This is a genomic window from Sphingobium cupriresistens LL01 (assembly GCF_001046645.1).
Classification (GTDB): domain Bacteria; phylum Pseudomonadota; class Alphaproteobacteria; order Sphingomonadales; family Sphingomonadaceae; genus Sphingobium; species Sphingobium cupriresistens.
The window spans coordinates 1-55,394 of sequence record NZ_KQ130441.1; the positions used below are offsets into that span (position 1 = coordinate 1).

General features: G+C 63.1%; 56 protein-coding genes and 8 pseudogenes. 45 read left to right on the top strand and 19 right to left on the bottom strand.

Annotated elements, in window-relative coordinates:
* From V473_RS21625 to gorA, 6 genes and pseudogenes are all read left to right on the top strand, one after another.
* Nucleotides 1-249: pseudogene (locus V473_RS21625) on the top strand (ExeA family protein); the annotation flags it as partial.
* Between the two features lie 100 nt (nt 250-349).
* Nucleotides 350-919, top strand: a complete 570-nt coding sequence (locus tag V473_RS23775; RefSeq protein ID WP_062121710.1) for a hypothetical protein — start codon at nt 350-352, stop codon at nt 917-919.
* A 144-nt stretch (nt 920-1,063) separates the two neighbouring features.
* Nucleotides 1,064-1,876: a TonB-dependent receptor domain-containing protein gene (locus tag V473_RS21630; protein WP_244884600.1), complete on the top strand. Its 813-nt coding sequence runs from the start codon at nt 1,064-1,066 to the stop codon at nt 1,874-1,876.
* Between the two features lie 170 nt (nt 1,877-2,046).
* The gene (locus V473_RS21635) at nt 2,047-2,988 is read left to right on the top strand and encodes an XdhC family protein (protein ID WP_007682022.1); all 942 of its coding nucleotides are present in this window, start codon (nt 2,047-2,049) and stop codon (nt 2,986-2,988) included.
* Complete coding sequence (locus V473_RS21640; RefSeq protein WP_007682023.1) at nt 2,985-3,977, top strand: molybdopterin-binding protein; 993 nt, start codon at nt 2,985-2,987, stop codon at nt 3,975-3,977. The genes V473_RS21635 and V473_RS21640 overlap by 4 nt, the downstream gene beginning before the upstream one ends.
* A 38-nt stretch (nt 3,978-4,015) precedes the next feature.
* On the top strand, nt 4,016-5,362 hold the full coding sequence (gorA, locus tag V473_RS21645; protein WP_007682024.1) for a glutathione-disulfide reductase: 1,347 nt from the start codon (nt 4,016-4,018) through the stop codon (nt 5,360-5,362).
* A 134-nt stretch (nt 5,363-5,496) separates the two neighbouring features.
* Here the strand turns inward: gorA and V473_RS21650 are convergent, their stop codons facing one another.
* Nucleotides 5,497-6,735, bottom strand: a complete 1,239-nt coding sequence (locus V473_RS21650) for an acyl-CoA dehydrogenase family protein (RefSeq protein ID WP_007682027.1) — start codon at nt 6,733-6,735, stop codon at nt 5,497-5,499.
* A gap of 367 nt (nt 6,736-7,102) precedes the next feature.
* Here V473_RS21650 and linX point away from each other — a divergent pair, with 367 nt between their 5' ends.
* The 4 genes and pseudogenes from linX (at nt 7,103) to V473_RS21670 (ending at nt 10,994) form a co-directional block, all read left to right on the top strand.
* Nucleotides 7,103-7,855: a 2,5-dichloro-2,5-cyclohexadiene-1,4-diol dehydrogenase LinX gene (gene linX, locus V473_RS21655; RefSeq protein ID WP_007682029.1), complete on the top strand. Its 753-nt coding sequence runs from the start codon at nt 7,103-7,105 to the stop codon at nt 7,853-7,855.
* Nucleotides 7,856-8,137: 282 nt separating this feature from the next.
* Nucleotides 8,138-8,877: pseudogene (locus V473_RS21660) on the top strand (SDR family NAD(P)-dependent oxidoreductase).
* Nucleotides 8,878-8,937: 60 nt separating this feature from the next.
* A complete protein-coding gene (linA, locus tag V473_RS21665; RefSeq protein WP_013040172.1) occupies nt 8,938-9,408 on the top strand; it encodes a hexachlorocyclohexane dehydrochlorinase in 471 nt (156 codons plus the stop codon).
* A gap of 428 nt (nt 9,409-9,836) precedes the next feature.
* Nucleotides 9,837-10,994 (top strand): FAD-dependent oxidoreductase, encoded by a 1,158-nt coding sequence (locus tag V473_RS21670; RefSeq protein ID WP_021246209.1) that lies wholly within the window; start codon nt 9,837-9,839, stop codon nt 10,992-10,994.
* An 18-nt stretch (nt 10,995-11,012) separates the two neighbouring features.
* Here V473_RS21670 and V473_RS21675 read toward each other — a convergent pair whose 3' ends face one another.
* Complete coding sequence (locus tag V473_RS21675; protein ID WP_001389365.1) at nt 11,013-11,777, bottom strand: IS6-like element IS6100 family transposase; 765 nt, start codon at nt 11,775-11,777, stop codon at nt 11,013-11,015.
* Nucleotides 11,778-12,052: 275 nt separating this feature from the next.
* Between V473_RS21675 and V473_RS21680 the strand changes: the two genes are divergently transcribed.
* From V473_RS21680 to V473_RS21715, 8 genes are all read left to right on the top strand, one after another.
* On the top strand, nt 12,053-12,508 hold the full coding sequence (locus V473_RS21680; RefSeq protein ID WP_201785576.1) for a hypothetical protein: 456 nt from the start codon (nt 12,053-12,055) through the stop codon (nt 12,506-12,508).
* Nucleotides 12,505-12,918: a hypothetical protein gene (locus V473_RS21685; RefSeq protein ID WP_066609321.1), complete on the top strand. Its 414-nt coding sequence runs from the start codon at nt 12,505-12,507 to the stop codon at nt 12,916-12,918. The genes V473_RS21680 and V473_RS21685 overlap by 4 nt, the downstream gene beginning before the upstream one ends.
* A gap of 23 nt (nt 12,919-12,941) precedes the next feature.
* On the top strand, nt 12,942-13,286 hold the full coding sequence (locus tag V473_RS21690) for a hypothetical protein (protein WP_014194368.1): 345 nt from the start codon (nt 12,942-12,944) through the stop codon (nt 13,284-13,286).
* A gap of 12 nt (nt 13,287-13,298) precedes the next feature.
* Nucleotides 13,299-13,694 carry a hypothetical protein gene (locus V473_RS24225; protein ID WP_169793977.1) on the top strand — a complete coding sequence of 132 codons (396 nt, stop codon included), beginning with the start codon at nt 13,299-13,301 and terminating at the stop codon, nt 13,692-13,694.
* A 90-nt stretch (nt 13,695-13,784) separates the two neighbouring features.
* On the top strand, nt 13,785-14,036 hold the full coding sequence (locus V473_RS21700; protein WP_066609322.1) for a hypothetical protein: 252 nt from the start codon (nt 13,785-13,787) through the stop codon (nt 14,034-14,036).
* Nucleotides 14,036-14,446: a thermonuclease family protein gene (locus V473_RS21705; protein WP_066609323.1), complete on the top strand. Its 411-nt coding sequence runs from the start codon at nt 14,036-14,038 to the stop codon at nt 14,444-14,446. The genes V473_RS21700 and V473_RS21705 overlap by 1 nt, the downstream gene beginning before the upstream one ends.
* Nucleotides 14,443-15,093, top strand: coding sequence for a recombinase family protein (locus V473_RS21710; protein WP_066609324.1), 651 nt, complete (start codon nt 14,443-14,445; stop codon nt 15,091-15,093). Before V473_RS21705 ends, V473_RS21710 begins: the two co-directional genes overlap by 4 nt.
* Nucleotides 15,083-15,361 carry a hypothetical protein gene (locus tag V473_RS21715; protein WP_066609325.1) on the top strand — a complete coding sequence of 93 codons (279 nt, stop codon included), beginning with the start codon at nt 15,083-15,085 and terminating at the stop codon, nt 15,359-15,361. The genes V473_RS21710 and V473_RS21715 overlap by 11 nt, the downstream gene beginning before the upstream one ends.
* Nucleotides 15,362-15,793: 432 nt before the next feature.
* Here V473_RS21715 and V473_RS21720 read toward each other — a convergent pair.
* From V473_RS21720 to V473_RS21755, 7 genes and pseudogenes are all read right to left on the bottom strand, one after another.
* Nucleotides 15,794-16,528: pseudogene (locus V473_RS21720) on the bottom strand (Tn3 family transposase); the annotation flags it as partial.
* A gap of 54 nt (nt 16,529-16,582) precedes the next feature.
* Nucleotides 16,583-17,347: an IS6-like element IS6100 family transposase gene (locus tag V473_RS21725; protein ID WP_001389365.1), complete on the bottom strand. Its 765-nt coding sequence runs from the start codon at nt 17,345-17,347 to the stop codon at nt 16,583-16,585.
* 157 nt (nt 17,348-17,504) lie between these two features.
* On the bottom strand, nt 17,505-17,747 hold the full coding sequence (locus V473_RS21730) for a hypothetical protein (protein WP_013041566.1): 243 nt from the start codon (nt 17,745-17,747) through the stop codon (nt 17,505-17,507).
* On the bottom strand, nt 17,747-18,073 hold the full coding sequence (locus V473_RS21735; RefSeq protein ID WP_006964370.1) for a helix-turn-helix domain-containing protein: 327 nt from the start codon (nt 18,071-18,073) through the stop codon (nt 17,747-17,749). The genes V473_RS21730 and V473_RS21735 overlap by 1 nt, the downstream gene beginning before the upstream one ends.
* Nucleotides 18,070-18,444: a type II toxin-antitoxin system RelE/ParE family toxin gene (locus tag V473_RS21740; RefSeq protein ID WP_013041565.1), complete on the bottom strand. Its 375-nt coding sequence runs from the start codon at nt 18,442-18,444 to the stop codon at nt 18,070-18,072. Before V473_RS21740 ends, V473_RS21735 begins: the two co-directional genes overlap by 4 nt.
* A gap of 238 nt (nt 18,445-18,682) precedes the next feature.
* Nucleotides 18,683-19,428: pseudogene (locus V473_RS24660) on the bottom strand (IS5 family transposase).
* Between the two features lie 254 nt (nt 19,429-19,682).
* Complete coding sequence (locus tag V473_RS21755) at nt 19,683-20,306, bottom strand: TetR/AcrR family transcriptional regulator (protein ID WP_066609328.1); 624 nt, start codon at nt 20,304-20,306, stop codon at nt 19,683-19,685.
* 90 nt (nt 20,307-20,396) lie between these two features.
* Here V473_RS21755 and V473_RS21760 point away from each other — a divergent pair, with 90 nt between their 5' ends.
* From V473_RS21760 to V473_RS21805, 9 genes and pseudogenes are all read left to right on the top strand, one after another.
* Nucleotides 20,397-21,431: an HlyD family secretion protein gene (locus V473_RS21760; protein WP_082679288.1), complete on the top strand. Its 1,035-nt coding sequence runs from the start codon at nt 20,397-20,399 to the stop codon at nt 21,429-21,431.
* The gene (locus tag V473_RS21765) at nt 21,428-23,026 is read left to right on the top strand and encodes an MFS transporter (RefSeq protein ID WP_066609329.1); all 1,599 of its coding nucleotides are present in this window, start codon (nt 21,428-21,430) and stop codon (nt 23,024-23,026) included. Before V473_RS21760 ends, V473_RS21765 begins: the two co-directional genes overlap by 4 nt.
* On the top strand, nt 23,023-24,462 hold the full coding sequence (locus V473_RS21770; RefSeq protein WP_066609330.1) for an efflux transporter outer membrane subunit: 1,440 nt from the start codon (nt 23,023-23,025) through the stop codon (nt 24,460-24,462). Before V473_RS21765 ends, V473_RS21770 begins: the two co-directional genes overlap by 4 nt.
* On the top strand, nt 24,459-25,151 hold the full coding sequence (locus V473_RS21775) for a TetR/AcrR family transcriptional regulator (RefSeq protein WP_169793978.1): 693 nt from the start codon (nt 24,459-24,461) through the stop codon (nt 25,149-25,151). Before V473_RS21770 ends, V473_RS21775 begins: the two co-directional genes overlap by 4 nt.
* A gap of 543 nt (nt 25,152-25,694) precedes the next feature.
* Nucleotides 25,695-26,222, top strand: coding sequence for a sigma-70 family RNA polymerase sigma factor (locus V473_RS21780; RefSeq protein ID WP_066609332.1), 528 nt, complete (start codon nt 25,695-25,697; stop codon nt 26,220-26,222).
* Nucleotides 26,223-26,224: 2 nt separating this feature from the next.
* A complete protein-coding gene (locus tag V473_RS21785) occupies nt 26,225-26,995 on the top strand; it encodes an anti-sigma factor family protein (RefSeq protein WP_066609333.1) in 771 nt (256 codons plus the stop codon).
* On the top strand, nt 26,992-28,644 hold the full coding sequence (locus V473_RS21790) for an FAD-dependent oxidoreductase (RefSeq protein ID WP_066609334.1): 1,653 nt from the start codon (nt 26,992-26,994) through the stop codon (nt 28,642-28,644). The genes V473_RS21785 and V473_RS21790 overlap by 4 nt, the downstream gene beginning before the upstream one ends.
* 543 nt (nt 28,645-29,187) lie before the next feature.
* A pseudogene (locus V473_RS23800) lies at nt 29,188-29,933 on the top strand (IS5 family transposase).
* A 179-nt stretch (nt 29,934-30,112) separates the two neighbouring features.
* On the top strand, nt 30,113-30,469 hold the full coding sequence (locus V473_RS21805; RefSeq protein WP_014194370.1) for a sigma factor-like helix-turn-helix DNA-binding protein: 357 nt from the start codon (nt 30,113-30,115) through the stop codon (nt 30,467-30,469).
* Here the strand turns inward: V473_RS21805 and V473_RS21810 are convergent.
* From V473_RS21810 to V473_RS21820, 3 genes are read right to left on the bottom strand one after another with little or no spacing between them, the layout of a single operon-like run.
* Nucleotides 30,466-30,855: a response regulator gene (locus V473_RS21810; protein ID WP_066609335.1), complete on the bottom strand. Its 390-nt coding sequence runs from the start codon at nt 30,853-30,855 to the stop codon at nt 30,466-30,468. The two genes, V473_RS21805 and V473_RS21810, sit on opposite strands and share 4 nt — an antisense overlap.
* Complete coding sequence (locus V473_RS24495; RefSeq protein WP_014194372.1) at nt 30,846-31,130, bottom strand: hypothetical protein; 285 nt, start codon at nt 31,128-31,130, stop codon at nt 30,846-30,848. Before V473_RS24495 ends, V473_RS21810 begins: the two co-directional genes overlap by 10 nt.
* Entirely contained in the window at nt 31,127-31,981 is an 855-nt protein-coding gene (locus V473_RS21820; protein ID WP_244884601.1) for a GGDEF domain-containing protein, read from the bottom strand. The genes V473_RS24495 and V473_RS21820 overlap by 4 nt, the downstream gene beginning before the upstream one ends.
* A gap of 18 nt (nt 31,982-31,999) precedes the next feature.
* Here V473_RS21820 and V473_RS24500 point away from each other — a divergent pair, with 18 nt between their 5' ends.
* Nucleotides 32,000-32,299: a hypothetical protein gene (locus V473_RS24500; protein WP_244884602.1), complete on the top strand. Its 300-nt coding sequence runs from the start codon at nt 32,000-32,002 to the stop codon at nt 32,297-32,299.
* Between the two features lie 116 nt (nt 32,300-32,415).
* Here V473_RS24500 and V473_RS24665 read toward each other — a convergent pair whose 3' ends face one another.
* From V473_RS24665 to V473_RS21830, 3 genes are all read right to left on the bottom strand, one after another.
* Nucleotides 32,416-32,742, bottom strand: coding sequence for a Rap1a/Tai family immunity protein (locus tag V473_RS24665; RefSeq protein ID WP_223178489.1), 327 nt, complete (start codon nt 32,740-32,742; stop codon nt 32,416-32,418).
* Nucleotides 32,743-32,817: 75 nt separating this feature from the next.
* On the bottom strand, nt 32,818-33,222 hold the full coding sequence (locus V473_RS21825) for a PepSY domain-containing protein (protein ID WP_228165648.1): 405 nt from the start codon (nt 33,220-33,222) through the stop codon (nt 32,818-32,820).
* Nucleotides 33,219-34,109 (bottom strand): DUF1259 domain-containing protein, encoded by an 891-nt coding sequence (locus tag V473_RS21830; protein WP_008603797.1) that lies wholly within the window; start codon nt 34,107-34,109, stop codon nt 33,219-33,221. Before V473_RS21830 ends, V473_RS21825 begins: the two co-directional genes overlap by 4 nt.
* Nucleotides 34,110-34,277: 168 nt before the next feature.
* Here V473_RS21830 and V473_RS21835 point away from each other — a divergent pair, with 168 nt between their 5' ends.
* The 4 genes from V473_RS21835 to V473_RS21850 all read left to right on the top strand — a co-directional run bounded on the left by V473_RS21835 (nt 34,278) and on the right by V473_RS21850 (nt 38,539).
* Complete coding sequence (locus V473_RS21835) at nt 34,278-35,228, top strand: chromate resistance protein ChrB domain-containing protein (RefSeq protein WP_025160483.1); 951 nt, start codon at nt 34,278-34,280, stop codon at nt 35,226-35,228.
* A 2-nt stretch (nt 35,229-35,230) separates the two neighbouring features.
* Entirely contained in the window at nt 35,231-36,628 is a 1,398-nt protein-coding gene (chrA, locus tag V473_RS21840) for a chromate efflux transporter (RefSeq protein WP_017184237.1), read from the top strand.
* A gap of 11 nt (nt 36,629-36,639) precedes the next feature.
* The gene (locus V473_RS21845; RefSeq protein WP_008603800.1) at nt 36,640-37,371 is read left to right on the top strand and encodes a superoxide dismutase; all 732 of its coding nucleotides are present in this window, start codon (nt 36,640-36,642) and stop codon (nt 37,369-37,371) included.
* A gap of 88 nt (nt 37,372-37,459) precedes the next feature.
* On the top strand, nt 37,460-38,539 hold the full coding sequence (locus V473_RS21850) for a Cj0069 family protein (RefSeq protein ID WP_157784811.1): 1,080 nt from the start codon (nt 37,460-37,462) through the stop codon (nt 38,537-38,539).
* Between the two features lie 84 nt (nt 38,540-38,623).
* Here the strand turns inward: V473_RS21850 and V473_RS21855 are convergent, their stop codons facing one another.
* Nucleotides 38,624-39,184, bottom strand: a complete 561-nt coding sequence (locus V473_RS21855; protein WP_017184234.1) for a recombinase family protein — start codon at nt 39,182-39,184, stop codon at nt 38,624-38,626.
* A 173-nt stretch (nt 39,185-39,357) separates the two neighbouring features.
* Between V473_RS21855 and V473_RS21865 the strand changes: the two are divergent.
* The 4 genes and pseudogenes from V473_RS21865 to V473_RS23270 form a co-directional block, all read left to right on the top strand.
* Nucleotides 39,358-41,601 (top strand): annotated as a pseudogene (locus V473_RS21865) (Tn3 family transposase); the annotation flags it as partial.
* Between the two features lie 60 nt (nt 41,602-41,661).
* Entirely contained in the window at nt 41,662-42,426 is a 765-nt protein-coding gene (locus V473_RS21870) for an IS6-like element IS6100 family transposase (RefSeq protein WP_001389365.1), read from the top strand.
* 41 nt (nt 42,427-42,467) lie between these two features.
* Entirely contained in the window at nt 42,468-43,247 is a 780-nt protein-coding gene (locus V473_RS21875; RefSeq protein ID WP_066609336.1) for an alpha/beta hydrolase, read from the top strand.
* A 72-nt stretch (nt 43,248-43,319) separates the two neighbouring features.
* Nucleotides 43,320-43,715: pseudogene (locus V473_RS23270) on the top strand (SDR family NAD(P)-dependent oxidoreductase); the annotation flags it as partial.
* A 95-nt stretch (nt 43,716-43,810) separates the two neighbouring features.
* Here the strand turns inward: V473_RS23270 and V473_RS21885 are convergent.
* From V473_RS21885 to traA, 3 genes and pseudogenes are all read right to left on the bottom strand, one after another.
* Nucleotides 43,811-44,575 carry an IS6-like element IS6100 family transposase gene (locus V473_RS21885; protein WP_001389365.1) on the bottom strand — a complete coding sequence of 255 codons (765 nt, stop codon included), beginning with the start codon at nt 44,573-44,575 and terminating at the stop codon, nt 43,811-43,813.
* A gap of 56 nt (nt 44,576-44,631) precedes the next feature.
* Nucleotides 44,632-44,832: pseudogene (locus V473_RS21890) on the bottom strand (DUF6118 family protein); the annotation flags it as partial.
* Between the two features lie 157 nt (nt 44,833-44,989).
* The gene (gene traA / locus V473_RS21895; protein ID WP_013038673.1) at nt 44,990-48,115 is read right to left on the bottom strand and encodes a Ti-type conjugative transfer relaxase TraA; all 3,126 of its coding nucleotides are present in this window, start codon (nt 48,113-48,115) and stop codon (nt 44,990-44,992) included.
* Between the two features lie 176 nt (nt 48,116-48,291).
* On the opposite strand from traA, the gene V473_RS21900 reads away from it, so the two are divergent.
* From V473_RS21900 to V473_RS21945, 9 genes are all read left to right on the top strand, one after another.
* Complete coding sequence (locus tag V473_RS21900; RefSeq protein WP_013038674.1) at nt 48,292-48,597, top strand: conjugal transfer protein TraD; 306 nt, start codon at nt 48,292-48,294, stop codon at nt 48,595-48,597.
* Nucleotides 48,598-48,634: 37 nt separating this feature from the next.
* The gene (locus V473_RS21905) at nt 48,635-48,871 is read left to right on the top strand and encodes a conjugal transfer protein TraD (RefSeq protein WP_013038675.1); all 237 of its coding nucleotides are present in this window, start codon (nt 48,635-48,637) and stop codon (nt 48,869-48,871) included.
* Nucleotides 48,864-49,139, top strand: coding sequence for a hypothetical protein (locus tag V473_RS21910; protein WP_013038676.1), 276 nt, complete (start codon nt 48,864-48,866; stop codon nt 49,137-49,139). Before V473_RS21905 ends, V473_RS21910 begins: the two co-directional genes overlap by 8 nt.
* The gene (locus tag V473_RS21915; RefSeq protein WP_013038677.1) at nt 49,136-49,420 is read left to right on the top strand and encodes a hypothetical protein; all 285 of its coding nucleotides are present in this window, start codon (nt 49,136-49,138) and stop codon (nt 49,418-49,420) included. The genes V473_RS21910 and V473_RS21915 overlap by 4 nt, the downstream gene beginning before the upstream one ends.
* Nucleotides 49,417-50,352, top strand: coding sequence for a HEPN domain-containing protein (locus V473_RS21920; protein WP_013038678.1), 936 nt, complete (start codon nt 49,417-49,419; stop codon nt 50,350-50,352). Before V473_RS21915 ends, V473_RS21920 begins: the two co-directional genes overlap by 4 nt.
* Nucleotides 50,349-51,065, top strand: coding sequence for an SIMPL domain-containing protein (locus tag V473_RS21925; RefSeq protein ID WP_013038679.1), 717 nt, complete (start codon nt 50,349-50,351; stop codon nt 51,063-51,065). Before V473_RS21920 ends, V473_RS21925 begins: the two co-directional genes overlap by 4 nt.
* A gap of 6 nt (nt 51,066-51,071) precedes the next feature.
* Nucleotides 51,072-52,733 carry a type IV secretory system conjugative DNA transfer family protein gene (locus V473_RS21930; protein ID WP_013038680.1) on the top strand — a complete coding sequence of 554 codons (1,662 nt, stop codon included), beginning with the start codon at nt 51,072-51,074 and terminating at the stop codon, nt 52,731-52,733.
* Nucleotides 52,734-52,770: 37 nt separating this feature from the next.
* Nucleotides 52,771-53,232: a hypothetical protein gene (locus V473_RS21935; RefSeq protein ID WP_066609337.1), complete on the top strand. Its 462-nt coding sequence runs from the start codon at nt 52,771-52,773 to the stop codon at nt 53,230-53,232.
* Between the two features lie 1,152 nt (nt 53,233-54,384).
* Nucleotides 54,385-55,392, top strand: a complete 1,008-nt coding sequence (locus V473_RS21945; RefSeq protein WP_021240124.1) for a replication initiator protein A — start codon at nt 54,385-54,387, stop codon at nt 55,390-55,392.
* Nucleotides 55,393-55,394 lie beyond the last annotated feature (2 nt).

Consider the following 55,394-nt stretch of genomic DNA (forward strand, 5'->3'; position numbering starts at 1 on the left):
CTCGCCTTCGAGCAGGGCTTCCGCTTCGCTGCCAAGCCCGTCACGGCCGAGATCGTCGAGCAGGTGCTGTCGCGGGCGATTGACGACCTCGAACCCACGCTGACGCGCAACGGTTACGATGCGGGCGCGCTCGCCAGCCAGCTCAACACCCGGCCGTCCGACATACGCGCGTTCCTCGCCGGAACGCTGGACGCCGAACACACCCGCGACCTGACCGAGCGGCTCCGCGAAGCCGGTGTGCCGATATGATACTGGCTGTCCTCGCCTTGGTATCTCCCGCACGCGGACGCAACGCATGTCGTCTGTGCCACCGATTGTGGACGTTGCGCTTCTCTCATAGCCTGCCGGCATGAACAGGCATCTTACCGCAGCTTCTTTATCGATCGTCAGCTTGCTCAGCGCGTGCTCGGCCTCGGCCGAGAGGAGGTTGGAGGGACGAGTCTTCGACATCCCGAGAGCCAACGACATATCCGACAATGATAAGCCGTTCTTTCTACCAGCGCTCGATCCCAGCGACGGGTTCTCGTTCTACCTAAATCCGAGCGCAAGCTTGCCGGAGCGAAACTTGGTGGGCGTGGCAAGCAAGAAGCGGATGTGTGCCCGCGCAGCGGGAACAGAGGCGCTTGTCAACTCGACTGTCTGCGCAAGTCGCCCGCTTTCATGGCGCGGCCGAACACTGCGCAAGGTAAGTGATGGTGTTTTCTGGACATACCAGTTGCCAGCCGAAGCAGGTCAGAAGCGTCCTCCATCGCTGGCGAGTTGCTCCGCCATGGGCGGAGGCTCGCGGCCGGGGCTCTGCACGGCCAATCTGCCGTATGACAATCTCGTGCTGACGATTCACTTCCGAGACAATCAGGTCGGCTCGCTCCAGGCATTATACGATCAATCCGTTGCTAGCCTGAGGAAGTGGGAGCGCTGATGCTTACGGCAAACCCGGCGGGAACGATCGCTGCCAGACCGCTCACCGGCACTCCTCGCTATTGGCAGAAAGCGAGAACAGGCCTTCTCCGTTTGCGAGCAGGCGCGGATGATGGCGAGCACATTGTCGCATAGCGTGAGCAGCATGGCCCACCTGCTGTCAGCAAATCTGAGCAGAAATCCGCGCTGTTTGCGAGCAGAGGCCAGTATCTTTGCAATCGCCTACAGCTATAAGGCAGGCAGCTTCCCAACGATTGGGGCGGCGACTGTCAGTCAATATCGTCCGGTCGTTCAGGAATCGGTCATTACCTACGAAGCGGGTTTCAAGCAGGAGCTGTTCGACCGCTCGGTGCTGCTCACCGGTGCTGGCTTCTACTATGACTACCGCAACAAGCAGCTGAGGGGCTTCTTCGATCAGCCGCCTTTCGGCACCGTGTTCGCACTCGACAACGTGCCTAAGTCCACCGTCAAGGGCGGTGAGCTGGCCATCGTATGGCGGCCGGTCGATGGCCTCAACCTCAGTGGCGCGGTGACCTATGTCGACGCGAAGATCAAAAAATACTCCGGTCTGAATTCCGACGGGGTATTTACTGACTTTGCCGGCGACCGGGTGCCATTCGCTCCGAAATGGAATGCGAGTGCAAACGCCGACTATACCGTTCCGCTTGGCGCCAGCCTGGCAGTGAATTTGGGTGCCAGCCTGACCTATAACAGCAGCACGCAGGCTGCGATCGGTCATGATGCGGTGACGAAGGCGGTAACCTACATCAAGCCGTTTACCACCGTTGATGCTCGCATTGCACTTCAGGATGCGGACAATGCATGGCAGGTCCAGTTCTGGGTGAAGAATCTGACCAACGAATATTACTGGAACAACGTAGCGTTCCTGTACGATACGGCGGTTCGGTATGCGGCCATGCCACGCACCTACGGAGTAAAGACCAGCTTCCGTTTCTAAAGCTGATCGGAGGATCTTGGGTTGGTCTGTCGAGATTGGCCTGGGATCTCCCCTCCTCTGCCGGCATGAAGCCGGTGGTGCATTGAATGGATACGGCCGGAGCATCCGATTTTTCGGACGCTCCGGCCGTAATCCTTTAAGTTCAGCATTTTTTGGATCAGAATGGGATCATGGCTGAGGCAGCGGATGACCTGGATGTCGTGATAGATGCCGCGGCGCTATGGCTTGCGGCGGGCCGTCATGTCGCGCTTGCCACAGTGATCGAGACCTGGGGGTCGGCGCCTCGGCGGGCGGGATCCCATCTGGTGATCCGCGACGACGGAATTTTCGAAGGCTCCGTCAGCGGCGGTTGTGTCGAAGGCGACGTCATCGTTCAGGCTCTCGAATTGATTGCGGCAGGGGGCGGCTTTCGTCGCCTGGATTATGGCGTGGCTGACGCGCAGGCCTGGGAGGTGGGACTTGCTTGCGGCGGCCGAATCTCCATCCTGTTACAGACCGTCGATGGGGCACATTTTCCGCCTGCGCTGATCGAGCGTATCGTTGATGCACGGGCGCAGGGTTTGCCGCTGGGTCTGGCGACGGATCTGACAAGCGGTGCGACCCGCGAGAATGCGGCCCCTCTGAAGGAATGGTTCTTCAATCTCTATCCTCCGCGCCGTCGTCTCGCGATCGTGGGGGCGGTTCATATCGCCCAGCTGCTCGTCCCGATGGCGCGCCTTGCGGGCTATGAGACAACCGTTATCGATCCGCGCGGCATGTTCGCGGCGGCTGCCCGATTTGATCAACCTGTAGACGAGAATTGGCCCGACGAAGCGCTTGATCGTTGGCGCCCGGACGGCGGCTCCGCGGTAGTCAGTTTGACGCATGATCCAAAGCTTGATGATCCGGCGCTGGCGCGCGCTCTGAACTCGCCGGCCTTCTATATCGGCGCATTGGGATCACGAAAAACACATGCTGCCCGGCTCGAGCGGCTCGGCGCCGCCGGCTTCACGGATAAGGAGCTCGCCCGCATCCATGGGCCGGCAGGGCTCCCAATCGGTGCGGCGGGACCAGCCGAGATCGCCGTTTCCATCCTGGCCGAGATGACGACAGTCTTGCGGAGCTCGAAGTGAGGTTTGGACGGGTATCGCTGGAAGAGGCCGAGGGTGCGATCCTGGCCCATAGCCTCTCGATTCCGGGACGCCGCTTGCCAAAAGGGCGCGTGCTCGATTGCGATGATCTGGCGGCGGTCCGGCATGCGGGATTGGAAGCGCTCACCGTTGCTCGGCTCGATACGGACGATATTGGTGAAAATGATGTCGCGATGGCGATTGCGCAGAGGCTGGCCGGAGATCATGTCCGCGCCGAACCTCCCGTCCATGGGCGGGCTGATCTGATCGCCGAGACGAACGGCCTTCTCGTTTATGCACCCGACGGCATAGGCAAGCTCAATCGGGCAACGGAGGCGATCACATTCGCCGCCGTCGCGCCGATGACGCCGGTGCGCGCGGGCGACGTGGTAGGCACCGTCAAGATAATTCCCTATGCGGTGCCCCGAGCCGAACTTGTCTCAGCGGGGCAAGTCGCGGATGGTTGCAAGGTCCGTATAGCTGCATTCGGGCCCCTCTCGGTCAATCTCGTGCAAACCAGTCTAGGCAGCGTAAGCCTCAAGCTTCTCGCCAAGACCGAAACCGTTATAAGGCAGCGAGTCGAGAGGCTTGGCGGACATTTGAATCATGTGTGGATCTGCGATCATGATGAAGCGGCTCTAACCAATTTGCTCGCGGACTCTTCGGAGGCGGATCTTGTGCTGATCATGGCGGCATCGGCGACGGCCGACCGCGAAGATGTGGTCCCCGCGGCCATTCGACAAGCGGGCGGGCGCGTGGAGCGGGTGGGAATGCCGGTCGATCCCGGCAATCTCCTGTGCCTCGGTTGGTTGCGCAGGCGGGCTGTCATTGGGTTGCCGGGTTGTGCACGTAGCCCCCTGCGTAATGGAGTTGATCTGATATTGGAGCGGCTCTTCGCTGGGTTCGGCGTGGATAGCGATGTGATCGCCGGCATGGGAGTCGGCGGTCTGCTCGGGGATGGAGGCGGACGACTCGATGCGCGCGCCCTCTAGCTGTAGAAAAACAACACTTACTTGGTTGGGATTATTGGATGTTGACCTACGACTATGATCTGTTCGTCATTGGGGCGGGCTCGGGCGGAGTGCGCGCGGCGCGGGTTTCGGCAGCCTATGGCGCGCGGGTGGCGGTCGCCGAGGAGCATCGGGTGGGCGGCACCTGCGTGATCCGGGGCTGCGTGCCCAAGAAGCTGCTCGTCTATGGCTCGCATTTCGCCGAGGATCTGCAGGATGCACGGCGCTTTGGCTGGAAGGTGCCCGATTGCGAATTTGACTGGTCGGCGCTGCGCGACAATGTGCTCGCCGAGGTCTCGCGGCTCGAAGGTCTCTACACCGAGACGCTCGGCAACAATAAGGTCGAGATCATCCGCGAGCGGGCGACCGTCGCCGGGCCGCATGAGGTGCTGCTCGGCTCGGGCCAGACGATCACCGCCGGCAAAATCCTGATCGCAACCGGCGCTTGGCCGATCGTACCCCATTTTCCGGGGGCCGAGCATGGCATCACCTCGAATGAAGTGTTCCATCTCGATACCTTCCCCAAGCGCGTGGTGATCGCAGGGGCGGGCTATATCGCCAATGAATTTGCCGGCATCTTCCACCAGTTTGGTGCGCATGTGACGCTGGTCAACCGCACCGACGTGATCCTGCGCGGCTATGACGAGCAGATCCGCGACCGGCTGCTCCAGATCTCGATGACCAAGGGGATCGAGTTCAAATTCCACGTCGCCTTCGAGAAGGTCGACAAGCAACCGGACGGCTCGCTGCTGGTGCACATGACCGGCCATGAGCCGATCCCGGCCGACATGCTGCTATTCGCCACCGGCCGACGCCCGCATACCGAAAATCTCGGGCTGGAGACGGCCGACGTCGCACTCGACGCCAAGGGCGCGATCAAGGTGGACGACGACAACCGCTCGAGCTGCGCCAGCATCTATGCGGTGGGCGACGTCACCAACCGGGTGCAGCTGACGCCGGTCGCGATCCGCGAGGGCCAGGCCTTTGCCGACACTGTGTTCGGCAATAATCCCCGCCGGGTCGATTATGGCTGCATCCCGTCCGCCGTATTCAGCCATCCGCCGATGGCGGGCGTGGGCATGACCGAGGCCGAGGCGCGCAACAAGCTCGGTGAGGTCAAGGTCTACACCTCCGACTTCCGGGCGATGAAGAATGTGCTCGCCGACCGCCACGAGCGCGCGCTCTACAAGCTGGTCGTCCATCCTGAGACCGACGTGGTGGTCGGCATCCACATGATCGGCCCCGACGCGCCTGAAATCCTGCAGGCCGCCGCGATCGCGGTGAAGGCGAGGCTCACCAAGGCCCAGTTCGACGATACCGTAGCACTGCATCCCTCTATGGCCGAGGAACTGGTGCTGATGCGGTAGGGCTTGGGTTGCCAGCTACCGACGTATGCGCCTGGGCGCTGCGTCGGTCATGCGCTTGGCCTGCCGTTCGCCTGAACGCGACCGGCAGGCCGTTAGCTGGTCATTGCGACCGAATAACAGGGTCGGCAATTCAACTATTGACGATAGCGGCGCATTTCGAGGCGAGCGATCGCGCGGTTGTGAACCTCATCCGGCCCATCCACCAGGCGCATTGTGCGGAGATGTGCATAGGCGCGCGCAAGGCCGAAGTCGTCGGCGACGCCCGCGCCGCCATGCGCCTGGATCGCATCGTCGGCGATCTTCAACGCCATATGCGGCCCCGCCACCTTGATCATCGCGATTTCCGCTTGTGCTGCCTTGGCCCCAAGCTTGTCCATCACGTCGGCGGCCTTGAGGCATAGGAGGCGGGTCATTTCAAGTGACGTCCGTGCTTCGGCGATCCGCTGCTCCCAGATGGAATGCTCTGCTAGGCGTTTCCCAAAGGCAGTGCGCGAAAGGAGCCGCTCCACCATTTTCTTCAAGATTTCCTCGGCCAAGCCAATCGTGCGCATACAGTGATGGATTCGGCCTGGCCCCAATCGCCCCTGAGCAATTTCAAAGCCGCGCCCCTCGCCGAGCAGCATATTCTCGACCGGAACGCGAACATCCTTCAGCTCGACTTCGCCATGACCATGAGGCGCATCGTCATAGCCAAACACAGGAAGCATTCGCAGAACCTTAACCCCCGGCGTGTCGAGCGGCAGGAGGATCATGCTCTGCTGAGCATGGCGCGGGGCATCAGGATCGGTCTTTCCCATGAGAATGCCGACCGAGCATCGAGGATCGCCTATGCCCGAAGACCACCATTTGCGGCCGTTGATCACATAATGGTCGCCGTCACAAACGATGGAGGTTTCGATATTGGTGGCGTCAGAGGATGCGACTCGCGGCTCGGTCATCAGAAAGACCGAGCGAATCTTCCCCTCCATCAGCGGCCGGAGCCAGCGCTCCTTATGCTCGCGAGTTCCATAGCGGTGCAGGACCTCCATGTTGCCGGTATCGGGCGCGGAGCAGTTGAACACCTCGGACGCCCATTCGATGCGGCCCATCTCTTCCGCGCAGGAGGCATATTCCAGATTGGTAAGGCCCGGAGCGACGAACTCGAAGCTGCTGTCGACGGGATTGTGGCCGGCCAGCGGCGGCATGAAAAGATTCCATATGCCGTCCGCTTTCGCGCGCTCCTTCAATTCCTCGATTATCGGCAGAGTCTTCCACCGCTCTCCACTAGCCTGCTGCGCGGCATAGGTCTCATCATGGGGCCGAACCACATCGTTCATGAAATTACGGACCCGATCACGCCACATGGTTTCCGCGGGCGACATCGTGAAATTCATATTGCAGTCCTTATCTGGCCCATGGGCATGATAACCACATGGTAATTATCATTAACCCCTGCATGATCCAAGCGATTCGATAAAAGGAGGGCATGCGCCATCTGCGTAGGCTTTTTCACTTCGAGTCGGAGATTGCAGGCCGCGAACGCTGTAAAGGAAGCCATTGTAGAACATAGAGTATGAACCAGCGCCTTTCGCCCCGGCTGGACAAGAGGGCATTTCGTCCTCTCGCAAAGCAGGCTTGTAACCATGTGGTAAGTATGCTCTGATCTTTCAGGCTGGTGCCAGGCACATGGGGCCACTGGCGATGTGGTCAAGGCTGAAGCGAAGTCAATTCGCGCAGTTGAGCATTTTCGGAGGATGAAGAATGGCTAACAGACTCGCAGGCAAGGTTGCGCTCATCACGGGTGGAGCGAGCGGGCTCGGCGCCGCTCAGGCGAAGCGTTTCGCGGAAGAAGGCGCCAAGGTCGTAATCGGCGACCTCAATGAAGAGATGGCCAAGGGCGTCGTAGCCGAAATCAGGGCTGCTGGTGGCGATGCGCTCTTCATTCGGTTGGATGTTACCGATGCGGCGAGCTGGAATAATGCGATTGCCGCTGCCGTCGAGGCTTTTGGCGGGCTTACGACTCTATCCAACACTGCCGGTATCATTCATCCTGGCGGCTTCGAGGAGGAGAGCATTGAAGGCTGGAACAAGATGGTGGCGGTCAATCAGACTGCTATCTTCCTCGGAATCAAGGCGGCAATCCCCGAGCTGGTGAAGTCGGGCAATGGCTCGATCATCAACATCAGTTCGTTGATCGGCATGTTTCCCACCGCCGGCAATGCCAGCTACTGTGCCACCAAAGCGGCCGTGCGCATCATGAGCAAGGCGGCGGCGCTGGAGTTTGTGGACCGCGGCGTTCGGGTGAATACGATCGTGCCCGGCGGAATGAACACGCCGATCACGGCGAATGTCCCCCCTGACGTGCTGAAGCAGCAGACAAGCCAGATCCCCATGGGAAAGCTCGGTGACCCGATCGACATTGCCAACGGCGCGCTTTTTCTGGCCTCTGACGAGGCGAAATATATTACTGGCGTGGATCTGCCGATTGACGGAGGCTGGTCCGTGGGTGTTTGAACTCATTGATATTATTTGTGAAAACACAGCATTAGAAAGTGAAAGCGCGCGGCTGCGTGCCGCGCGCAAAGGGGCAGCATTAGCGGGCCAGGGGACTTGGACATTTAGTCTCACTTTTCGGTCCGGTTCCTCAGAATCCAGCTTGACTACCAACTGGTAATTGTGCTTGGATCAAGGTCCGGTGATCGGCCCAGTTGTTGTGCATCGGAAAAAAGAACCCTCAGCGACGCGGGTCTGAATTGCGCGCTCAAGCTATTTAGGAGGCACAGGATGAGCAACAGAATGGCAGGAAAAGTCGCGCTCGTAACGGGCGCGGCGAGCGGCCTGGGTGCAGCGCAGGCTCGGCTTTTTGCCAAGGAGGGCGCCAAGGTCGTCGTCGCCGATCTGAATGTCGAAATGGGCAACAAGGTCGTGGCCGAGATTCAGGAAAGCGGGGGCGAGGCCCTATCGTGCGGCTGGATATCACCGATGCTGCGAGCTGGGCGGGGGCTGTCGAGGCGGCGGTTGGGGCCTTTGGGAAGCTCACGACGCTTTACAACACCGCGGGCATCATCCACGGCGCGATGATCCAGGACGAGACGCTCGAAGGCTGGAGCAAGATGATCGCGGTCAACCAGACTGCGCTTTTCCTGGGCCTGAAGATGGTTGCGCCGGAAATTGCGAAGTCGGGAAATGGTGCGATCCTAAACATCAGTTCGCTCGTCAGCGTCATCTGTGAGCCTGGCTTGATCAGCTATGCGGCGACCAAGTCTGCGGTACGCGCGATGACCAAGGTGGCTGCGCTGGAATATGTCGGGCAAGGGGTGCGGGTGAACACCATCGTTCCTGGTGGCATGAAGACGCCGATGCAGGCGAACGTCACGCCCGAGCAGGTTGAATGGTACAAAGCGCAGATCCCGATGGGCGATCTTGGCGAGCCGAACGATATCGCTTATGGGGCGCTATATCTTCTGTCAGACGAAGCTAAATATGTTACTGGAACGGAACTGTTCATCGATGGCGGCTGGTCTTCTGCGGCCTAAATCCTTGATGCCCTCGATCCTGCTAAGATTACGGGATTATATTCAACTAGGAGATACAAAATGAGTGATCTAGACAGACTTGCAAGCCGGGCCGCGATTCAGGACCTCTACTCTGACAAGCTCATTGCCGTAGACAAGCGCCAAGAGGGCCGTCTCGCTTCTATTTGGTGGGATGATGCAGAGTGGACCATTGAGGGAATCGGCACCTACAAGGGCCCGGAAGGCGCCCTCGATTTGGCCAATAACGTACTCTGGCCAATGTTTCACGAATGTATTCATTATGGAACCAATCTGCGCTTGGAATTTGTGAGCGCGGACAAGGTAAATGGTATTGGCGACGTCCTTCTCCTTGGAAATCTCGTCGAAGGTAATCAGTCGATTCTTATCGCTGCGGTCTTCACGGATGAGTATGAGCGCCGTGACGGGGTGTGGAAGTTCTCTAAGCGCAACGCATGCACGAACTATTTCACCCCGCTGGCCGGCATTCATTTCGCACCGCCCGGCATTCATTTCGCACCGTCCGGCGCATAATCTTATATATACAAGTGATTAGTTGGGCATTCACATGACGCTTGTCGTGTGGATGCCCAATTTTATATGGATGGAGAACTCAAACACAACGCGACTCGCGATTGGAGATGAGTCACGCCGGGGCACCTGGCGCCGAATGGTGGCCCCCCATTCAGCATTGCCGATCGGGCTTGCAATTTCGCCCGCCTGGTCCGTTAGAAGCATGAGCGCCGCCCATCGAAAGATGTTTCGGGATGGCCCCATTTGCCTTCTCGTGCTTGCCGATGCGGAGATCAGGCGCGGTTGACATGTGACCATTTGGTAATCTATCCTTTCCTTGTATCGAGGTGCGACGTGATCTCGCTTCGGTAAAAGAAGGGCGGAGCATTGACTTCGACGCAGGAGAGACGGTCGGCGGCTTTGGGTCGTTCGACCGGTGGAGGGCATTCTTGAAGCAATCGGCAGAGCGATCGCGGTTATCTCGCCGCGCTTTCATCCAGGCCGGCGGCGCGGGGCTGGCGGTTTCCACCCTGGGTGCTGCGGCATCTGCTCCGGCTGTTGCCGCGGTGGGCCGGCAGTGGACCCAAATCGCGGATATAGTCGTGGTCGGCAGCGGCGCGGCCGCCTCGGTTGCCGCACTTGCGGCTGCCAAGGACGGCGCGAAGGTCCTCATGCTGGAAAAAGCGCCGGTATATGGCGGTACGTCCGCGAAATCCGGTGGGGCTTTCTGGGTGCCCAATAATTTCAGGCTGAAGGAGCGGGGGATCGAGGATCCAAAGGCTTCGCTCCTGGCTTATTGCGCTGCCTATTCATATCCGCATCTTTTCGACAGCAATTCACCGACGCTCGGCCTGGGTGAGGATGTCTACAAACTGCTTGAGGCGTTTTACGACAACGCGTCGCCGATGACGGACATGTTGCGGGAAATCAAGGCAGCCGAGATAGGCCGCTTTCATGTCCTTCCCGACGGCCAGGGAACCGATCTGCCTGACTATGGCGTGCTCGACGGCAACAATAAGGTGCCTCGCGGACGGTGCCTCGGACCCATCAAGCCTGATGGGTCGCCAGGATTCGGCGCGGAGTTGATGCGCCAGATCAAGGCGCGCATCGACGCTTATGGCATTCCCCTGCTCACCAGCCACCAGGTTGTCCGCCTGGTTACCGACGGGGATGGCGCGGTGCTCGGCGTCGAGGCGCTGAACGACGGGAAGGAGGTTTCCTTTGGCGCGCGCAAAGGCGTGATCTTCGCAACGGGCGGGTTCACCTATAATCGCGAAATGCTCAATCTCCATCAGACAGGGCCGGTCTATGGCGGTTGCGGGGTGCCGACCAATACTGGCGACTTTGTATCGATTGCCGGGGCTGTTGGAGCGAAGCTTGGCAATATGGGAAGCGCCTGGCGCGCCGAGATCGTGCTGGAAGAGGCGCTGGAATATGTAAGCGTGCCAAGCGACGTATGGATTCCGCCGGGCGACAGCATGTTCATTGTCAATCGCTATGGGAATCGTGTCTTCAACGAGAAGCGCAATTACCATGACCGTGCGCGCGTACATCAACATTATGATCCCAACGGCTCTGTTGCAAAGATTGGCGGCAGTCAGAGGTAGGCTGTCGCTCTGCGCCGATCAGGCGGCTGCTGCGAAATGGTGGTTGAGCATGCCCATGGCCTCCGTCAGCGCCGAGGGCCCAATGCCAAAAGCTCTCTCCACAAGGCGCACCTCGCCCCTGATGCCGGGCTGCAGGCACCAGGGGCGAGCCTGTCCTTTGCGCAGGGCTCGCATGACTTCGAATCCCTTGATCGTGGCATAGGCCGTGGGGATCGATTTGAAACCGCGCACCGGCTTGATCAGTATCTTGAGCTTTCCGTGATCGGCCTCGATCACGTTATTGAGATACTTCACCTGCCGGTGGGCCGTCTCCCGGTCCAGCTTTCCTTCGCGCTTCAATTCGGTGATCGCTGCACCATAGCTCGGCGCTTTGTCGGTATTGAGCGTGGCAGGCTTTTCCCAGTGCTTCAGGCCTCGCAGGGCCTTGCCCAGGAACCGCTTCGCTGCCTTGGCGCTGCGGGTCGGCGACAGGTAGAAATCGATCGTGTCGCCCCGCTTGTCGACTGCCCGGTACAGGTAGGTCCACTTGCCCCGCACCTTGACGTAGGTTTCATCCAGGCGCCAGCTCGGATCAAAGCCACGCCGCCAGAACCAGCGCAGCCGCTTCTCCATCTCCGGGGCGTAGCACTGGACCCAGCGATAGATCGTCGTATGGTCGACCGAAATGCCGCGTTCCGCCAGCATTTCCTCAAGGTCGCGATAGCTGATCGGATAGCGACAATACCAGCGCACCGCCCACAGGATCACATCACCCTGGAAATGGCGCCACTTGAAATCCGTCATCGTTCCGTCCGTCCAATCTCCGCCAAGCATGCTCAAGCTTCACGATTTTTGCAACAGAGCCGGGGGAAGATTGCCGCCCCGAAATCTGGTTCCTGTCCGCCCGCTATGGCTTTCATCCGGCAGATATGCCGATCGCTGACTATGAGCAGCGCATGACGCCGAGCCGGGCCGCTGAATTGCTCCGGCTCCCAACGTCCAATCATGCGGCCTTCGCGGAAGCGGCGCGGGGCGCTGATAGAATCCTCCTCGCAGGGGGTGCCATTTACCGGGACGCGATGCGCCGCGCGATCGGCCAGCATCCGAGCATCGCAGAGACGGACGGCGGAGGGATCGGCATCCACCGGCAGCAGTTGCGGCGCTGGCTTGCCGTGGACCGCGACACGACCGGGGCCGTTCCCGTCCAGAGCCTTGATGCCTTCGCCTGCGAGCGCGGCTTGGTGACGATGGCCGAGGCGCGAGGCCATATCCACGCCGGGTTGCGTTCAGCGCCGACGACCAAGACTTTCCGCAGATGGTATGAGAGCGAAACGCGCCGCCTGTTGATCGAGGCAGGCAGGACCGCGAGCCTCTATCAAGCGGCGATCGACGCGGGAACGATCATTGCACCGCCTCGCGCGACCCTTGAGGAAATCGCCAATGGCCACCCCGATCTAGAGTCGACGCACGCCGCGCGCCGCGTGCTGGAAAAGCGCCGCGCCCGTCGCGAGCTGACGGAGAGGGAGGCCGCGTGACGGGCCGCCCGCCTTTCGGCCACAACGGAGGCCCGGCGCTGGACGATACCCCGCCAGCTCCGCCGCGTTTGCCCTATGATGCCGCCTGCGTGCGCTGCATCCATTGGACGCCGCCCAGCGAGCGGGAGGAATCCGATTATCGCTATTGGGCAATGACGGGGCGCGGGCGGCGCGTGAAGGAGCCGAGCGGCCATTGCTTCCGCGTGATGCACAGGCCCGGAGGCCCGCTTTCATTTTCGGGCACGATGGGCCGGAGCAGTTGCTATAACTACGAGGCGAAGCCGCCGCCTGCCTATCGACCCAGCGGGCAAGGCTTTGTCACCATTTGGGGGCCGGGTGACAAGATTCTCTGGCAGGGGCGCGAGGGTGAGGAACCCGCCGAGTTCCGACAAGGCGAGCTGGACCTATAGACAGGGCGAAGGAAGGTAGAGCGATGAAGGTTGAGACGCGGCAGACGATCGAGCGCCAGATTGCGCGGAAAGCGGCCGAGGGGCTGATTGCGGGCGGCTATGCCGTGTCGGTCTATGACGGCGAGGAAATCGCCTTGGAGGCGTCCACGGACGTTAAGGCGATCATGGCCGCCATGTTCGCCACCGACGAGGATTATCTATTCGCCATGAAGCCCGACGAGGCCGGGAAGATGGAGCGGCAGGGCTATGCCCGCTTCATCTACGGCAACGAAGGTTGGGACGTGATGAGCGACTACACCACCAATCTTGAAAGCGAGCTGGCGGGGGCGAAGGCCGAAGCCGACAAGCTGGAAACGCGGCACGGATAAGGAGCGCCTGCTATGGAAACCATCGACTTGACGCCGACATGGGGCGAAATCGGCTTGCTGTATGTCCGCCTTGCGGAATCTGGCGAGACGAAGGCCCTCACGGAAATGCGGGGCGAGGTCGCGCGGGCCTTCGCCGCCTCGCAAGCCCTCACGGCCATTATGGGCGACTTGCCCGCCGAGCTGCGCGACCGCACCCGCATCATCATAGGCGAGGAGCTGGCGAAGCAGGGCTTCCCCGGCGATCGACCGCCTTCCGATTCTGGCGATGCCGGTGCCGTCGATCGAGGCACCGCCACCAAGGCTATCGAGCAAGCCTTTGGGGGCAAGCCTGCCCCGATCATGCTTGATGAAGCGTGGGAGTGGGATCGCGCGGCGAAGAAGCAGGCCGGAGAGAATGGCGAGCAATGATGCTCCGAAGGGGATCAAGGGATGAGTGACGCTATGGGCCACACGGCCGTTTTCGGCGCGACGGGCGGGGGTAAGACTAGCTTTCCTCCCATGCTGCAATTTGAGTTCCATGCCTATGCCGGGGACGAATCCGGCGTGATCGCGGCGCAACCGACGATTACGACCGAGCGCATGGCGAGCCATAGCGCCGCGCGGGCGAAGGCGGGCCGTATTGCCAAACAGATCGGGGGGCCGGTCGATTTGGCGCTGGCAGGGGCCGCGCCTTGGGATGATCGCTACATCACCACGGCCAGCCCCAGCGAACATCATGCCTCTGGCTATCGGTTGGAGAGGCTGACTTGATGCCCTTGGTGTTCATCGCCGCCGCCGCGCTGGCGGGTTGTTCCGTGACCGATGGCGACACGATCAGATGCGGGGACGAGCGTATCCGGTTTCTTGGCGTGGACGCGCCCGACGATCCGAGCAACAGCCGGTGCAGGCCGGTGCCCAAGCCCGGCGCGATTTGCGACCGGCAGCGGGCAGAGGCGAGCAAAGAGGCGTTGCAGCGGACCATGACAGGGCCGCTTTCGATCGAGCGCGTAGGGGTTGACCCCTACGGGCGCACGCTGGCGTTGGTCTATGTGCAGGGGCGCAGCCTCTCATGCCGCCAGATCGAGGCCGGGCAGGCTGTCTATGTGGCGCGTTGGGATCAGGACGGGCGGGTTGCGCGTGAGTGCCCCCGTGCGGTCGCGAGCTGGCAGGGGTGGCGATGATGGGCGCGCCAGACCCCGGAACGCCCAACGGGCGTAGCGCCGAAGGCGGGGCGTTGATCGGCTATGCGCGGGTATCGACCCCCGAACAGGACATGAGCTTGCAGATCGACGCGCTTGAGAAGGCGGGTTGTGCCCGCATCTTCACGGACGTTGCAGGCGGTGCGAAGGCCGAGCGGGCCGGGCTGGCCGAGGCGCTGGCCTATCTTCGCCCGGCAGACACGCTTGTCGTGTGGAAGATCGACCGGCTAGGCCGCTCGCTTCCCCATCTGGTCGGGCTTGTCGAAAATCTGCGTGATCGCGGCATAGGCTTCCGATCGCTGACAGATGCCGGGATGGACACGACGACGCCCAGCGGCGCGTTGATCTTCCATATATTCGCCGCGCTGGCCGACTTTGAGCGGTCGCTGATCCGCGAGCGGACAAAGGCCGGATTGGAGGTCGCCGCCGCGCGCGGCCGAAAGGGCGGCCGTAGGTCGGTTGTCACGCCCGGAGTGCTGAAACGCGCGCGCGACATGATGGATAAGGGGTTGACGGTGCGGCAGGCCGCCGCCGCGCTCAAGATCGGCAAGACGCCGCTCTATGAGGCGCTACGCGCAGCGGATGAGGCCGCAGGCAGCGGATCGGGGGGCAAAGAAAATGGCGTATGACGATTATCGGGAAGGCGACCGCTTTTCGGTGGACTTCCGCATGGCGGGCCAAATGAAAGGCTGTTGGCACCTGATAGGCGAAACTGCCACGCTGGACGAGGCGTGCGCGATGTTCGACGGCATTGTTGCTTCCGATCGCGCGGAAGGTGCAACGCCGGGGGCACGCTGGCGCATGTGCCATATGCGCGGTTCGGAAATTCTCCGCGTTATTGAGGATACGACGCTTACGAGGGACGGGCTGGCGACGACGCCCGATGACGCTGACTGATAGCGCGCGGCCCGTCCCTTTAGCGTAACGATTCATTGCTTTTCGAGGCACTTTCGGCCTATTCACGCACTACCTACGGAGACGTGGGCGGGGGCGTGGAAACCCTCTGATAATCGAGCCGGTCGAGCTTAACGACCGGGTGGCGGACGCGCATGTCCAGAAGCCACCCGGCTTTAAAGGCGTTCGCGCCTGACGATTATCAGGTTTCCAACACCCGGTTCCAAGCGGGCACGCCTCCAAAATGGGGGCGTGCCGCTGGCTTTCCGGCCTACTCCCGACAGCACAGTTTCGGAAATGGCGCGAGATCGCTGCCATCGGTTTTGCTTGTTGGGGGGATAAGTGACCAATTCGGAAAATTCATCCGGCTCGATAGGCGTCACCTCAAGGTTTGTGCGCCAGACAACGATTTGGCGGACATAATGAGAACACTGGCTATGCCACGAGTTTGAAGCGGGCCATGGGATCGTTGAGGGTGCGGAACTCGCCAGGGGAGAGCCGGTTTGCCCTTTGCCACAGATAGTCGCCGGTCAAACTGATATGCACCCAGCCCATCGGCGAGAGATGGGCAAGCAGCGCATCATCGAAGGTGCCGCCGGATGATTGGAGATGCTGGGCGGCCCTGTCCATATAGACGGTGTTCCAGTAAGAAATCGCCGCGATCAGCAGATTGAGGCCCGATGCCCGATATTCCTGATTCTCGATCGAGCGATCGGTGAACCGCCCCTGTCGGTTGGTGTAGATCGCGGCGGCAAGGGTATGACGTGCTTCGCCTTTATTGAGGCCGGCCTGGCAGGCGCGACGCAAGTCGGGCTGTTCAAGCCAGTCGAGCGCAAATAGCGTCCGCTCGATGCGGCCGAGTTCGGCCAGCGCAAAATCCAGCCTGTTCTGGCGCTTGTAGGCGGCCAGCTTGCGCAGGATCGCGGAGGGCGCAACGGCTCCTTCCTTAATGGAGGCGACGATCCTGACGATGTCATCCCAATCGGCTTCGATCGCCGCCGTCTTGATCGTGCGGCCCATGAGGCTTTCGATGCCTTTGTAGGTCGAAGGCGCGGCGATCGAGCCGAGTTTCCGGTCGGCGATGTCGCGCAGACGGGGCACGAACCGGAAGCCGAGAAGATGGCAAAGGGCAAAGACATGGTCCGTCGCGCCGCCGGTATCAGTGTAATGGGCTCTGTTGCAAAGATTGGCGGCAGTCAGAGGTAGGCTGTCGCTCTGCGCCGATCAGGCGGCTGCTGCGAAATGGTGGTTGAGCATGCCCATGGCCTCCGTCAGCGCCGAGGGCCCAATGCCAAAAGCTCTCTCCACAAGGCGCACCTCGCCCCTGATGCCGGGCTGCAGGCACCAGGGGCGAGCCTGTCCTTTGCGCAGGGCTCGCATGACTTCGAATCCCTTGATCGTGGCATAGGCCGTGGGGATCGATTTGAAACCGCGCACCGGCTTGATCAGTATCTTGAGCTTTCCGTGATCGGCCTCGATCACGTTATTGAGATACTTCACCTGCCGGTGGGCCGTCTCCCGGTCCAGCTTTCCTTCGCGCTTCAATTCGGTGATCGCTGCACCATAGCTCGGCGCTTTGTCGGTATTGAGCGTGGCAGGCTTTTCCCAGTGCTTCAGGCCTCGCAGGGCCTTGCCCAGGAACCGCTTCGCTGCCTTGGCGCTGCGGGTCGGCGACAGGTAGAAATCGATCGTGTCGCCCCGCTTGTCGACTGCCCGGTACAGGTAGGTCCACTTGCCCCGCACCTTGACGTAGGTTTCATCCAGGCGCCAGCTCGGATCAAAGCCACGCCGCCAGAACCAGCGCAGCCGCTTCTCCATCTCCGGGGCGTAGCACTGGACCCAGCGATAGATCGTCGTATGGTCGACCGAAATGCCGCGTTCCGCCAGCATTTCCTCAAGGTCGCGATAGCTGATCGGATAGCGACAATACCAGCGCACCGCCCACAGGATCACATCACCCTGGAAATGGCGCCACTTGAAATCCGTCATCGTTCCGTCCGTCCAATCTCCGCCAAGCATGCTCAAGCTTCACGATTTTTGCAACAGAGCCCAACGGAGATACCCGCGAACGATCTTTTCCATAGCCGCATCGTCATTGCGGTGGCGATCTAGCAATGCGTCAAGGTCGGCTACGGACGGATTGGGATCAAGCATGGTCGGCCTCGATCTGTAGGGCGAGCTGGGCGAGGCGATCGGGAGCAAGCAAGTCGTCGGCCGCAAGGTCGATAGCGAAGGGTTCGCCGGGTTCGGGCGGCCGTCGATCGGCGGCGAAAGCGGCAAGATAGGGTTGCGCCGCGTCGGTTTCGATCCAGCGCCAGAAGGCAGGCCCTTGGCCGAATAGCCCGGCCTCGAACATATCGAGCCGGGCTTGCGCGAAATCATCGCACATTAGGCGAAGTGGATCACGGCCGATTCAGTGGTCCGCCCCTGCGGGCGCACGACAATATCGACCTTGCAGCCAAGCCGGGTGAGCATGGCTAGAAGCCGCTCAACCGAGACGCTGCGGAACTGGCCTCGCAGGATGCGCGACAATTCCGGTTGGGTAGATCCCGTAACCTTGGCGGCGGCGATCTGCGTCAACTTCCGCTCCTGCATGGCCTCGGCCACACGGGTAACGAGCTGGGCTTTCAAAAGGTGGGTGTCGGGGTCGGCAAAGCCTAGATCGGCAAAGACATTGCCGCTGCCTTCCTCAATGATTTCGTCCTGTGCGCTCATGCTGTGCCTCGCGGGGTCTGGTGTTGCCGGTGATGCTCCTCGGCGGATTTCAGCCGCGTTCGGATCAAATCCATATCGGCCTGCGGCGTGGCCTTGCCCTGCTTGGATTTCTTCTGGAAGGCGTGCAGGACATAGACCGCCTCCGCGAATTTGACCGTATAGACCGTGCGGAACGTATCGCCTTGGTGGTCGTCTATGATCTCGACCACGCCAGCGCCGCCAAAGCCCTTCAACGGCTTAGTGCTGGCGTGCTGCCCGCCTTGCTGCGCAAGGTGCAGGGCATAGCCCATTACGTCCTGCACATCGTCCGGGAACTCCCGAAAATCGCGCTTTGACGATGCCACCCATCGAACCGGCCGTTCCGTATCCATCGCGGCTATTATGCACAAATATACATAACCCGCAAGCGGAAATTATGCGCGTATGTGCATATTGCCAGCTCGCTATGCCGATTGAGGCGACCGCGATCGGGGCGGCTCAATCGAGCGCCCTGCGCGACGAATGTATCAACGCCGGGGATGCAGGGCCGTAATTTTATGCTAGAGGCCCGGCGCGGCCCACGCCCCCCAATTTGTGCGGCCGTCCACTTCCGACGATGGCCCGCAAGGACTAGGTTTCGTGGACAAAGGGTATCCATAGTTTGACTGAGGCGAGTGCGACGAAGCCGAGGTAAGATTCCTTGGTTTTGTCGTAGCGGGTGGCGACCCGCCGCCAGTTCTTGAGCTTGTTGAACAGACGCTCGATGAGGTTGCGCCATTTGTATTTCGTGCGATCGTGCGGGGCGGGATTGCGCCGGTTGACCTTGGCCGGGATTACCGCCTCTACACCGGCTGCCTCGATCTCCTTGCGGATGGCGTCGGCATCGTAGCCCCGATCAGCCAGGAAGGCCCCGATCCGGTCGCTAATCATGCGGAACAGCGGAGCAAAGCCCTGCACATCGTGCGCCTGTCCGGGCGTCAGCACGAAGCCGAGCGGGAGGCCTCTGGCGTCGCATCTGGCGTGGAGCTTGGTGGAGAAGCCGCCTCGCGATCGGCCAAGCGCCTCGGTTTGCTGAGTCCCCTTTTTATGCCGACAGCACAATGATGTGCCCGGACCACCGTGCTATCGATCATGTCGGCGGATGTATCGCGCCCCGCCAACTCGCCCAACGTCTCGAGCATGGCATCGAACACGCCGGTCGTGACCCAGCGTCGATAGCGCCGGAACACGCTGTTCCACTTGCCGTACTCATCGGGCAGATGCCGCCATTGCGCGCCGGTCCGGGCGATCCACATCATGCCTTCGAAATAGGGGCGGTTATCCTGTGCCGGGCGGCATCCACGACCATGTTCAGGCGGCAGAAGCGCCCCGATCACTTCCCATTCTTCGTCTGTAACGCCGATCCGCTCGCCCAAGGCTGCCTCCAAAAGCCAGCCTTGAATCAGCGACCGAGTCCACAGTCAAGCTTTGTCCACGAAACCTAAGCTCAAATCCATATCCAATATGTTTCTATATTATAATGGCTTGACGGGCAGCTCGTCTTTCCGGTGTCGGATGCTTGGGTGCTTAGGTTTTGAACCTGTAAACCTAAGCCCCGCACGCTGGTCCGAAGAATGAGAGAATTTCCCGGTCAGCGTCGGTGGCCGAGTCCGGTCAGGAATATGTCGACCGCGGAGGAGACAAGTGCGGTCCGTTCGACTTCGGTTGGCGCAGCGCGCAATCCCAGCAGCACCTGGAGGTGGAGATTGCCGCGGATCATTCCGACGAAATGGTCGCCGGCCGCCTGTGCGTCGCACGAGCCGATCTCGCCGCGCGCCTCGGCAGCAGCAAGCACCTTCGCAAGCGTCGCGCTCGCGAGACCCGGGCCGAGATCGTAGAAGCGCCGCACCAGATCCGGAAAGCGCGCATACTCGGTTGTCGCGATGCGATAGACGCCGAGCAGCGCGGGCGACAGCGAGATGTCGATCAGCTGGCGGCCGAAGGCGAGCAGCATCGGCCGGAGCCCGCCGGGTCCCGGATCGTCCAGCGACAACGCCGCGAGCGCGCGCCCGGCATGGTCGGACACGATCGCGGTGAACAGCCCCTCCTTGTTGCCGAACTGGTCATAGATATTGCGCTTCGATCCGCCCGCGCGTTCGATGATGTCGTCGATGCGCGTCGCGGCATAGCCCTGCTCGAAAAAGATCGCCGCGGCGGCCTCTAGTAAGGCGTCGCGCCCCACCTTGCCCCGGTTTCCGGCTGCCGCCTCATTCACAACAGATACTCCCCACTACTTCTGGATAGATTGACTGGTAATGATCATTACCGTAAGGGTCAATGGTAACGTCCATTACCGGAGGCGATCATGGCGAGTCTGACCAAACGCAAGAAGACCGGATTGCTGCTGATCGCGGCGGCGGTTCTCGTCGCACTGCTCCTCTGGATATTGGCGGCGGGCGATGAGGCGGCGGAGACCGACAATGCCTATGTGCGCGGCGACGTGACCTCGCTCGCGCCCAAGGTCGCGGGCTATGTCGTCGCGGTCGAGGTCAAGGATAATCAGGCGGTGCGCGCGGGCGATATCTTGTTCCGCATCGACGACCGCGACTATCGCGCCAAGCTCGCGCAAGCCCAGGCCAATGTCCAGGCGGCGCGCGCGCGCGTCGCGAGCAGCCGCGAGGATATCGCACTCCAGCATATATTGGTGCGGCAGGCTGCCGCGCAGCGCCGCGCGGCGTCGGCGGACCTCGCGCTCGCGCGCAAGACCAGCGACCGGCGCTTGGCGCTGGTCGACGGCGGCGCGGTGAGCCAGGCGCAGGTGGACGAAAGCAACTCGGGGCACGCGCGTGCCGCAGCAGGGGTTGCCGCCTCGGAGGCCACGCTCGATGCGCAGCGCCAGCGGGTCGAGCTGCTCGGCGCGCAGCATGCCGCAGCACTCGCTGCGCTCGCGCAGGCCGAAGCGGCGCGCGATCTTGCGCAGATCGACCTCGACAATACAGTGGTGCGCGCGCCGATCGCGGGCGTCGTCGGCAATCGCCAGGTCCGCGTCGGACGCCTCGTCTCGCCGGGCGCGGCGCTGCTCGACATCGTGCCAGTCGCCGATCTTTATGTTGTCGCCAATTTCAAGGAGACGCAGCTCGAATATATCCGCCCCGGCCAGGCGGTGCGAATCCGCGTCGACGGCTATCCCGACGTCGCGATCGAGGGCTTTGTCGATAGCCTCGCACCGGGCAGCGGATCGGCCTTCGCGCTGATTCCCGCCGACAATGCGACCGGCAATTTCGTGCGCGTCGTCCAGCGCGTCCCGGTGAAGATCCGTCTGCGGACCAATCCGCTTGCGGGGCGGCTCGTGCCCGGGCTTTCGGCGCGGGTCGAGGTCCTGCACGGCCGCCGGACATGACCGCGGCCGCCGCCCCGGCCAAGATGCGCGTCGCGGCGACGCCAGGCTGGCTGCTCGTCGTCGGCATATTGCTCGCCTGCCTGACCGAGGCGCTCGCGAGCACGATCCTCGCGCTCGGCCGCGCCGACATTATCGGCGATACGGCGGCGACCCCCGACGAGTTCGCCGGGCTCGACGTAGGCTTTACCGCGTTCAAGCTGATCGGTTTCGCCTTCGCGCCGTGGCTGCTGACGCGTGTCGATCCGCGGCAAGTTCTGCTCGCCGCGACGCTGGTCATGGGCGCGGCCTCAGCGCTCGCTGCCGCCGTCACCGGCCTAGACCTTCTCGTCGTCCTCCGCGCGGTGCAGGGGCTGTCGGGCGCGACCTTGCTCGTCGCGGGGCAGGCGATCCTGTTCTGGACCTGGCCCGCGGCCCGCCAGCCCTTCCTGCAGGCGCTGTTCGCGATGGGCTCGGTCGTCGCGCCCGCGACCGCCGCGCCCCTGTTCGAGGGCTGGCTGGTCGACCAGCGCGACTGGAGCTGGATTTTCGCGGCCGTGGTGCCGCTGTCGCTCGGCGCGGCGGGGCTGCTGATCCTCGCTGGCGACACGCCGAAGCGCCCCGCGCCGCCGCGCCCCCTCGACCTTGTTGGGCTGCTCGCTCTCGGCGCGGCGCTGCTCGCGGCGACCTATGTGCTGACGCAAGGCAGCCGCTGGGACTGGTTGGAGGAACAGCGCATCGCTTGGCTGAGCGTGTTCGCGATCGGCGGTCTGGCGCTCGTAGCCGCGCGCCAATTTCGCGCCGGCGCCTCGGGATTGTTCGACCTGTCGGTGTTCCGCACGGAAGACTTCGTCTTTGCCTTCTTCGTGAGCTTTGTCGCTGGCGCGGCGCTGTTCGGCAGCGCCTTCGTCATCCCCGCCTTCGCTCTGTCGGTGCTCGGCTTCACCCCGACCGAGGCGGGGGCGCTGCTGCTGCCGAGCGGCGCCTGTTTCCTCGCGACCCTGCTGTTGTCGGCATGGCTGATGCAAGCGCGCGGACTGCCGCCGGTCGCGACGGTGCCGCTCGGGATATTGTCTATCATGATTGCGATGTGGATGCTGTCGGGGTCCAACGCCCAGAGCGGCGCCGCCGACATGATGCCCGCGATCCTGCTCCGCGGGCTCGGGCTCGGGTTCCTCTTTCTGTCGATCACCTTGATCGCATTCACCAAATTGCCCGCGGCGAGCGTCGCCTACGGCATCGGCATCTTCAACATCGGCCGCCAGCTCGGCGGGCTGACCGGGGTCGCGGCGCTCCAGACCTCGATCGACCATAGCCTCGTCCACAACCAGACGATGCTGGGCGCCGCGATCACCTCCGGCTCGCCCGCGCTCGCCGAGCGCATCGCGGCGATCACGAACCTGCTCGTCGCGCGCGGGGTGGAAGCGAGCGCGGCGGCGAAGAGCGCGACCGCGATGGTCGGCCGCGCGGTCGGCGGGCAGGGCGCCGTGATCGCCTTCGACACCGCCTTCAACCTCGTCGCGCTGCTCTTCGTCGTCGGCGCGCCGTGCATCGTCGCAATCAAGATTCTCCTTGCGAGGACGATGGGGAAATCCGCTCCAGCAGAGGCTGCATCATGACCCAGTCCATCCGCACCCGTACTGCACCGACCGCGCTGCTTGCCGCCGCGCTCGTCGGCTGCACCACCGTCGGCCCCGATTACCGCCCCCCCGAAACGCAGCTGAGTGAGGCCTGGGCGAGTCCGGTCAGCAGCGAGGCCGTCGACGGTATGTGGTGGCGGCGCTTCGACGATCCCTTGCTCGCCGAACTGGTCGAGGCGGCGATTGCGGGCAACAAGGATATCGAGGAAGCCGGCGCACGGCTGCGCGAGGCGCGCGCCAATCGCGACGCGGTGTACGGGCGCGAATTGCCGCAGGCCGGCGTGTCGGCGATCGCGACGCAAAACCGGCTGAGCGAGAATGGTCAGCTCCCCGTCGGCAAGGTTCCCGGGCTCGGCCGCAACCTCGCGATCTACGACGTCGGCTTCGATGCTTCGTGGGAGATCGACCTGTGGGGCGGCACGCAGCGCGCGATCGAGAGCAGCGAAGCGCGCGCCGAGGCGGCCGAGGAGGCGCGGCGCGGGGTGATCCTCCAGGTAATCGCCGAGGTCGTGCGCGCCTATATCGATCTGCGGACCGCGCAGGCGCTGCGGAGCAACGCTGTCGCCGACGCCAAGGCGCAGGCCGGCATCGCACGGCTCGTCAGCGACCGGCTGCGCGTCGGCGCAGCGTCGCGCGTCGATTACCTGCGCGCCGAAACGCAGGCGCGCTCGACGGCGGCGGCGGTCCCCGCTTATGAAAGCGACGAGGCGGCCGCCGCCTTCCGCCTCGCTCTTCTCGTCGGCCAGCCGCCCGAGGCGCTGCACGCACGGCTGCGGCAGCCCGCGCCGATGCCGGCGGCCGATTTCGATGTCGCCGCAGGGTTGCGCTCGGACCTGCTCCGCCGCCGCCCCGACATTCGTCTCGCCGAGCGCGACCTTGCCGCGTCGACCGCCGACATCGGCGTCGCGACCGCCGAGCTTTTCCCGCGCCTCTCACTGATCGGCGGCATCGGGCTGCAGGCGCGCCGGCCCGGTGACCTCCCCTCGGACAGCAGTTTGCGCTTCCAGGTCGGGCCGTCGCTACGTTGGCCGATCTTCTCGGGCGGGCGCATCCGCGCCCAGATCCGCGCTGCCGATGCACGTGCCGACGCCGCGAGCGCGCGCTACGAACGTGCGGTGCTCGGTGCGCTCGCCGACAGCGAGACGAGTATCAACCGCTTTGCGGCGGCCGGCTTTGTCGCCGCCGAACGCGCGGCGGCACGAACCGCCGCCGCCGAAGCGGTCGGGCTCGCGCGCCGCCGTTACCGTGCGGGCGAGGAGGATCTGACGGCGTTGCTCCAGGCGCAGATCGCCTATAGCGCCGCCGACCGCTTCCACATCCAGGCGAAGGCGGGCCGGCTTCAGCAGCTCGCCGCGCTTTACAAGGCGCTCGGCGGCGGATGGGAAGCGACAGAGGGGAAGGCCTCGCCGCGATGACCCGCGCGGCGAAGCTGGCCGACCGCCGCGAGGCGCAGCGGCGCCGCATCCTGGAGGTCGCGCGGCGCCACTTTCTGGCGCACGGCTATGGTGCGGCGACGATGTCGGCGATCGCGGCCGAGGTTCGCGGGTCGAAATCGGCTTTGTGGAACCATTTCGATTCGAAGGCGTCGCTGTTCGCCGCGTTCGTCGATGCCGACAGCCGTGACTTTCATGTCGACACGCTGGCCGTGCTCGACCGCGCGGGAGAAGCGTTCGAGATTCTGGCGGCTTTTGTCGATACATTCGTTGCGGCTATCTCGTCGTCGGCGGCGCTGAAGCTCCAGCGGCAAGTCGCGGCCGAGGCCGACCGGATCGCGGTCGGTGACCTGCTCTACGACCGCCTCGTCGGCGTTGTCGAAGCACGCCTTGCAGAATTCTTTGCCCTGTATATGCGGGCAGGGGCGTTTCGCCGCGGTGATCCGCGCCGCGCCGCACGCTTGGTGATAGCGATCTGCCTCGGGCTTGACCCGCACCGGCTGTTCTTGCCCGTTGACGCCATCGGCGCGGCGCCCTCGACGCAGGCTGGCTTCGTGATCGATGCGCTGAAGACGCTATTTGCCCCTGAAGATGGGGACGAGAGCGAAATGCAACGAGATGACCGTGCCGCGGTGCGGGCGGTCGTCGGCGCGCAGGGCCGCGCCCCTTAGTCCGTCCCGGGGACGTCTCTTCAGGGATGGCGGTCCGCCGATTCCAACCTGCCCGCCTCCGATCCCACTAGGTCGTTCCACGGCAGCGGCAATTTGGTGACGGCGGGGCGCGGCGGATCAACGCCGTTTCCTCAAAAGTCGGCGGTGAAAGGCATGCCAGTCAATCGGGTCGGCGGCGCGCCTTCACTCAAGGAAAATGCCTCCGATACCGCCGTTCAGGGTCGGCCATACCTTGGTGTGATAGCGCACAGGGACGCGCGCCTCCTAATGTGATCCGGCCCACAACGGCTCAGGCGGCGCGCACCGCGAAAATGCGATGCGACCTGCCGCCCTTCGGCCGAAATCATCGTGCTTGGGCCGCTTCGCTGGTTCTCTCGGAAGGCGGACAAAAATGGCAGGAAAATTGACGTGCGGACCTTGCCCTGCCGATCATCGGCATGAAAACGCCGCATCTTTGCAATCGACAAGGGCCTGTTTTGAAAACGGTCCGCGAAATTCGAACGGCGAGCGGATTAATTCGCGCAGCCCCGCGTATATTTTTCGATGACCCGTTTTCCCGACAATCAGGTAACCGAGCATGTCCCGGCGTTGCTCCGATACGCGCGGTCGCTGCTACGCGACGACAGCGCTGCGGAGGATCTGGTCCACGACGCGCTCGTACTCGCCTACACCCACGCCGATCAATATCGGCCCGAGCGCTCACTGCGGACCTGGCTCTTTTCGATACTGCATAACCGCTTCGTGAGCGATGTTAGACAGCGCGGCGTTCGGGATCGACATCTCGCGGCCATGGCGGCACTACCCGCCGAGACGCCACCGTCCGAGCAGGAAACCCGTCTTCGCCTGTCCGAGGTCGAAAGATCGCTCCTCGAGCTCAGCGACGATCAGCGCGCGGCGCTGCATCTCGTCGTGTGCGAAGGGCTTTCCTATCAGGAAGCGGCTTCGGCGCTGAGCATTCCGATCGGCACGCTGATCTCGCGCATCTCGCGCGCCAGAACCCGGCTGCGCGAACTGGACGAACGCGAAATCGGCGCGCCCGCGACACCGCAGCTTCGCATCGTCAAGGATTAGATATGGACAAGCCTTGCATCAGCGAGTTCGAACTTCAGGCCTATGTCGACGATCAACTCGACCCCGTGGGACGGCTCGAGGTCGCCGACTATCTTGTCCGCAATCCCGACGTCGCGGCGCGCGTCCTGGCGGACCTTCGCACCCGCGATGCCATGCGGGCACTCGCTTTCGCGCCCACCGCGCCGGTCCCCGATCGGATTGGCCGGTCGGCCGAGCAGCTGACCACGGCCTTGAGACGCGGTGGCGCTCGCCGGCGGTTCGGCCGCGCCGCACTGACGGCCATGGTCCTGATCGGCCTTTCGCTCGTCAGCGCGCCCTATTGGCAGGACTGGCATGTCGTGACGCCGGCCAAGGCGGCGGTGCCCGAGTTTGTCGAAGAAGCGCTGATGTCGCACCGAACCGCGATGGTCCGGTCGCGGATGCCGTCCCAAGTCGAAATACCGAACTTTGATCCGGCCGACGTGAGGAACGCAACGCATATCGCGGTGCCCGAGATGCCGCGCGGATGGCGTGTGGAGGATGTCCAGCTGTTCCCCTCCGATTACGGACCGAGCTTGCAGATCGTCATCGATGCCGGGCCGGAAAGGCAATTGTCGTTGTTCGCGGCGCGCGCCAGCGAAGGCCTTCCGGGAGTGCCCGTGATGGCAAATGTGAAGGGCGACGATATCGCCTATTGGGCCCGCAAGGGGACGGTCTATGTGCTGATGGGAGGCTCTGCCGACTTCCTCGCACCCGCCGCGTCCGATCTTGCGGACAATCAGGACGCGCGATGATGCTCGACCTTGACGATATCGACGGTGCGATCCGGCGCCAGACGGAGATTTGTGTCGTCGGCGCCGGAGCGGCGGGGATCGCGTTGACGCGCCGCCTCCTTGCCGCGGGACACGAGGTGCTACTGCTCGAAAGCGGGGGCAAGGATTTCGAGGCGGCGACCGCCGACCTCAACGCCGGTGCCAATATCGGCGAGGATTATTATCCGCTCCACGACGCGCGAATGCGCTTCTTCGGCGGCACGACCGCGATCTGGGGTGGGCGCTGCGCCGAACTCGATCCGATCGATCTCGAGCGTCGCGACTGGGTACCCCACTCGGGTTGGCCGATCGGCTGGAGCGATCTGGCTCCTTACTACGCCGAGGCACGCCCGATGTTCGGGCTGCCGGATCGGCGTTACAATATCGCCGACCTGCGTTCGCATGGCGTGCCTGTTCCGCACTTCAGCGATCAGATGCTCAACACGCCCATCTGGACTTTCGATCCGCGCTTCAACCGTTTCACCTTCGACGCCTGCGACGACATAATATCGCATCCGCGCTGCCAGGTCATTTGCCATGCAAGCGTTACGGGCATCGAGCGGCGCGCGGGCGCGGTGCAGCGTCTAGAGGCGCGTTCGCTGAAAGGCGGACGGCTGATCGTTTCCGCCGATGTCGTTGTGCTCGCGGCGGGCGGAATAGAAAATGCCCGTCTTCTCCTCACCTCCGACATCGGCAACCAATATGATCAAGTCGGTCGTTACTTCATGGAACATCCGCATGCGCGCGGCGGCCGCATCGTCGGCGGTGATAGCTGGAACCTCCTCAAATCCTTCGCGCGGCGCCACCGTATCGACGGGCAGGATGTCGCGGCGCTGATCACGCCCGCCGCCGAAGTTCAGCGCCGCGAGGGTCTGCTGAACAGCTCGCTGACGATCGTCGCGCGCCAGCCCGCCCGCGCCACGCAGTTCGTCGGCATGCGCGTTTACGGGAGCCTCAAGCACGATCTCGAACCGACCAGACGCGGGCGAGCGCTTTGGATGGCGACGAAGAAGGCCGCGAACTGGGCGCAGCGGCACATCGATCCGGCGCGTCCCTGGCTGTTGCACAAGGCGGGATTGGCCGACATCGCGCTTCTGGTTCGCGCCGAGCAAGCCCCGAACCCCGACAGTCGCATCACCTTGGGAGGCGAGGTCGATGCCTTGGGTGTCCGGCGGGTCAAGCTCGACTGGCGGCTGTCGGCGCTCGACAAACGGAGTATGGGCGGACTGGTAGGCGCGCTTGGCGAGGAGCTGACCAGGCTCGGAAGCGGGCGCGTCGAGCCGGCGGCCTGGCTGGCGGGCGACGGGCCTCGGTGGCAAAGCGATCCGCTGATCTCGTCGCACCCGATCGGCGGCTATCATCATATCGGAACAACGCGGATGTCGACCAGTCCGCGCACCGGCGTTGTGGATGCGGATGGACGGGTTCACGGGCTGCACAATCTCTATGTCGTGGGCTCATCGACATTCAGCACCGCTGGGTGGGCAAATCCCACCCTTACGATTGCCGCTTTGGCGCTGCGTACTGCCGATCGTATCTCGGCCGCGCTCGTCCGTCTCCGCCGTGCGTCCGATATTCACGCGGCCTACGCCTGGAACGACGACGTCTTGCTCGGGCGAAAAGCGTCCTGAACGATGGCGGGTGGAACCGGGGCATTGTTTCCTGTCGGCGAGTGGCCAGCCATCTTCATGATCCTATATGATCACGGCGTTGCTCGACCGCGCCACAACGGCTTTCATACTTGGAGCGGTGATCGCCCATGTCGCGATCTTGCGCCTCGGCTGATCCGCCGCCATGAAAGGCGATCATCCGCGCACTCACCGCGGACCGCCCCGTCCGCGAATCCGGCCTGTCTTCTGCTCCGCCTTGATATAGCCGTGCGCGTCTGGCCATTGCCCGTTCCGGCGAAGCGTTCGCTATAGTTTCTTTGGCCGCCGTTCGTCTCCCGGCGTTGCCGGTGACCATCTTGCTGAGCGGGTCCATACATCGGCCAAAGCTATCCCGATGATTGTCACTCGCGAAAAGGGAGCAGCCCCGTCGACGAAACAGGCCCGCAACTGAATTGCCTAGGTTTCGTGGACAAAGCTTGACTGTGGACTCGGTCGCTGATTCAAGGCTGGCTTTTGGAGGCAGCCTTGGGCGAGCGGATCGGCGTTACAGACGAAGAATGGGAAGTGATCGGGGCGCTTCTGCCGCCTGAACATGGTCGTGGATGCCGCCCGGCACAGGATAACCGCCCCTATTTCGAAGGCATGATGTGGATCGCCCGGACCGGCGCGCAATGGCGGCATCTGCCCGATGAGTACGGCAAGTGGAACAGCGTGTTCCGGCGCTATCGACGCTGGGTCACGACCGGCGTGTTCGATGCCATGCTCGAGACGTTGGGCGAGTTGGCGGGGCGCGATACATCCGCCGACATGATCGATAGCACGGTGGTCCGGGCACATCATTGTGCTGTCGGCATAAAAAGGGGACTCAGCAAACCGAGGCGCTTGGCCGATCGCGAGGCGGCTTCTCCACCAAGCTCCACGCCAGATGCGACGCCAGAGGCCTCCCGCTCGGCTTCGTGCTGACGCCCGGACAGGCGCACGATGTGCAGGGCTTTGCTCCGCTGTTCCGCATGATTAGCGACCGGATCGGGGCCTTCCTGGCTGATCGGGGCTACGATGCCGACGCCATCCGCAAGGAGATCGAGGCAGCCGGTGTAGAGGCGGTAATCCCGGCCAAGGTCAACCGGCGCAATCCCGCCCCGCACGATCGCACGAAATACAAATGGCGCAACCTCATCGAGCGTCTGTTCAACAAGCTCAAGAACTGGCGGCGGGTCGCCACCCGCTACGACAAAACCAAGGAATCTTACCTCGGCTTCGTCGCACTCGCCTCAGTCAAACTATGGATACCCTTTGTCCACGAAACCTAGCCATCGTCGGAAGACCAACAAACAATCTAGCCGATGCCACGCGCCGCCCCTGTCCGGGCAGGCGAGGGCTGCTTGCCGTTGTAATAAAATTACTGCTCAATCTGGCCCTAGTTGCGCGTGCAATTTCCCTATTGTTGAGTCATCGTCCTCCCTACAGCGACCGAAAGGAGGACTAGGCTATGGTTGATTCTTCCAATATCTATCGAGAGCAACAGAAAGCGGTTGCCCTAGAGTTCATGGAAAAAGCTCTTGCGATACTCGTTGAGGTCGATGATTCAGCCGCAGATTGTTATCTGCAACAATCAATAGATACGTGCATGGCGTCACCGCGCATGACATTTCCCGAAGATGAATTTTGGGATTGTGTTGATGAATTGCCACATTTGACCGATCGCGTCTTGTTCCTGCATCGGCAGAACGGGCTTTCGATCGAGCAAATCGCCAAACGACTAGGCATCGAGCAGAAAGAGGCGGCCGAACGGCTTTCCGTGGGGCTTGCCCTTGTTCGCGGCTCATTCAGCCTGATGGAGCATTAATCGCCGGAATCGGGGTGAGGAAGCATCTTGCCGAGCGTGGCGACCAATTCACCGGGCATGTAGGGCTTGGCGATATAGGCAGCGCCGTTCGGCAATTCGCCTGCACCTGGTCGCACGCGGCCAGAGGTAACGAGGACCGGCATGGACGGCCATCGGTCGCGGACGGCAGCGGCCAAGGCAAGGCCGGTCATCCCTCCGGGCATTTCAATATCGGTGAACACCGCGCCAATGTCATCGCGGCCGTCAAGGATCGCCAGAGCGTCCGCCGCCTCGCACGCCTCAAAGACGCGATAGCCCGCGTCCATAAGAATGTCGGCCACCATCGTCCTGACTAGGGGTTCATCCTCCACAACCAGCACGGCCGCGCTGCCCGATCCTAATCCCATTTTCCCGGCTCCCCGTCCTTTTCGGCCTTCTCCTGTGCCGCATCACGCAACATTCCCGCCCAGCAAGCGAGGATCAAACCTTCATCGGGTGCGGTTTCCCCGGTGATGACAGCGTAAATCCCCAGCACATTGGAGGTTTCCTCCACCGTTGAGACGCCTTTCCCTTCCAGCAACCCGGCGAGGACCGCCAGCGCCCCGCCCATCGCCCGCACCATTGCCGGATCGGAGAGCTTCGCGCCGGGGAATACGTCTTCATCTGGCGTCCCCTCGCTCATGCGGCCTGCGCGCCTCCCTTGGGTGCGATTATCACTTGGTTTCGGCCGCCCTGTTTTGCGGCGTAAAGGGCTTCATCGGCCGCTTTGAGGGCCGCCCTTGGATCAGGAAAATCAAACACGTCCGCAATACCAGCGGAGAATGTAATTTGGCCCAATGGTTCATCCGTCTTGCGGTTTCGCAAGCGACGTTCGGCCATTTGTTCGCGCAAGCCGTCAAGTTTCTTATGCGCTTCGGACAGGCTGACGCCTCGGAACAGCATAACAAACTCCTCTCCACCGTGGCGCGCTACATGGCAATTATCGTCCGAAATCGTAGCAAGCATTTCCGCGATAAGTCGAATGACCCGATCGCCTGCATCATGGCCGTGCGTATCATTGATGCGCTTAAAATGGTCTATATCGCAGAAAGCTACGGTCAGCGGGTCAAAGCTCGCTCTGGCGTCACGATATTCCCGCTCTAGGACCGTCTCGAAAGCCCGGCGATTGGGAAGGCCGGTCATGTGGTCAATCTCCGCCTCGCGCCGCGCCTGTTCCAGACTACGGCGGAGCGCCTTGGCCTCCTCCTCGCTGCGCCGCATGTCGGTTTCCAGCTTGCGGGTTCGCTCAAGCATCGCCTTCGCCAAATCGGCTAGGCTGGAAAGGATTTGCCCCGTTCCCTGAACCTGATCCAGCTCGGCCACATGCTGTTCCAGCTCGTCGGTATAATCGGCCGTCGCGCTGCGCGTGGCGTTGGCGTTCTTCGAGAAACTTTCAAGCGTCGTTTCCAACCTCGCCATGAGGTGCTGGATGCCATCGTGCTTGTCGATCGTCTCGTCTGCCGCCGTGATTTCGTCCAGCCATTCCTGTGTCACGGCTAGGCCAGCGGTCACATGCTGGGCGATCTTGCGCGCAAGGGCGGGATTGGACCCGGAAAAGGCCCCGTGCGCGGTGAGAAGATTATTGGGCGTCACGTCCAGCTCATAGGTGAGCAGGAAGGCCGCAATTTCATCGAGCAGATGGCGGCGCGCCTGCTGGAAGACATTGCCAGCGCCGTTTGCGAACGCTGCTTTCCCGTCCGCGTTGCGCCCCCCGCGCGCGCCGCGAAAGCCAAGCCATTCCAGTATCGGGCGTCACCTCAAGGTTTGTGCGCCAGACAACGATTTGGCAGACATAATGCGAACATCGGCTAATTAGCGAGCTTGAGGCGCGACATGGGATCGTTGAGCTGGCGGAATTCACCGCCAGGCGGACGCTCCGCCTGCCCTCAAAGGCAGCCGCCGGGCAGGCTACGCCGCGGGGTACGATGCTACTGACATGGCCAAGCCTTCGCTAACGAGCGTTCAGCTCCGGCCACCATATGAACACTCATAAAATAGCTATTCTGCTCCGCCCAGCGTAAATATGCCGCGCGCAGCGCCGATCGGTCATAGCGTGGAGCGCGGCATTCCGCTTTTCGCGCGACGATCATCATGTCGAGCACGCCTTGGAGGTAAGCGCCGCATCGCGGCTCATTCGCTTGACAGCTTACGAACAACGCCGAGCCCGTCGCCGACGCGGGTTCGGTTTGGCCGATCGCACTATCAGGCAGGGCGGCCAAAGCGGCGCATAACAATATCCATCGCCTTGGCCGCATTTTCGTCTCCTATTCCGCAGTATCATTTCGGAAGGGGCGCACGGCCCTCGACGGCCGGCGCCCCGTGCTGATCCATCATTCGCGGCCGAGCACCTGGCCTTCGGGCGTGACGAACAGTTCGATCGTCTTTCCGTCGCTGTTCTTGCCCTTGATTTCATAGAGCGTGCTTCCGTCCGCCTTTCGGGTGACTTGCTCCGCTTTGCTTATTGACGCGAGTTGCGCGCGTGCCGCGTTCATCGCGGCCTCGGGCACCTGAGCAAGCGGGATGTCTCGTTCGCTGTGCTTGCCGATTATCCGGTTTTCGTTCGCCTCGTGGTTTTGCGCGATCGCCACGCCCGCGATCGCCAGCGCGGCCGCGCCCACGCCTGCGACAACAGTGAGAGTTCGTTTGCTAGCCATGTTCCATTCCACTTCCTGCATAAGGGCCGTGGGGTCGGGCGGGCGGCGGTTACGGCCCAATGAGCCGTCGTCCGAGTTCAACTCCTCTGATTGTTCATCCTGTCGAGCGCCGCGCGCAGCCCACGGGCGAGCTTGGCTGCGTCGTCGTTGGCCCAGAAGTGCATGAAGAACAGCCGCGGCTCGTCGTTTAGCATATGATTATGCAGCGCCGTGACCTCGATCCCGTTCGTCCGCAGCACGCGCAGGACCGGATCGACCTCGTTTGCGACAAGTACGAAATCGCCGGTGATGGCGGCTCGGCCGTCCCCGGTTGGCTGAAAGTTGATCGCGGTCGCCGTGCCCATCGTCGGCGGAGTCTCCATATCGCCGTCCATCAGCCGCTCGGCGCGCGGAAAGCTGTATTGGAGGATGCCACCGGCCGTCTTGCCCTCACCGCCCATCAACCGGTTGAGCGCGGCCACATCGAGGTCGAGCCGCGATGCGGCTGCGCTGGCCGAAGGCGATTGCGGCGCGGCGAGCGGGGTCCGACTGGCTGATAGCGCTTGCCGGAGCGCGGCCGCGAGCTTCACCGGGTCGCCGTGGCCGGCAATGTGCATGTACATGGTCGCAGGCGAAGAGCGGAGCAGGTGATTGTGGAGCGCGGTGATCGTAAAACCGCTTGCGAGCAGGCGGCTCAAAACGGGGTTCACCTCGTCGTGGGTCAGCACGAGATCGCCCATCACCATCGCCTCGTCGCCCATCGGCTGAAACGCCGCCCAAGAGCCGAGCGCGAGGGAGGGCTTGATCGTCACCCCATCCAGCGTGACGCTCAGGTCCGAACGCGGGAAGCTGTAGCGGTGAACGCCCCCCGGCTGTTCGGCCCCCGCTCGTCCTATCGCCCGGTCGACAGCCGACCAGTCCGGCGCTGCCCAAGCCGGGCTTGCCAGCAGGAGGCTGGCGAATCCCAAGGCGATGGTCTTTTTCAGCATAATTGATCCTTCATCAGCGCACTCGACACGGAAAGCCTCACGTCATGCGAGCGCGCCGCCGGCGAGCCGCGACATTACGCTCCGGTTTCTTTCTTCGGGATAAGCAGTCCTATGCTCATGAGGCTTGTGATGCAACCCTTACACTTGTAGGCTAGTGACGATACAACTATGACAAACACACAAGCTTCCCCTTGGTTGCTCCTGATCCCGCAGCTTCCGGCTAAGCCTGCCTATTTGCGGGTGAAGGTCTGGCGGCGTTTGCAGGCGATCGGGGCCGCGCCGCTCAAGAACGCCGTCCATGCGCTCCCCAATCGCGAGGACACGCGCGCGCTGTTCGAAGAACTGCATCGCGAGATCACCGAAAATGGCGGCGAGGCGCTGATCCTCGAAGCGCGCCTTGTCGGCGGCATGGGCGATGCGGAGCTGCGCGGAGTGTTCGACGCTGCGCGTGACGCCGACTATGAGGAGTTGGCACGCGAGGCGCGCGCGCTGTGTGAGGGCGAGTATGTCGCGGCGGCGGATGTGGGCCGCCTGCGCAAACGCCTGAACGAGGTCGCCGCGATCGACTTTTTCGGTGCGCATGGTCGGCAGGCGGCACAGGCCGCCATCACCGAGGCGGACCGCCGCTCTCACCAACATCCCGATGTGAGCGGCCCCGGTGCGCCCGAGCTGACCCCGGCGGAGCTAAAGCGCCGCGTTTGGGTGACGCGCCGCCATGTCCATGTCGATCGCATCGCGTCCGCCTGGCTCATTCGCCGCTTCATCGACCCCGAGGCGAGCTTCAAGTTCGTCGAGGGCAAAGGATATGTGCCGGAGCCTGACGAACTGAGGTTCGACATGGCGGACGCTGAGTTCACCCACGAAGGCGACCGCTGCTCCTTCGAGACCTTGGTGTTCCTCACCGGTCTCGAGACCGACCCCGCGCTGCGGGCGCTCGGCGAAATTGTTCACGACCTTGATATTGCCGATGCTCGGTTCGAGCGCCCGGAAACTCCGGGAGTGAGCGCGCTTATCGCCGGCATCTGTGCCGGCACCGACGACGACGAGGAGCGGATCGCGCGCGGATCGACCGCGCTCGACGGATTCTATGCTCACTTCACCCGGCGAAAAGAGGACTAAAGATGGAGGCCAGCGCACGCGCTGAAATCGCAGTCGAGACGCTGCACGAGCACGGCATCAGCTTTGGCGAGGCGGTGCGCGTCTGGATCAGGGTCGCGCTGCTCAGCTTCGGCGGACCGGCGGGCCAGATAGCGGTGATGCATCGCATCCTGGTCGAGGAGAAGCGCTGGATCGGCGAGGAGCGGTTCCTCCACGCGCTCAACTATTGCATGCTGCTGCCCGGCCCTGAAGCGCAACAGCTAGCTGTCTATATTGGCTGGTTGCTCCATAAGACCAAGGGCGGCCTGGTCGCGGGCGCGCTATTCGTGCTGCCCGGCTTCCTCGCGATTTTAGGGCTCAGCTATGTCTATGTGCTGCTCGGCGAAGTGCCGCTGGTCGAGGGATTGTTCTTCGGATTGAAGGCCGCCGTGCTGGCGGTGGTGCTACAGGCGGTGGTCCGGGTGGGTTCGCGTGCCTTGAAGAACAACGTCATGCGCGGTTTTGCCGCGCTGGCGTTCGTCGCGATCTTCGTGCTCGACGTGCCCTTCCCGCTGATCGTGCTTGCCGCCGCGCTGATCGGCTTCTTCAGTGGCCGCGCTGGTTACGCCGCATTCAAGGGCGGCGGCGGACATGGTCCCGCCGGCGCTGAGATAATCCACGACCGCGACACCGCTCTTGGCGAGGGCCTTCCCGACCATGCCCGGCCGAACCTCTCTTGGTCGCTGCGCATCTCCGGCGTCCTGCTGCTGCTCTGGCTCGGGCCGGTCGCAGCGCTGCTGTTCGCGTTCGGCCCCGACGACGTGTTCAGCCGCATCGCCACCTTCTTCAGCCAGATGGCGGTGGTGACCTTCGGCGGCGCCTATGCGGTGCTCGCCTATGTCGCGCAGGAGGCAGTCGAGACCTATGGCTGGCTCCAGCCCGGCGAGATGCTCGACGGGCTCGGCATGGCCGAGACCACGCCCGGGCCGCTGATCATGGTGACGCAGTTCGTCGGCTTCCTCGCGGCCTTCCGCGAAGCGACCGGGCTGCCGCCGCTCGTCGCCGCGACCTTCGGCGCAATCCTCACCACCTGGGTTACCTTCCTGCCATGCTTCCTGTGGATCTTCGCCGGCGCGCCATTCATCGAGCGGCTGCGCGGCAACCGCGCATTGTCGGCCGCGCTTTCGGCGATCACCGCCGCAGTGGTCGGCGTGATCCTCAATCTGGCGGTCTGGTTTGGTATCCACACTCTGTTCGAGCAAGTCCGCGAAGTGCCGTTCGCAGCCGGCACCATCGATCTCCCAGTCCTAACGTCCGTCAACTGGCCGGCGCTGGCGCTCGCGGTGGGTGCGATACTCGCCATGTTCCGGTTCAAGGCCGGCATGCTGCCGGTGCTCGGCGTCTGCTCGGTCCTCGGGGCCGCATATGTAATGATCATCTGAAGGAGTGACGCGTGACGATCGACCATCTTTCCCGACGCAGTGCAATCGCAACTCTTGGCATCGGAGCCGCCGCCATGACTATCAACGAAGCCTCTGCGCAGACGCCGGCCGCAGCGCCGGCGGCTGTCCCCGCCTTTGCCGGAAATCATCAGGTCAAGCCGCTCAGGTTCAATCCCGCCAGGCTTCACGGCCTCTCCGAAAGGCTGATCACATCGCACCACGAGAACAATTATGCGGGCTCGGTCAAGGCCCTGAATATGATCGAGACACGACTTGCCGCCGCGCTCGCTGACACGGACCTGCCGCCGGTGGTCTATGGCGGATTGAAGCGCGAGGAGCTGCACCGCACCGGCTCGGTCGTGCTCCATGAGGTCTATTTCGACGGGCTCGGCGGCAACGGCCAGGCAGCCGGTTCCATCCGCGACGCGCTGGGCGCGGCGTTCGGCTCGTTCGACCGCTGGGAAGCCGACTTCCGCCGTACCGGGATGAGCCTTGCCGGCGGATCGGGCTGGTGCGTGCTCGTCTACAATCTCCACACGCGCTCGCTGCACAACCATTGGGCGTGGGATCATATGCACGGTGCGATTGCCGGCGTGCCGCTGCTCGCGCTCGATATGTACGAGCACAGTTTCCACATGGATTACGGCACCGCCGCCGCCAAATATGTCGACGCCTTCTTCCGCAACATCGACTGGGAAGTGGTCGACCGGCGCTATGCCGCGGCTTTGCGCGGCGGCGGCTGAACCCGACCGCCGTGGCTTAACACCCACTGCTGCGCGACACCTGAGTTCGCGACCACAAAGGGGACAGGTCCGATGGGGAGATGCAACAATGACATCCGGCCCGAACATCGCTCTTCTTTGGCGTGGGCAAGCAGCCGAGTGGACGCATCGCTTTCATGAAGCCCGGCAGTGGCCGATAATGCAGGCCTTGCGGGCGCTCGGGGCGACCGCAAGGCCTGTACTGTACAGGGACGAGGCGGTTCGCGAGATTCGGGACGAGCTGCTGTCGTGCGACGCAGTGCTGGTCTGGGTGAATCCGTTGGACATTTCAGGCGACCGCTCGCAGCTCGATCCAATGCTGCGCGAAGTCGCGGGGTGCGGCGTTGTCGTCAGCGCGCATCCTGACGTGATCGCCAAAATCGGCGTCAAGGAAGTGCTCTACACAACGCGATCCATGGAATGGGGCAGCGATGTCGATCGATACGTGGACGCTGAAGGCCTTCGCGCTCGTTTCCCCGAACATCTTGCCGCAGGCCCGCGCGTGCTGAAGCCGAACTACGGCAACGGCGGCAGGAATGTATGGCGTGTCCAACTAGACGAAGCGGGAAACGCTCCGGCTTTGAAAACGTCGGTGAAAGTTCAAGAGGCCCGCCAAGGAAGCAAATCGGAGCGCATCAGCCTAGCCGAGTGCTTGGAAAGGTGGGTGCCGTTTCTAAACGACGGCGGCGTGCTGATCGATCAGGCTTATCAGCCGCAGTCGTCCGAGGGCATGGTCCGCTGCTACGTGTGCGGGCACCGAGTGGTTGGCTTTGGGCACAACCTGATCACTGCGCTGATGACGCCAACGGCCATTGATACAACGTCGTCAACCCCACAGCCGATGGGCCGCGCCATGTTCGGACCGGAGGTGACGCGCTTCGCAGCCTTACGGAAAGCGATGGAGGATCGCTGGATTCCAGAGATGCAAAGGTTGCTGTCGATCGCCGACCACGATCTTCCGCTTCTTTGGGACGCCGACTTCCTATTTCGCCCTGGTGAAGCCATCAGCGATGGCTCCTATGCGCTTTGCGAGATCAATGCTAGTTCGGTTGCACCATTTCCGCCAAGCGCCGTCCAGCCAGTCGCCGCAGCGGCAATCGGTCGCGCTCTTGCCATTCGTTTGACGAAGGAGACCTCCAATCCTCATTGATATGATTCAAGCAATTCAAGAGACGTGACATTGGTCGTATCAATCAGACAAGCCTAAGGGTGAGCGAGGCTGGGTGAAACCGGCTCAGGTGGCAGCGCGGAGATACTGGTAGAGGGTTTCGCGACTGATCCCCAGGTCACGGGCGATGACGGCCTTGCGCTCGCCGTCATCAACACGGCGGTGCAGCTCGGCGACCATTTCGTCGGAGAGGGAACGTTTCCGCCCGCGATAAGCACCGCGTTGTCTAGCGACCGCAATGCCTTCGCGCTGCCGCTCCCGGATCAGGGCGCGCTCGAATTCGGCGAACGCACCCATGACCGAGAGCATCAGGTTGGCCATCGGGGAATCCTCGCCCGAGAAGGCCAGGCTTTCCTTCACGAACTCGATCCGGACGCCTCTTTTGGTGAGGGACTGAACCAGTTTGCGCAGATCGTCGAGATTACGCGCCAATCGATCCATGCTGTGGACCACGACGGTGTCACCCTCGCGGGCGAAGGCGAGCATGGCATCGAGTTCGGGGCGGTTGATGTCCTTGCCCGATGCCTTGTCGGTGAAAATCCGGTCGAGCGACTGCCCGTCCAACTGGCGATCGACATTCTGATCGAATGTGCTCACCCGGACGTAACCGATCCTCTGGCCTTTCATCGCCGCCTCCGGTCAAAATGTCAGGTTGAATTCTATGACACGGCGGAACATGCGTCAATAAATGCTTGCCATAACCCTATCCTGACAGAAACCGCCGCTGCATCCTGACGTCCGGTTAGGCTATACTCCAGATTGACGCTAGCCTGTCGCTCTCGACTCGGGATGGAGGCAGGATGGCGCGGCGGCGATTATTGACCGGAGAAGAAAGGCGTCGCCTGTTCGATATCCCCCATGACGAAACCGCGATCGTCGGCCACTATACCCTTGCCGCCGAGGATCTCGAACTGGTCGGTCGCCGCTATCGCCCTGCCAACCGCCTCGGTCTGGCAACGCAGATCGCGCTTATGCGGCATCCCGGCTTCGGTTTGCAGCCCGACGTCGACGTCCCCGATGCGGTCCTTCACTATCTCGCCGCCCAGCTCTTCGTCGATGTTGATGCGTTCGCCGACTATGGCCAGCGCGCGCAAACACGTAACGATCATGCCGACATTGCGGCACGGCATCTGGGGCTACACCCTTTTCGGCGAGGGGATATACCGCTCGCGCTCGATCTCGCCGCAAGAGCTGCGGAGCGGACCGATCGGGGCGAACCTATTGTCCGCGCATTGATGGAGGGGCTGAAGCAGGAACGCTTCATTCTTCCATCGGCAGACACGCTCGAACGTGCGGGCCTCGCCGGCAGGGCACGCGCCCGCAAAGCCGCGGCGGCGCTCATTGTCGAAAGCCTGGGTCATGCCGAACTGGCGCGGATCGATGATCTGATCGTCAACAACAGCGACTTCGGCATGACGCCGCTGGCCTGGCTGCGCAATTTCGAGGAAGCGCCCACCACGGCGAACATCAACGGGCTGCTGGAACGGCTACGCTATGTGCGCGGAATCGGCATCGACCCGGCGATCGGCGCGAAAATCCCCGACTTCCGGTTCGCGCAGTTCATGCGCGAAGGTGGCGTTGCGCCGGCGTTCCTGCTCTCCGATTATAGCCTTAACAGGCGCCGCGCGACGCTGATCGCGGCGGTCATCGACCTCGATGCCAGGCTCGCCGATGGTGCGATCCAGATGTTCGACAGGCTTGTCGGAAGCCTGTTCACACGGGCGCGGCGCGGGCGGGAAAGGCGCTATCAGGACAGCATCCGCTCGGTCGGCGAACTTATGCGGCTGTTCGGCGCGACGATCGCCGCGCTGGGAGAGGCGGTCGAACATGGCGGTAATCCGCTCGAACTGATCGACGAAGCGGTAGGCTGGCACAGACTGGTCGCAGCCAAATCGCAGGTCGATGCGCTGGCCGAGCTGGCGGGCGAAGATGCGCTTGTCGCGGCGACTGGTCGCTATGCGACGCTGCGGCGGTTCAGCCCGGCTTTCCTCGATACATTCACGTTCAAGGCATCGGGGAGCGGATCGCAACTGGTCAAGGCCATCGAGGTCATCCGCGATACCAATGCCCGCAAGGCCCGCAGCCTGCCCGAGGGCGTTCCGCTCCCATTCGCCAACCGGCAGTGGAAGCGCCTCATCACCGAAGGTGGCCAGGTCGATCGCCGGCGATACGAGACGGCCATCATGGCCACGCTGCGCGATCGGTTGCGCGCCGGCGACATATGGGTCGAAGGAACCCGCAATTATCGCCGCTTCGACACCTATTTGCTGAGTCGACGCGATGCCGATAAGGTGGCCGACAGCCTGCCATTCCAGACCGATGCGGCCGCCTATCTGGAGGAGCGGGCAAGGACGCTCGACTGGCGGCTGCGCCGTTTCGCCAAGCAACTCAAGGCGAACAGGCTCGCGGGCGTGGCGCTCGAACGCGACCGGCTCAAGCTGCAACCCATGCCGGCGATCACTCCACCCGAGGCGGAGGCTCTCGATCGCAGGCTCGACGCCTTGCTTCCGCGCGTGCGGATCACCGAACTCCTGGTCGAGGTGGCCGAGCGCACCGGGTTCCTGAGCGCATTTCGCGATCTTCGGTCCGGCAAGGAGCATGACAACCCGCACGCGATCCTCGCCGCCATTCTCGCTGATGGATCGAATCTGGGTCTAGAGCGCATGGCCAACGCCAGCGACGGGGTGAGCTACGCCCAGCTTGCCTGGACCCACAACTGGTATTTGTCGCCCGAAAACTATCAGGCCGCGTTGGGGATGATCGTTGCCGCGCACCATGATCTTCCTTTCACGCGCCATTGGGGAGCCGGCACTAGTTCATCCTCCGATGGGCAGTTCTTCCGCTCGGGCCGCAACCGATCGGCGGCGGCCGACATCAATGCGAAATATGGCAGCGAGCCGGGCCTGAAGATCTACTCCCACCTGTCCGATCATTTTGCCTCGTTCGGATCGCGGATCATGTCGGCCACCGCCGGCGAGGCCCCCTACGTGCTGGATGGCCTGATGCTCGGCGCCGGCGCGCTACCGCTGCATGAGCATTACACGGCTCTGTTGCAAAAATCGTGAAGCTTGAGCATGCTTGGCGGAGATTGGACGGACGGAACGATGACGGATTTCAAGTGGCGCCATTTCCAGGGTGATGTGATCCTGTGGGCGGTGCGCTGGTATTGTCGCTATCCGATCAGCTATCGCGACCTTGAGGAAATGCTGGCGGAACGCGGCATTTCGGTCGACCATACGACGATCTATCGCTGGGTCCAGTGCTACGCCCCGGAGATGGAGAAGCGGCTGCGCTGGTTCTGGCGGCGTGGCTTTGATCCGAGCTGGCGCCTGGATGAAACCTACGTCAAGGTGCGGGGCAAGTGGACCTACCTGTACCGGGCAGTCGACAAGCGGGGCGACACGATCGATTTCTACCTGTCGCCGACCCGCAGCGCCAAGGCAGCGAAGCGGTTCCTGGGCAAGGCCCTGCGAGGCCTGAAGCACTGGGAAAAGCCTGCCACGCTCAATACCGACAAAGCGCCGAGCTATGGTGCAGCGATCACCGAATTGAAGCGCGAAGGAAAGCTGGACCGGGAGACGGCCCACCGGCAGGTGAAGTATCTCAATAACGTGATCGAGGCCGATCACGGAAAGCTCAAGATACTGATCAAGCCGGTGCGCGGTTTCAAATCGATCCCCACGGCCTATGCCACGATCAAGGGATTCGAAGTCATGCGAGCCCTGCGCAAAGGACAGGCTCGCCCCTGGTGCCTGCAGCCCGGCATCAGGGGCGAGGTGCGCCTTGTGGAGAGAGCTTTTGGCATTGGGCCCTCGGCGCTGACGGAGGCCATGGGCATGCTCAACCACCATTTCGCAGCAGCCGCCTGATCGGCGCAGAGCGACAGCCTACCTCTGACTGCCGCCAATCTTTGCAACAGAGCCCGCAGAAGTTCGCTGAAAATGGCTTTAACGCGCTCATCATCGACTATCGCAACCTCGGGGTCAGTGGCGGCGACAATCGCCAGCATCTGGATCCCTGGGCGCAGATCCGGGATTATCAGAACGCCATCAGCTTCCTCGAGCGCCACCCTGCGGTCGACCCCGACAAGATCGGGGCCTGGGGCATTTCCTATTCCGGCGGCCATGTCATCATCCTTGCAGCGATCGACGAGCGGGTGAAAACGGTCATCAGCCATGTTCCCGTTATCGACGGATATGAGAATATGCGTCGTATCCATGGCGTAAACGGCTGGCGCCAACTTCTGAAGCTGATCGCCGATGATCGCGCGCTACGTTATGAAAAGCCCGGTGAGCAACTCTATTTGCCGCACGCCACCATTGATTACGTCAATGACATTCCTTGCTGGCCGGTGCCGGAAGCGGAAATTGTCTTTAACGAGATCAAGAAAAATGACGCGCCGCTCTATCAGAACAAGAGCACTGTCGAATCGGTCGAATTGCTCCTAAATTACAATGTGAACAGCTTTGTTGGTCGCGTCATCAACACACCTGTCATGATGGTGGTTGCCGAAGGGGACGATATTACCCTATGGGATCTTGAAATCGATACGTTCAATGCCATTCCTTGCCCCCGCAAGGAACTTGTGGTGTTGCCGCACACGACCCACATAACGCTCTATTCCGACAAGGCGAGAGGCATGATGGCCGCCGAGGCGGGACTGAGGTGGCTCAACGAGACGCTCCGCTAAGGCGAACGCTTTTCACGGCCGCCTGCGGGGTAGCCAAAGAGATATCCTCTGCGGAAAACAGGACCGGTGATCATGTCCGAAGTATATCCTCTCCAGGACCGTATCGCATTGGTGACCGGCGCATCGAGCGGTCTTGGGCGCCATTTCGGACTGCTGCTCGCGGCGAACGGCGCACATGTCGCCCTCGCGGCGCGCAGCATCGACCGGGTCGCGGACACGGCAAAGGCGATTACCGACCAAGGCGGCAAAGCACTTGCCGTAGCGCTCGATGTTACCGATCGGGCCAGCGTTGATGCGGCCGTCGCACGGATCGAGGACGAGCTCGGCCCGATCCAGATCCTTGTCAACAATGCCGGCGTCGCGGCGACCGCGCCTTTTCTCGATATGACGGAACAAGATTGGGCACAGGTTCTCGATACCAACCTGACCGGCGTCTGGCGCGTCGGCCAGGCCGTTGCCCGCCGCATGGCCCCTCTTGGGCGAGGCAGCATTATCAACATAAGCTCAATGGCTCTGTTGCAAAGATTGGCGGCAGTCAGAGGTAGGCTGTCGCTCTGCGCCGATCAGGCGGCTGCTGCGAAATGGTGGTTGAGCATGCCCATGGCCTCCGTCAGCGCCGAGGGCCCAATGCCAAAAGCTCTCTCCACAAGGCGCACCTCGCCCCTGATGCCGGGCTGCAGGCACCAGGGGCGAGCCTGTCCTTTGCGCAGGGCTCGCATGACTTCGAATCCCTTGATCGTGGCATAGGCCGTGGGGATCGATTTGAAACCGCGCACCGGCTTGATCAGTATCTTGAGCTTTCCGTGATCGGCCTCGATCACGTTATTGAGATACTTCACCTGCCGGTGGGCCGTCTCCCGGTCCAGCTTTCCTTCGCGCTTCAATTCGGTGATCGCTGCACCATAGCTCGGCGCTTTGTCGGTATTGAGCGTGGCAGGCTTTTCCCAGTGCTTCAGGCCTCGCAGGGCCTTGCCCAGGAACCGCTTCGCTGCCTTGGCGCTGCGGGTCGGCGACAGGTAGAAATCGATCGTGTCGCCCCGCTTGTCGACTGCCCGGTACAGGTAGGTCCACTTGCCCCGCACCTTGACGTAGGTTTCATCCAGGCGCCAGCTCGGATCAAAGCCACGCCGCCAGAACCAGCGCAGCCGCTTCTCCATCTCCGGGGCGTAGCACTGGACCCAGCGATAGATCGTCGTATGGTCGACCGAAATGCCGCGTTCCGCCAGCATTTCCTCAAGGTCGCGATAGCTGATCGGATAGCGACAATACCAGCGCACCGCCCACAGGATCACATCACCCTGGAAATGGCGCCACTTGAAATCCGTCATCGTTCCGTCCGTCCAATCTCCGCCAAGCATGCTCAAGCTTCACGATTTTTGCAACAGAGCCCCAGCACTTGCTCGGTGCGCCCCAGCGTCGGCTCGTAATCGGGAATCTCGATATTCTCGCGCGCGGCGGTCAGCCCCTCGATCGCGGCGCGCAGCAACGCCACCTCGCCATGCACCGACGCCAACCGATCCTCGACCCGCGCGAACGCCAGCGCCGGATCGTCAGCGTCGCCAAAACTATCATCCTCTTCCCGCATCGCCGCCTCCGTCCGTCTATATTTGACAATTTTTCACAACATCCAACGAAATCAAATGATAAGGCGGCGCGCGACCCGAAAGTCTCAATAGCGACTCTCTTGAGACTTACTGGCCTGCCAGTCGTGGGACTGGCAGGCCATTTTTCCGGTCGGCCAATTACCGGCTAAGGCCACGATCGCGGCCAATCCCAAGTTCGTGCGTCAACTGGTGGCTAAGGTCGCGCCCGCGCCCCATGCCCATCTCAAGCCCCAGCTCGCGCTCACGGCCGCGCAGGATCGATTCCACCTGGGGATCGCGCTCAAGGCTTTTCGCCATGCCCGCCATTTCCTTGCCCGCCTTCTCGCGGCCCGTCATGTCGCCGGCGCGATAAAGCCGGTCACGGTCCTGGGAGAGCTGTTGCCAGCGTTCCACGAACCGATCGGCGCGCAAGTTCGGATCGGCCCGCACCTTGGCCTCCTGCGCCATCGCATCCATCATCGGGCCGCTGCGCCCCGCCGCCGCCTCATGGAGCAAGCCGGGTTCGCGCTGGAACGCCGATGCCATATCGCGCGAAGCCCCCGCCCTGATCTGGTCCAGCGCCTCGGTCGCGCGCTCGAGCGCGACCTTCTGATGCTCCAATACCGGCCCGCCCGATGCGCGGGCCTGCAACACCGCCTCGGCCGAACGCGAGGCCCGCTCGACCGCGCGCCGGAAATCATGGGTAAGGCCCTGCTCGGCACGCGCCGGGGCTTCCTTCGCCGGCGTCGGCGTGCGCGACGACAGTTTCAGCCCATCGAACATGCCCCGCTTGGGAGCCGCTTTTTCCTTCGCGCCCTGCGCTGGCTCGGCCGCCTTCGCCGGCTCGGCCGACAGCTTCAAGCCGTCGAACATGCCGCGCCGCGGCTGTCGCTCGGCCGCGGCCTTCGCATCCCCTGCGCCGCGGCCCTCGCCGATCTCGCGTGGGCGTGGATCTCCGCCCATCTGGCGCATGGTGCCAGCACGCGGGCCAAGAAGCTCCACACCCTTGCGCTCGGGCGCATCCGGCAATCGGATCTCGCCCGACAGACCGCGCCGATCGGCGAACGATTGCGCCTCGGCGTCGCGGTCCCGATACATGGGATAATCCGACGCCATATCCTTCGCCCGCTCGCGCGACAGCGTGCGGACAAGCCGCCGATCGTCGGCGAAGTCGTCGCGGCCATAGTGGAGCTGCACGCCCTCACGGTGCCGCGACAGCGCCACATAGGCCGCATGGCGGTCCATCCCCGGCGTCGCCAGCACATGCCCCTGATCGACCGTCACGCCCTGCGATTTGTGGATGGTCGCGGCATAGCCATGATCGACATGGGCATAGTCCTTGAGGTCGAACGCCACCTGTCGGCCATCATCGAGCCGCACCGCCATGCTGTCGGGCGACACGCGCTCGACCTTCCCCAGCGTGCCGTTCTTCACGCCTAGCCCGCGCTCGTTTTTCAGGAACATGATGCGGTCGCCGGTCGCGAACTCGCGCGCGCCCCGCTCGGCCGAAATCCGCACGTCCTGCCCCAGCTCGCCGGCTTCGCGCAGCCGATCGCGCGCGGCCTGGTTCAAATCACGAACCTCGGCATTGGTGTGGGTGAGGATGATCCGCGTCTTTTCGGGATCGGCAAGCCGCTGCGCGTCCCATGTGTCGATCAGCTCGGCCCGCGCAGCCTCGCGCGTCTCGGCCGCGTGGACCATGCCATGCTCGGCATAGGCATGGATCGCCTCGCCGGTCCTGCCCGTCGCCAGCGCCCGCGTGGCGTCCTTCTGCCAGTCCTCATGCTGCCGGCGAACCTCGCTGATCTCGGCCGCGCCGTGGCGCTCGGCAAGGGACCGGAACGCCGCCCCGGCCTCGATCGCCTGCAACTGCTCGGGATCGCCGACAAGGACCACCTTCGCGCCGGCCCTTTCGGCCTCGGACAATACGCGCTCCATCTGGCGCGTGCCGATCATGCCCGCCTCGTCGATCACCAGCACGTCGCGCGGGCCTAGCAGCTCGCGGCCCTGGTCCCACTGATATTCCATGCTCGCGATCGTGCGGGACTGGATGCCGGAACCGCCCTCAAGCCCCTCGGCCGCGATGCCGGACAAGGCCGCGCCGCGCACCTGATAGCCGGCGCGCTCCCATTCGTCGCGCGCCACGCCCAACATGGTCGATTTGCCGGTGCCGGCATAGCCGACGACGATTGCCAGGTCGTTCTTGCCGGTGATATGCGCCAGGGCGTCCTTTTGCTGGCTTCCCAGCGCAAGGCTTCCACTCTCGGCGGTGTCTCGCCCCCCCATTTGAGACGCCGCCGAGAGACCATGCCCCGCCCGATCCGCAAGCCGATCGCCGGCCTGGCTCAACCGCTGCTCGGTGTCGATCATGTCGCGCGACGTGAACCGATCCTCGCCGCGCCCGTCCTTCCCCAGCGCCACCAGCTCGGGCGAGGTCCGCACCGCGCTCATCACCTGGTCGAACTGATCCTTGCCGTCGCTGTGCCGGAACGCGAACTGCGCCAGGTCGCGCCGCGTGAACGTCGCCTGCTGGCGCGTGATCGCGTCCAGCGCGATCTCGGGCCGCGCAATGATCTTCTCGCCATTTTCGCGCGCGATCCGGGCATGGTCCTCGACCCGCTCGGCCTCAAGCCCTTGTTCGGGCATCCGCGATGCAGCCGGCCCGATCTTGTGTTGCGGCTCAAGGTCGATCCCCTGCGCCGCCAACGTGCGATGGTCGATCCGCGCGTCAATATCCAGCTCGGCAAGGCGCTGGTTCACATGGTCGGCCCACGCCTCGCGCCACTCCTTCAGGAGCGCCGTGCTGTTCCACTCGACTACCTTCTTGCCGAAGCCGTCCGGGCTGATTTCACGCATCGACAACATGACATGCGCGTGCGGCTTGGGCTGGCCGTCCTTGCCCATGTCCCAATGCACATTGAGGTCGGCCACCATGCCGCGTTCGACGAACTGCTTTTCGACGAACTCGCGGGCGAGCTGGACGCCCTGCTGCTGGTTCAGCTCGCGCGGAATCGAGAACTCGACTTCGCGGGCAAGTTGCGCGTCCTTGCGCTTCTCGCCGGCCTCCACCTCGTTCCACAAGGTCGCGCGATCGTTTAAACGCTCCGGCGCACCTTCGGGCAGCATGATTTCCGAATGGACGACGCCGGCCTTGTTCGAGAAATCATGATCGCGCCCGAGTCGGTCATCGTGCAGCCGCTCCGCCGCACGATAGGCCGCGCTCGCAACGGCGCTCGATCCACTGGATCGGCCAATGACTTTCGCGGAGAAATGGTAGATTGCCATGACGATACGAAACTTACCTTTCTTAGCGCAGGTCGGCAACGACCTATAAGCGCGCACTCACCACTCACTGCCGTTCGCGTGATTGACTTCACCGTATTTCTGTTCGGAACCGCTGTCCTGCCAGCGCGATCATGCTACTGTGCGGCTTCTGTTCGACGGGCGCGAGGGAGAGAATGATGCGAAAGACGCGCGACTATGACGCCGAATTGCGGGCACTGAGCGACAAGGCCAAGTCTATCAAGGCGAAGAAGATACAGCAACTCGGCGAGCTGGTGACGGGGACCGGGGCCGATGCGCTCGATCTGGACACGCTCGCCGGTGCGCTGCTCGCCGCCGTGGAATCGGCCGACGCGGAGGAAAGGGAGGCGTGGCGCTCGCGGGGCGCGGCCTTCTTTCAAGGACGCGGGCGCAAGGCTGGGCGACGCGCTGGCGGCAACGGCGAAGGCGGAAACCAAGCTGGCGCAGGCGAGGCACAGGGTTGAAGCCGCCAAGCGCCGCACCGATACGAGAGGATGGGTCGTGCAGCGTCGCGAACGCACCCGCCATCTCATAGAGCTGGGCGGCCTCGTCCAGAAAGCCGGGCTCGTCGAACTGACCGACGACGATCGAGCAACGCTCTATGGCGCGATGCTCGATCTGGCCGCCCGCGCGCAAGGCGATGGCAACGCCCTCGCGCTCTGGAAGCGGCGCGGCAAACGGGCCTTCGACGCGGAAGCGGAAGGACAGGACAACGCGGAAGGAAACGCCCATGACTGACACGTCGCGCCTCTCCTGGCAGCTCCTGATGGTCGGACCGGGAATCGACCGGATCACCCCCGACATTCAGGACAAGCTCGCCTCGCTGCTCGATCTGCTTCCCGCCACCGCGACCATCAATGTCCAGACCGATGCCGGCTATGTCACCGTCTCGCGCGACTGGCCCAGTCACCGCATGGAAACCGTCGATAGCCTGGTGGACGAAATCGCCGCCGCTCCGGGCATCACCCATATCGCGCTGCCGGCAAGCGAAGGACAGGAACCGTGACGCGCGCCCTCGACATCGGGGCGATCCGCGCCCAGGTCCGCGCGCTCGATTATGTGCGCGGCACCCCCGCCGAAGTCGCGATGTGGCGCGAAGGCGATGCCGAAGCCCGCGCCAATCTCGCGATCGAAGGCATGGACCTCGACGCCGACGAACACGCCCTGTTCGACATGCTGCGCGCGGAAGCTGTCCCCCCTCCCCTCGCCACCGCGATCGTCCTCAAGCTGCTCGATCATCCCGACGCGGACCCGGCGCTGGCGATCACGCCGGCAACGATCGGATGACGATGCGGGCCGATCTCGATCATCTTCCCGCCGCCAAGCGCCGCGAACTGGAACGGGTCGCCCGCGTCCTGTTCGATGAATTTGAGGATGCCGTCAAAACCAAGCTCTCCGACAAACGCAAGGGCGGCCGCATCCTCAAGCTGATCCTGTTCGGCTCCTACGCGCGCGGCGATTGGGTCGAGGATCGCGCCAGCGGCTACATCTCCGACTATGACCTTCTCGTCGTCGTCAACTCCGAGACCTTCACCGATCTGCAAACATGGTGGGCGGTCGCCGACGATCATCTGGTGCGCGAGCTGACCGTCACCCGCCATCTCTCAACGCCGGTCAATTTCATCGTCCATTCCCTGATGGACGTAAATGACCAGCTCGCGCGCGGCCGTCCCTTCTTTGCCGACATAGCCCGCGATGGCATTGCCCTCTACGAAGCGCCGGGACAGGGCCTCGCCATGCCGCGCCAGCTCGACGCGCAGGAACGCCACGCCGAAGCCCTGCGCCATCGCGACCATTGGTTCCCGCTCGCCGCGCACGCGCTCAAGCTCGCCCAGGACAGCATCGCCGACGGCGTGCCGCGCGATGCGGCGTTCATGCTGCACCAGGCCGTCGAGCGGGCTTACAATGCCGTGCTGCTCGTCCTGACGCTCTACGCGCCCAAATCGCACCGTCTCGGCATCCTGCGCTCGCTCGCCGAAAATCTAGACCCCCGGCTGATCGAAGCATGGCCGCGCGATACTCGCGCGGCCCGCCGCCATTTCGCACAGTTGCAGCGCGCCTATGTCGAGGCCCGCTATTCCCACGCCTATGAAATCACCCCCGACGAACTGGCCTGGCTCGTCGAGCGCGTGAGGCATTTCCACACGATCGCCGCCGCGATCTGCGCCGAACATCTCGCCACGATCGACACCAAAAACGACCCAGGAGGATTGCCATGAAACCAGCCCTGTTCCTCACGCCCCTGCTCGGCCTCGCCGCCTGCACCCCCGCTGCGCCCGACCCTCGCGGTGTCGATCGCGACGAAACCGTGCTGACCGTCACCGGCACGGGGCGCGCCGAAGCCACCCCCGATCAGGCGTTGTTCACTGCCGGCCTGTCGAGCATCGCCGCCGACGCGCAGGCCGCCAGCGCCCGCAACGCGGAAACCATGAACAAGATCACCGCCGCGCTCGCCAGGCTCGACATTCCGGCGCGGGATATTCAGACCCGCAACCTCTCGGTCAACCGGATCGACTATGGCGCGAACAAGGGCCGCTATGAGGCCAGCAACAGCGTCGCCGTGCGGGTCCGCGACAACAAACGGGTGAGCGAAGCTCTCGCCGCCGTCACCGCTGCCGGGGCCAACATCGTCTCCGGCCCCAATCTCTCGGTCGCCGATCCCGAAAAGGCCAACCTCGGCGCTTATGGCACCGCCTACAAGGCCGCGCGCGCCAAGGCCGATGCCTATGCCGCCGCCGCCAACCTGCGCGTTACGCGCGTGCTGGCGATCAGCGATGGCGGCCAGGGCGGCTATATGCCGCAAATGGCCGACATGGAGGCCCGCATCGCCGCTCCCCCGACAGTCGTGCCACAGGCAGCGCCCCCGGTGATGGCGGGGACCAACATGAACATCGTGACCGTGCGGGTGGATTTCGCCCTGGCGGCGAAGTGATCCGGCATGGAATGGTTCCGCCAGCTCGGCCGCGCGATCCGCAACCTCGCCCGCCTCGCGCGCGAGCAACCGATTTGGGCGATCACGGCGCTGACCCTTAGCCCGCTCGCGCTCATCCGCCATCTGTTTCGCACCGCGATCCTGTTCCTGATCGTCGGCATCGTCCTGGCCGGCGGGATGCAATTCGTCCTCGCCTCCCTGCTCGGCCTGGCTCGCGATTCCAATCTCTACCAGCTCGGCATGATGCTGACGTTCCTCGTCATCATCCTGGTCACGCTGCGCGCCCTCTTCCAACCGCTGATCCTGCGCTATGGTGGCCCTGCCGGCGACGATACCCACGGCTCGGCCCGCTTCGCCACCGATCGCGAGACGCGCCCCCTCGCCCAAAATGGCGACGGCCTGCTGATCGGCCGCGACCGCAAATCGGGCAAGCCGCTGCGCTATGCCGGCCCCGCCCATCTGCTGACGATCGCGCCGACGCGCACCGGCAAGGGCGTGGGCACCATCATCCCCAACCTGCTCGACTATCCCGGCCCGGTCGTCTGCATCGACCCCAAGGGCGAGAACGCGCGTATCACCGCCCACTATCGCGCACGCTTCGGCCCGGTCCATGTCCTCGATCCCTTCGGCGTAACGGGCATGGTCGGGGCCGCGTTCAATCCATTGGATCGTATCGACCCTGCCGGCCTCGATCTCGCCGACGACTGCATGACGCTGGCCGACGCACTGGTCTATGACGCCCCCGGCGAAGCGGGCGAGGCGCATTGGAACGAGGAAGCCAAGGCGTTGATCGCCGGCCTGATCCTGCATATCGTTTGCCAGGAGCCGGCGGGCACACGAACCCTTGCCACGCTGCGCGACCGGCTCACCCTCGCTCCGCAAGCCTTCGCCGCCCAGCTCGAAGCCATGCAGGCGCAAGGCGGCCTCACCGCCCGCGCCGCCAATCGCCACCTCGGCAAGTCCGATCGCGAAGCCGCTGGCGTGCTGTCGGCCGCGCAGCGCCATACCCATTTTCTCGACAGCCCGCGCATGACGGCGGTGCTGGGGCACTCGGATTTCACGTTCGCCGATGTGAAGGCGCAGCCTACCAGCGTCTATCTGGTGCTGCCGCCCGATCGGCTCGCCACCTATGCGCGCTGGCTGCGCCTGATGCTCGCGCAAGGGCTGACCGATCTCGCGCGCGCGCCGGCCTCCCCTGCCCGCTCCGTCCTGTTCCTGCTCGATGAGTTCGCCGCCCTCGGCCGCCTCGAACCCGTCGAGCGCGCTATGGGCCTCATGGCCGGCTACGGCATCCAGCTCTGGCCGATCCTGCAAGACGTTCACCAGCTCCGCGCGCTCTACGAGCGCCGCGCCGGCACCTTCCTGTCGAACGCCGGCGTCTTGCAGATATTCGGCGTCAACGATCACGACAGCGCCAAGCTCGTCTCCGATCTGCTCGGCCAGGAAACGGTCGTGTTCGAGAGCATGAGCCGCGCGATCGACGCGGAAGAGACCGGCATATCGTTCGGATCGCAGCATGTCGGCCGCCCCTTGCTCACGCCCGATGAGGTCCGCACGCTGCGCGAGGATTTGCAGCTCCTGTTCCTCGCGGGGCAACGGCCGATCGTCGCCGCCAAGCTACGCTATTTCGCCGATCGCGAGTTCGCGGGGAAGTTCGACAAGGTGTAGAGCGTTTAAACCGTCTCAAACACAAGGTATTTCGACCATGCCTAATGAACGATTTGAGGAATTTGCCGATCGATTCATGAAAAGCATCGGCGAGCCGGGCTGTGACCTACAAGCATTGGTCGATGAGCTGATAGAACTGCACGCTGTCGAGCGCGACGAATTTAACCGTGTCCGCCTGATAAGTATGCACATTGCGTTGACCAACATCGCTGCCGAAGGCTTGGCCAAGGCACAAGCCCCAGGCTCTCAGATCATCGGCTTTCTGGCCGATAACCTTTCGACTTACCATCTCATGCTCCGCCAGGAGAGTTTGGTTGACGGGCAGATCGACAAGGCCGTGCTTTTGCGCGTGACCGAACGCGAAATCACCGCTGGCCGCATGAAGAGCAACGATCCTCTCCGGGCATTTGCCGAAGGCGGCGAGTATATTCGCGACAATCCGATGGAGGGCCTTTTCCACGCTGATCCATCGGCCGACGACAAACCCGTCCTGAATTGAAGCGATAGCACCACGCGCCACAGGGCGCGAATGTATAGGCGTATACAAATATACAAGTTCGCCGTCTGTTCGGCCTGGGCGTTGTTTAGCGGACTTTCCGCGCCCTCCCCTGCCGGTTCTTAGCGTAGGATTCCGCCCTCTCCCGCAACGATGATCGGGCCAGGTTCGCGAAATCGTTGTCTGGCGCACAAATCTTGAAGCTCGCCGCGCCGATCGCGGCCGCTCGGACCCGATGTTGCCGTTTTTCAGCCCTAGCGTCCATAAAACGCACTTCCGTGTCGTCGCGCGCGATCGTGCGAGGATCTAGCTTCCAAAAAATCGGCCGCCTAGGAAGCCCGTAGAGCGGCATCGGGCGCTCGACCTCTCCAACCCTGCCGAACGCTCAGAATGACGCCCAGCGGCCCGGAAATCGCCCCTGCCGCGACGTTTCCGCCTCCCCTGCCCTCTCGGCTTGATCGCTGCCCTATCCGCCTGGCTTTTCTGGAAAGCCAATTGCGACGGTGCCGCTGGCGCTGTGGTCGCGGCAGGGGCGCAGCGTTTAAACGATCCCTAATCCAACAAAAAGCGTGCCGGCGAAGCCGGCTCATCATGGGGGATGCCGGGTGGGAGGATCGCAAAGCGATCCGGGGCGGCCGCAGGCCGCGAGCCGGCGGGGGCGAAGCCCCCAAGAGGCGGCGCTTTTCTTCCCTCTGACCGTGCTTCAAGCACTGCGCCAGTGAGTCGCGCTGCCTCTGTCCCGATTTCCGGGACAGGTTGTCCGATCTGGCGGGATGCTGGTGGGTGAAACCACGTCGCGGCAAAAGTTATCCACAGGGCGGCCTAGTGTTAATATATGGGTTAAAGAGTCGTGTTACGGGATTTTGGCGTCTCCGTAAGATACTGAATATAATAGTGAAATCGGCCATTTTTTGGCCTTGGGCGTCAACGGAACCCCGAATCCGGTGACTCCAGAACCCCGAATCTGCGTCAACGAAACCCCGAATCGTCGGCGAGCGTCAATGAAACCCCGAACTTTTTCGTTGCGTCAATGAAACCCCGAATCTACGGTGGCCGTCAATGAAACCCCGAATCGAGCCTGACCGTCAACGAAACCCCGAACTTCCGCTTGCCGTCAACGAAACCCCGAACGGCGCGGAGGGTCGCCCTCCCCTGTTGCCGGTTCGCTATCCCGATCCCGATCTGTTCATTTGCGATGTTCTCGACGCCATCCCCAAGGATGACATGGCCTCGATGGAGCATCCGATTTTCTCGCTCGCGACCAAGCCCGATCGGCGCGTGTTCCGCTACGAGCATAACGGCAACAAGCTCGAAATCGTCCCCAGCGTCAAAGGGCTGGCGACGATCCACGACAAGGATATTCTGATCTACTGCATCTCCCAGCTCATCGGGAAGATGAACCAGGGCGAGCGGCCGAGCCGCACCTTGCACCTCACGGCGCGCGATCTGCTAGTGTGGACCAACCGGCAAACCGATGGCGACGGCTATGACCGACTGCGGAGCGCGTTCGAGCGCCTGTCGGGGACGCGGATCACCACGAACATCAAGGCCGATGGCGAGGAAATCACCGAAGGGTTCGGCCTCATCAACGAATGGCGGATCGTGCGGCAAACCCGCTCCGGCCAAATGTCGGAAATCAAGGTCACGCTCTCCGATTGGCTGTTCAAGATGGTCGAGGGGCGCAGTGTCCTGACGCTGCACCGCGACTATTTCCGTCTCCGCAAGCCGCTCGAACGGCGCATCTACGAGCTGGCGCGCAAGCATTGCGGCGCGCAGGAAAAATGGTCGATCTCGGTCGAAACGCTACAGAAAAAGACTGGCGCGAGTAGCCATCTGCGCGTGTTCCGCTCGATGCTGCGCGATCTCGTCGCGCACGATCATCTGCCCGACTATGCCGTGGAAATGAACGGCGATACGGTCACGTTCCGCAATCGCGAGGCGCTGGATACGGTCGAGGCGATCGAGGCGGAACCCGAACGGCCCTATATCGACCCCGAAGGCTTCCACGACGCCAAGAGCGTTGCGCCTGGCTATGACGTGTATGCGCTCTATGACCAATGGGTGTCATGGTGGATCGACAGCGGACGGCCGGAACTGAAAAGCCCCCGCGCCGCCTTCATCGGCTTCTGCCGCAACAAGCACAAGACCGCCCCCTTGCGCTAGTA

Excerpts from the sequence above, each read along its gene's own strand:
- V473_RS23775 (WP_062121710.1), top strand. The coding sequence starts at position 350 with ATGAACAGGCATCTTACCGCAGCTTCTTTATCGATCGTCAGCTTGCTC.
- V473_RS21630 (WP_244884600.1), top strand. The coding sequence starts at position 1,064 with ATGGCCCACCTGCTGTCAGCAAATCTGAGCAGAAATCCGCGCTGTTTG.
- V473_RS21635 (WP_007682022.1), top strand. The coding sequence starts at position 2,047 with ATGGCTGAGGCAGCGGATGACCTGGATGTCGTGATAGATGCCGCGGCG.
- gorA (WP_007682024.1), top strand. The coding sequence starts at position 4,016 with ATGTTGACCTACGACTATGATCTGTTCGTCATTGGGGCGGGCTCGGGC.
- V473_RS21650 (WP_007682027.1), bottom strand. The coding sequence starts at position 6,735 with ATGAATTTCACGATGTCGCCCGCGGAAACCATGTGGCGTGATCGGGTC.
- linX (WP_007682029.1), top strand. The coding sequence starts at position 7,103 with ATGGCTAACAGACTCGCAGGCAAGGTTGCGCTCATCACGGGTGGAGCG.
- linA (WP_013040172.1), top strand. The coding sequence starts at position 8,938 with ATGAGTGATCTAGACAGACTTGCAAGCCGGGCCGCGATTCAGGACCTC.
- V473_RS21675 (WP_001389365.1), bottom strand. The coding sequence starts at position 11,777 with ATGACGGATTTCAAGTGGCGCCATTTCCAGGGTGATGTGATCCTGTGG.
- V473_RS21680 (WP_201785576.1), top strand. The coding sequence starts at position 12,053 with ATGCGCCGCGCGATCGGCCAGCATCCGAGCATCGCAGAGACGGACGGC.
- V473_RS21690 (WP_014194368.1), top strand. The coding sequence starts at position 12,942 with ATGAAGGTTGAGACGCGGCAGACGATCGAGCGCCAGATTGCGCGGAAA.
- V473_RS24225 (WP_169793977.1), top strand. The coding sequence starts at position 13,299 with ATGGAAACCATCGACTTGACGCCGACATGGGGCGAAATCGGCTTGCTG.
- V473_RS21700 (WP_066609322.1), top strand. The coding sequence starts at position 13,785 with ATGCTGCAATTTGAGTTCCATGCCTATGCCGGGGACGAATCCGGCGTG.
- V473_RS21705 (WP_066609323.1), top strand. The coding sequence starts at position 14,036 with ATGCCCTTGGTGTTCATCGCCGCCGCCGCGCTGGCGGGTTGTTCCGTG.
- V473_RS21710 (WP_066609324.1), top strand. The coding sequence starts at position 14,443 with ATGATGGGCGCGCCAGACCCCGGAACGCCCAACGGGCGTAGCGCCGAA.
- V473_RS21715 (WP_066609325.1), top strand. The coding sequence starts at position 15,083 with ATGGCGTATGACGATTATCGGGAAGGCGACCGCTTTTCGGTGGACTTC.
- V473_RS21725 (WP_001389365.1), bottom strand. The coding sequence starts at position 17,347 with ATGACGGATTTCAAGTGGCGCCATTTCCAGGGTGATGTGATCCTGTGG.
- V473_RS21730 (WP_013041566.1), bottom strand. The coding sequence starts at position 17,747 with ATGTGCGATGATTTCGCGCAAGCCCGGCTCGATATGTTCGAGGCCGGG.
- V473_RS21735 (WP_006964370.1), bottom strand. The coding sequence starts at position 18,073 with ATGAGCGCACAGGACGAAATCATTGAGGAAGGCAGCGGCAATGTCTTT.
- V473_RS21740 (WP_013041565.1), bottom strand. The coding sequence starts at position 18,444 with ATGGATACGGAACGGCCGGTTCGATGGGTGGCATCGTCAAAGCGCGAT.
- V473_RS21760 (WP_082679288.1), top strand. The coding sequence starts at position 20,397 with ATGGCGAGTCTGACCAAACGCAAGAAGACCGGATTGCTGCTGATCGCG.
- V473_RS21765 (WP_066609329.1), top strand. The coding sequence starts at position 21,428 with ATGACCGCGGCCGCCGCCCCGGCCAAGATGCGCGTCGCGGCGACGCCA.
- V473_RS21770 (WP_066609330.1), top strand. The coding sequence starts at position 23,023 with ATGACCCAGTCCATCCGCACCCGTACTGCACCGACCGCGCTGCTTGCC.
- V473_RS21775 (WP_169793978.1), top strand. The coding sequence starts at position 24,459 with ATGACCCGCGCGGCGAAGCTGGCCGACCGCCGCGAGGCGCAGCGGCGC.
- V473_RS21780 (WP_066609332.1), top strand. The coding sequence starts at position 25,695 with ATGACCCGTTTTCCCGACAATCAGGTAACCGAGCATGTCCCGGCGTTG.
- V473_RS21785 (WP_066609333.1), top strand. The coding sequence starts at position 26,225 with ATGGACAAGCCTTGCATCAGCGAGTTCGAACTTCAGGCCTATGTCGAC.
- V473_RS21790 (WP_066609334.1), top strand. The coding sequence starts at position 26,992 with ATGATGCTCGACCTTGACGATATCGACGGTGCGATCCGGCGCCAGACG.
- V473_RS21805 (WP_014194370.1), top strand. The coding sequence starts at position 30,113 with ATGGTTGATTCTTCCAATATCTATCGAGAGCAACAGAAAGCGGTTGCC.
- V473_RS21810 (WP_066609335.1), bottom strand. The coding sequence starts at position 30,855 with ATGGGATTAGGATCGGGCAGCGCGGCCGTGCTGGTTGTGGAGGATGAA.
- V473_RS24495 (WP_014194372.1), bottom strand. The coding sequence starts at position 31,130 with ATGAGCGAGGGGACGCCAGATGAAGACGTATTCCCCGGCGCGAAGCTC.
- V473_RS24500 (WP_244884602.1), top strand. The coding sequence starts at position 32,000 with ATGCTGGGCGATCTTGCGCGCAAGGGCGGGATTGGACCCGGAAAAGGC.
- V473_RS24665 (WP_223178489.1), bottom strand. The coding sequence starts at position 32,742 with ATGCGGCCAAGGCGATGGATATTGTTATGCGCCGCTTTGGCCGCCCTG.
- V473_RS21830 (WP_008603797.1), bottom strand. The coding sequence starts at position 34,109 with ATGCTGAAAAAGACCATCGCCTTGGGATTCGCCAGCCTCCTGCTGGCA.
- V473_RS21835 (WP_025160483.1), top strand. The coding sequence starts at position 34,278 with ATGACAAACACACAAGCTTCCCCTTGGTTGCTCCTGATCCCGCAGCTT.
- chrA (WP_017184237.1), top strand. The coding sequence starts at position 35,231 with ATGGAGGCCAGCGCACGCGCTGAAATCGCAGTCGAGACGCTGCACGAG.
- V473_RS21850 (WP_157784811.1), top strand. The coding sequence starts at position 37,460 with ATGACATCCGGCCCGAACATCGCTCTTCTTTGGCGTGGGCAAGCAGCC.
- V473_RS21855 (WP_017184234.1), bottom strand. The coding sequence starts at position 39,184 with ATGAAAGGCCAGAGGATCGGTTACGTCCGGGTGAGCACATTCGATCAG.
- V473_RS21870 (WP_001389365.1), top strand. The coding sequence starts at position 41,662 with ATGACGGATTTCAAGTGGCGCCATTTCCAGGGTGATGTGATCCTGTGG.
- V473_RS21885 (WP_001389365.1), bottom strand. The coding sequence starts at position 44,575 with ATGACGGATTTCAAGTGGCGCCATTTCCAGGGTGATGTGATCCTGTGG.
- traA (WP_013038673.1), bottom strand. The coding sequence starts at position 48,115 with ATGGCAATCTACCATTTCTCCGCGAAAGTCATTGGCCGATCCAGTGGA.
- V473_RS21900 (WP_013038674.1), top strand. The coding sequence starts at position 48,292 with ATGCGAAAGACGCGCGACTATGACGCCGAATTGCGGGCACTGAGCGAC.
- V473_RS21910 (WP_013038676.1), top strand. The coding sequence starts at position 48,864 with ATGACTGACACGTCGCGCCTCTCCTGGCAGCTCCTGATGGTCGGACCG.
- V473_RS21920 (WP_013038678.1), top strand. The coding sequence starts at position 49,417 with ATGACGATGCGGGCCGATCTCGATCATCTTCCCGCCGCCAAGCGCCGC.
- V473_RS21925 (WP_013038679.1), top strand. The coding sequence starts at position 50,349 with ATGAAACCAGCCCTGTTCCTCACGCCCCTGCTCGGCCTCGCCGCCTGC.
- V473_RS21930 (WP_013038680.1), top strand. The coding sequence starts at position 51,072 with ATGGAATGGTTCCGCCAGCTCGGCCGCGCGATCCGCAACCTCGCCCGC.
- V473_RS21935 (WP_066609337.1), top strand. The coding sequence starts at position 52,771 with ATGCCTAATGAACGATTTGAGGAATTTGCCGATCGATTCATGAAAAGC.